54 protein-coding genes and 1 pseudogene (2 of these 55 only partly in view) are annotated in these 57,671 nt (G+C 54.9%); 24 read left to right on the plus strand and 31 right to left on the minus strand.

Annotated features, from left to right (window positions below):
* Positions 1-94, minus strand: the 5' portion of a protein-coding gene (gene tdh, locus WFL93_RS21065; protein WP_049851578.1) for an L-threonine 3-dehydrogenase. The gene continues 935 nt to the left of window position 1, outside the view; 94 of the gene's 1,029 nt are visible here — the first part of the coding sequence; it begins with the start codon at positions 92-94; its stop codon lies off the left edge, out of view.
* 11 nt (positions 95-105) lie between these two features.
* Entirely contained in the window at positions 106-1,302 is a 1,197-nt protein-coding gene (locus WFL93_RS21070; RefSeq protein ID WP_336778977.1) for a glycine C-acetyltransferase, read from the minus strand.
* A 231-nt stretch (positions 1,303-1,533) separates the two neighbouring features.
* On the opposite strand from WFL93_RS21070, the gene rfaD reads away from it, so the two are divergent.
* The 4 genes from rfaD to WFL93_RS21090 are packed head-to-tail and all read left to right on the plus strand — an operon-like array spanning position 1,534 to position 5,615.
* A complete protein-coding gene (rfaD, locus tag WFL93_RS21075) occupies positions 1,534-2,466 on the plus strand; it encodes an ADP-glyceromanno-heptose 6-epimerase (RefSeq protein ID WP_049851580.1) in 933 nt (310 codons plus the stop codon).
* A gap of 17 nt (positions 2,467-2,483) precedes the next feature.
* On the plus strand, positions 2,484-3,527 hold the full coding sequence (gene rfaF, locus WFL93_RS21080) for an ADP-heptose--LPS heptosyltransferase RfaF (RefSeq protein WP_049851581.1): 1,044 nt from the start codon (positions 2,484-2,486) through the stop codon (positions 3,525-3,527).
* Between the two features lie 2 nt (positions 3,528-3,529).
* A complete protein-coding gene (rfaC, locus tag WFL93_RS21085; protein ID WP_336778978.1) occupies positions 3,530-4,528 on the plus strand; it encodes a lipopolysaccharide heptosyltransferase RfaC in 999 nt (332 codons plus the stop codon).
* A complete protein-coding gene (locus tag WFL93_RS21090) occupies positions 4,521-5,615 on the plus strand; it encodes a glycosyltransferase family 9 protein (RefSeq protein ID WP_152929123.1) in 1,095 nt (364 codons plus the stop codon). Before rfaC ends, WFL93_RS21090 begins: the two co-directional genes overlap by 8 nt.
* Before the next feature lie 72 nt (positions 5,616-5,687).
* Here the strand turns inward: WFL93_RS21090 and WFL93_RS21095 are convergent, their stop codons facing one another.
* The 3 genes from WFL93_RS21095 to envC all read right to left on the minus strand — a co-directional run bounded on the left by WFL93_RS21095 (position 5,688) and on the right by envC (position 9,137).
* Positions 5,688-6,788, minus strand: coding sequence for a glycosyltransferase family 9 protein (locus tag WFL93_RS21095; protein WP_336778979.1), 1,101 nt, complete (start codon positions 6,786-6,788; stop codon positions 5,688-5,690).
* A 138-nt stretch (positions 6,789-6,926) separates the two neighbouring features.
* Complete coding sequence (locus WFL93_RS21100) at positions 6,927-7,832, minus strand: divergent polysaccharide deacetylase family protein (RefSeq protein ID WP_442955901.1); 906 nt, start codon at positions 7,830-7,832, stop codon at positions 6,927-6,929.
* A gap of 3 nt (positions 7,833-7,835) precedes the next feature.
* The gene (envC, locus tag WFL93_RS21105; protein ID WP_180822704.1) at positions 7,836-9,137 is read right to left on the minus strand and encodes a murein hydrolase activator EnvC; all 1,302 of its coding nucleotides are present in this window, start codon (positions 9,135-9,137) and stop codon (positions 7,836-7,838) included.
* A gap of 249 nt (positions 9,138-9,386) precedes the next feature.
* On the opposite strand from envC, the gene WFL93_RS21110 reads away from it, so the two are divergent.
* The 5 genes from WFL93_RS21110 to cysE all read left to right on the plus strand — a co-directional run bounded on the left by WFL93_RS21110 (position 9,387) and on the right by cysE (position 12,500).
* Positions 9,387-9,818: a rhodanese-like domain-containing protein gene (locus WFL93_RS21110; RefSeq protein ID WP_007885326.1), complete on the plus strand. Its 432-nt coding sequence runs from the start codon at positions 9,387-9,389 to the stop codon at positions 9,816-9,818.
* 18 nt (positions 9,819-9,836) lie between these two features.
* Positions 9,837-10,091: a glutaredoxin 3 gene (gene grxC, locus WFL93_RS21115; RefSeq protein WP_007885328.1), complete on the plus strand. Its 255-nt coding sequence runs from the start codon at positions 9,837-9,839 to the stop codon at positions 10,089-10,091.
* A gap of 40 nt (positions 10,092-10,131) precedes the next feature.
* A complete protein-coding gene (gene secB / locus WFL93_RS21120) occupies positions 10,132-10,596 on the plus strand; it encodes a protein-export chaperone SecB (RefSeq protein ID WP_007885330.1) in 465 nt (154 codons plus the stop codon).
* Complete coding sequence (gene gpsA / locus WFL93_RS21125; protein WP_007885332.1) at positions 10,596-11,615, plus strand: NAD(P)H-dependent glycerol-3-phosphate dehydrogenase; 1,020 nt, start codon at positions 10,596-10,598, stop codon at positions 11,613-11,615. The genes secB and gpsA overlap by 1 nt, the downstream gene beginning before the upstream one ends.
* Positions 11,616-11,684: 69 nt before the next feature.
* Positions 11,685-12,500: a serine O-acetyltransferase gene (gene cysE / locus WFL93_RS21130; RefSeq protein WP_007885334.1), complete on the plus strand. Its 816-nt coding sequence runs from the start codon at positions 11,685-11,687 to the stop codon at positions 12,498-12,500.
* Here cysE and trmL read toward each other — a convergent pair.
* Genes trmL through cpxR form a run of 3 tightly spaced genes read right to left on the minus strand, consistent with a single transcriptional unit; the run spans position 12,497 to position 15,077 of the window.
* Positions 12,497-12,970 (minus strand): tRNA (uridine(34)/cytosine(34)/5-carboxymethylaminomethyluridine(34)-2'-O)-methyltransferase TrmL, encoded by a 474-nt coding sequence (trmL, locus tag WFL93_RS21135; protein ID WP_007885336.1) that lies wholly within the window; start codon positions 12,968-12,970, stop codon positions 12,497-12,499. The two genes, cysE and trmL, sit on opposite strands and share 4 nt — an antisense overlap.
* 35 nt (positions 12,971-13,005) lie before the next feature.
* Positions 13,006-14,382, minus strand: a complete 1,377-nt coding sequence (gene cpxA, locus WFL93_RS21140) for an envelope stress sensor histidine kinase CpxA (RefSeq protein WP_007885338.1) — start codon at positions 14,380-14,382, stop codon at positions 13,006-13,008.
* Positions 14,379-15,077, minus strand: coding sequence for an envelope stress response regulator transcription factor CpxR (gene cpxR / locus WFL93_RS21145; protein ID WP_007885339.1), 699 nt, complete (start codon positions 15,075-15,077; stop codon positions 14,379-14,381). Before cpxR ends, cpxA begins: the two co-directional genes overlap by 4 nt.
* A gap of 150 nt (positions 15,078-15,227) precedes the next feature.
* Here cpxR and cpxP point away from each other — a divergent pair, with 150 nt between their 5' ends.
* The 4 genes from cpxP (at position 15,228) to WFL93_RS21165 (ending at position 19,150) form a co-directional block, all read left to right on the plus strand.
* The gene (gene cpxP / locus WFL93_RS21150) at positions 15,228-15,740 is read left to right on the plus strand and encodes a cell-envelope stress modulator CpxP (RefSeq protein ID WP_007885340.1); all 513 of its coding nucleotides are present in this window, start codon (positions 15,228-15,230) and stop codon (positions 15,738-15,740) included.
* Positions 15,741-15,942: 202 nt separating this feature from the next.
* On the plus strand, positions 15,943-16,845 hold the full coding sequence (gene fieF, locus WFL93_RS21155) for a CDF family cation-efflux transporter FieF (RefSeq protein WP_007885341.1): 903 nt from the start codon (positions 15,943-15,945) through the stop codon (positions 16,843-16,845).
* Between the two features lie 207 nt (positions 16,846-17,052).
* On the plus strand, positions 17,053-18,015 hold the full coding sequence (pfkA, locus tag WFL93_RS21160; RefSeq protein WP_007885343.1) for a 6-phosphofructokinase: 963 nt from the start codon (positions 17,053-17,055) through the stop codon (positions 18,013-18,015).
* Positions 18,016-18,160: 145 nt separating this feature from the next.
* Positions 18,161-19,150 carry a sulfate ABC transporter substrate-binding protein gene (locus tag WFL93_RS21165; RefSeq protein ID WP_007885344.1) on the plus strand — a complete coding sequence of 330 codons (990 nt, stop codon included), beginning with the start codon at positions 18,161-18,163 and terminating at the stop codon, positions 19,148-19,150.
* Between the two features lie 42 nt (positions 19,151-19,192).
* Here WFL93_RS21165 and WFL93_RS21170 read toward each other — a convergent pair whose 3' ends face one another.
* From WFL93_RS21170 to WFL93_RS21205, 8 genes and pseudogenes are all read right to left on the minus strand, one after another.
* Positions 19,193-20,365 carry a cupin gene (locus WFL93_RS21170; RefSeq protein ID WP_336778980.1) on the minus strand — a complete coding sequence of 391 codons (1,173 nt, stop codon included), beginning with the start codon at positions 20,363-20,365 and terminating at the stop codon, positions 19,193-19,195.
* A gap of 7 nt (positions 20,366-20,372) precedes the next feature.
* On the minus strand, positions 20,373-21,155 hold the full coding sequence (locus WFL93_RS21175; protein WP_336778981.1) for an HpcH/HpaI aldolase family protein: 783 nt from the start codon (positions 21,153-21,155) through the stop codon (positions 20,373-20,375).
* Positions 21,137-21,886, minus strand: a pseudogene (locus tag WFL93_RS21180) (alpha/beta fold hydrolase); the annotation flags it as partial. The pseudogene WFL93_RS21180 and the gene WFL93_RS21175, both read right to left, overlap by 19 nt.
* Positions 21,856-23,070: an MFS transporter gene (locus WFL93_RS21185; protein ID WP_081496516.1), complete on the minus strand. Its 1,215-nt coding sequence runs from the start codon at positions 23,068-23,070 to the stop codon at positions 21,856-21,858. The pseudogene WFL93_RS21180 and the gene WFL93_RS21185, both read right to left, overlap by 31 nt.
* Positions 23,048-23,809, minus strand: coding sequence for an SDR family NAD(P)-dependent oxidoreductase (locus WFL93_RS21190; protein ID WP_180822698.1), 762 nt, complete (start codon positions 23,807-23,809; stop codon positions 23,048-23,050). The genes WFL93_RS21185 and WFL93_RS21190 overlap by 23 nt, the downstream gene beginning before the upstream one ends.
* 10 nt (positions 23,810-23,819) lie before the next feature.
* Positions 23,820-25,139: a histidinol dehydrogenase gene (hisD, locus tag WFL93_RS21195; protein ID WP_336778982.1), complete on the minus strand. Its 1,320-nt coding sequence runs from the start codon at positions 25,137-25,139 to the stop codon at positions 23,820-23,822.
* 180 nt (positions 25,140-25,319) lie between these two features.
* The gene (locus WFL93_RS21200; protein ID WP_007885353.1) at positions 25,320-26,624 is read right to left on the minus strand and encodes an amidase; all 1,305 of its coding nucleotides are present in this window, start codon (positions 26,622-26,624) and stop codon (positions 25,320-25,322) included.
* Positions 26,621-27,856 carry an MFS transporter gene (locus tag WFL93_RS21205; RefSeq protein WP_336778983.1) on the minus strand — a complete coding sequence of 412 codons (1,236 nt, stop codon included), beginning with the start codon at positions 27,854-27,856 and terminating at the stop codon, positions 26,621-26,623. The genes WFL93_RS21200 and WFL93_RS21205 overlap by 4 nt, the downstream gene beginning before the upstream one ends.
* 300 nt (positions 27,857-28,156) lie before the next feature.
* On the opposite strand from WFL93_RS21205, the gene WFL93_RS21210 reads away from it, so the two are divergent.
* From WFL93_RS21210 to WFL93_RS21230, 5 genes are all read left to right on the plus strand, one after another.
* Positions 28,157-29,224 carry a LacI family DNA-binding transcriptional regulator gene (locus WFL93_RS21210; protein WP_180822695.1) on the plus strand — a complete coding sequence of 356 codons (1,068 nt, stop codon included), beginning with the start codon at positions 28,157-28,159 and terminating at the stop codon, positions 29,222-29,224.
* A complete protein-coding gene (locus WFL93_RS21215) occupies positions 29,224-30,192 on the plus strand; it encodes a nuclear transport factor 2 family protein (RefSeq protein ID WP_007885358.1) in 969 nt (322 codons plus the stop codon). The genes WFL93_RS21210 and WFL93_RS21215 overlap by 1 nt, the downstream gene beginning before the upstream one ends.
* A gap of 153 nt (positions 30,193-30,345) precedes the next feature.
* Positions 30,346-31,500 (plus strand): nuclear transport factor 2 family protein, encoded by a 1,155-nt coding sequence (locus tag WFL93_RS21220; RefSeq protein ID WP_336778984.1) that lies wholly within the window; start codon positions 30,346-30,348, stop codon positions 31,498-31,500.
* Positions 31,497-32,795, plus strand: a complete 1,299-nt coding sequence (gene hisD, locus WFL93_RS21225; RefSeq protein ID WP_336778985.1) for a histidinol dehydrogenase — start codon at positions 31,497-31,499, stop codon at positions 32,793-32,795. Before WFL93_RS21220 ends, hisD (WFL93_RS21225) begins: the two co-directional genes overlap by 4 nt.
* Before the next feature lie 63 nt (positions 32,796-32,858).
* Positions 32,859-33,611, plus strand: coding sequence for a CDP-diacylglycerol diphosphatase (locus tag WFL93_RS21230; RefSeq protein ID WP_336778986.1), 753 nt, complete (start codon positions 32,859-32,861; stop codon positions 33,609-33,611).
* 63 nt (positions 33,612-33,674) lie between these two features.
* Here WFL93_RS21230 and tpiA read toward each other — a convergent pair whose 3' ends face one another.
* The 3 genes from tpiA to fpr form a co-directional block, all read right to left on the minus strand.
* Positions 33,675-34,442 (minus strand): triose-phosphate isomerase, encoded by a 768-nt coding sequence (gene tpiA / locus WFL93_RS21235; RefSeq protein WP_336778987.1) that lies wholly within the window; start codon positions 34,440-34,442, stop codon positions 33,675-33,677.
* Between the two features lie 120 nt (positions 34,443-34,562).
* Entirely contained in the window at positions 34,563-35,153 is a 591-nt protein-coding gene (locus WFL93_RS21240; RefSeq protein ID WP_049851599.1) for a YiiQ family protein, read from the minus strand.
* 106 nt (positions 35,154-35,259) lie between these two features.
* The gene (gene fpr, locus WFL93_RS21245; RefSeq protein ID WP_007885373.1) at positions 35,260-36,006 is read right to left on the minus strand and encodes a ferredoxin--NADP(+) reductase; all 747 of its coding nucleotides are present in this window, start codon (positions 36,004-36,006) and stop codon (positions 35,260-35,262) included.
* Between the two features lie 284 nt (positions 36,007-36,290).
* Between fpr and emrD the strand changes: the two genes are divergently transcribed.
* Positions 36,291-37,487, plus strand: coding sequence for a multidrug efflux MFS transporter EmrD (emrD, locus tag WFL93_RS21250; RefSeq protein WP_007885374.1), 1,197 nt, complete (start codon positions 36,291-36,293; stop codon positions 37,485-37,487).
* Here emrD and glpX read toward each other — a convergent pair.
* From glpX to WFL93_RS21265, 3 genes are all read right to left on the minus strand, one after another.
* On the minus strand, positions 37,477-38,487 hold the full coding sequence (glpX, locus tag WFL93_RS21255; RefSeq protein WP_007885375.1) for a class II fructose-bisphosphatase: 1,011 nt from the start codon (positions 38,485-38,487) through the stop codon (positions 37,477-37,479). The two genes, emrD and glpX, sit on opposite strands and share 11 nt — an antisense overlap.
* Before the next feature lie 98 nt (positions 38,488-38,585).
* On the minus strand, positions 38,586-40,097 hold the full coding sequence (gene glpK, locus WFL93_RS21260; RefSeq protein ID WP_007885381.1) for a glycerol kinase GlpK: 1,512 nt from the start codon (positions 40,095-40,097) through the stop codon (positions 38,586-38,588).
* 30 nt (positions 40,098-40,127) lie between these two features.
* Entirely contained in the window at positions 40,128-40,976 is an 849-nt protein-coding gene (locus WFL93_RS21265) for an MIP/aquaporin family protein (protein WP_007885383.1), read from the minus strand.
* Between the two features lie 420 nt (positions 40,977-41,396).
* On the opposite strand from WFL93_RS21265, the gene zapB reads away from it, so the two are divergent.
* Entirely contained in the window at positions 41,397-41,636 is a 240-nt protein-coding gene (gene zapB / locus WFL93_RS21270) for a cell division protein ZapB (protein WP_007885384.1), read from the plus strand.
* A gap of 50 nt (positions 41,637-41,686) precedes the next feature.
* Here the strand turns inward: zapB and rraA are convergent, their stop codons facing one another.
* The 6 genes from rraA to priA form a co-directional block, all read right to left on the minus strand.
* Positions 41,687-42,172 carry a ribonuclease E activity regulator RraA gene (gene rraA / locus WFL93_RS21275; RefSeq protein WP_007885386.1) on the minus strand — a complete coding sequence of 162 codons (486 nt, stop codon included), beginning with the start codon at positions 42,170-42,172 and terminating at the stop codon, positions 41,687-41,689.
* Positions 42,173-42,326: 154 nt separating this feature from the next.
* Entirely contained in the window at positions 42,327-43,664 is a 1,338-nt protein-coding gene (hslU, locus tag WFL93_RS21280) for an HslU--HslV peptidase ATPase subunit (RefSeq protein WP_007885388.1), read from the minus strand.
* An 11-nt stretch (positions 43,665-43,675) separates the two neighbouring features.
* A complete protein-coding gene (hslV, locus tag WFL93_RS21285; protein WP_007885391.1) occupies positions 43,676-44,206 on the minus strand; it encodes an ATP-dependent protease subunit HslV in 531 nt (176 codons plus the stop codon).
* A 105-nt stretch (positions 44,207-44,311) separates the two neighbouring features.
* Complete coding sequence (ftsN, locus tag WFL93_RS21290; protein ID WP_336778988.1) at positions 44,312-45,199, minus strand: cell division protein FtsN; 888 nt, start codon at positions 45,197-45,199, stop codon at positions 44,312-44,314.
* A 151-nt stretch (positions 45,200-45,350) separates the two neighbouring features.
* Positions 45,351-46,388 (minus strand): DNA-binding transcriptional regulator CytR, encoded by a 1,038-nt coding sequence (gene cytR, locus WFL93_RS21295; RefSeq protein ID WP_007885396.1) that lies wholly within the window; start codon positions 46,386-46,388, stop codon positions 45,351-45,353.
* 166 nt (positions 46,389-46,554) lie between these two features.
* Positions 46,555-48,753: a primosomal protein N' gene (gene priA / locus WFL93_RS21300; RefSeq protein WP_336778989.1), complete on the minus strand. Its 2,199-nt coding sequence runs from the start codon at positions 48,751-48,753 to the stop codon at positions 46,555-46,557.
* Between the two features lie 224 nt (positions 48,754-48,977).
* On the opposite strand from priA, the gene rpmE reads away from it, so the two are divergent.
* Positions 48,978-49,193, plus strand: coding sequence for a 50S ribosomal protein L31 (gene rpmE / locus WFL93_RS21305; protein ID WP_007885402.1), 216 nt, complete (start codon positions 48,978-48,980; stop codon positions 49,191-49,193).
* 77 nt (positions 49,194-49,270) lie between these two features.
* Here the strand turns inward: rpmE and metJ are convergent, their stop codons facing one another.
* Positions 49,271-49,588 (minus strand): met regulon transcriptional regulator MetJ, encoded by a 318-nt coding sequence (gene metJ, locus WFL93_RS21310; RefSeq protein ID WP_007885403.1) that lies wholly within the window; start codon positions 49,586-49,588, stop codon positions 49,271-49,273.
* A gap of 275 nt (positions 49,589-49,863) precedes the next feature.
* On the opposite strand from metJ, the gene metB reads away from it, so the two are divergent.
* From metB to metF, 3 genes are all read left to right on the plus strand, one after another.
* Positions 49,864-51,024 carry a cystathionine gamma-synthase gene (gene metB, locus WFL93_RS21315; RefSeq protein ID WP_336778990.1) on the plus strand — a complete coding sequence of 387 codons (1,161 nt, stop codon included), beginning with the start codon at positions 49,864-49,866 and terminating at the stop codon, positions 51,022-51,024.
* Between the two features lie 2 nt (positions 51,025-51,026).
* Complete coding sequence (locus tag WFL93_RS21320) at positions 51,027-53,459, plus strand: bifunctional aspartate kinase/homoserine dehydrogenase II (protein WP_336778991.1); 2,433 nt, start codon at positions 51,027-51,029, stop codon at positions 53,457-53,459.
* A 217-nt stretch (positions 53,460-53,676) separates the two neighbouring features.
* A complete protein-coding gene (gene metF, locus WFL93_RS21325; RefSeq protein WP_007885407.1) occupies positions 53,677-54,573 on the plus strand; it encodes a methylenetetrahydrofolate reductase in 897 nt (298 codons plus the stop codon).
* Positions 54,574-54,660: 87 nt separating this feature from the next.
* Here metF and ppc read toward each other — a convergent pair whose 3' ends face one another.
* Positions 54,661-57,312: a phosphoenolpyruvate carboxylase gene (ppc, locus tag WFL93_RS21330; RefSeq protein ID WP_007885408.1), complete on the minus strand. Its 2,652-nt coding sequence runs from the start codon at positions 57,310-57,312 to the stop codon at positions 54,661-54,663.
* Positions 57,313-57,565: 253 nt separating this feature from the next.
* Positions 57,566-57,671, minus strand: the final stretch of a protein-coding gene (gene argE / locus WFL93_RS21335) for an acetylornithine deacetylase (RefSeq protein WP_336778992.1). It continues 1,043 nt past the right edge of the window; the window shows 106 of its 1,149 coding nt (coding positions 1,044-1,149); its start codon lies beyond the right edge, outside the window — the gene reads right to left on this strand; the stop codon is at positions 57,566-57,568.

The following is a 57,671-nucleotide window of genomic DNA, read 5'->3' on the forward strand; positions in this document are numbered from 1 at the left end:
TAATCAGCAGGTCATTGTGGCCCGGCTCCGGAATCGGAGCGTCGTTGACCATCCAGATGCCTTCTTCAGCTTTTAATTTGGCGAGTGCTTTCATGTACCTGCTCCTTAAGCGATAACGCCCAGCTGCTGACCAATGCGCGTAAAGGCGGCAACCGCGTGTTCCAGCTGTGCCTGTGTATGTCCGGCCGAAATTTGTGTACGGATACGCGCCTGGCCTTGCGGCACCACTGGATAGAAGAAACCGGTGACGTAAATGCCTTCCTGCTGTAACAGGCTGGCGAATTGCTGCGCCACTTTGGCATCGCCCAGCATCACGGGAATGATGGCGTGGTCGGCTCCAGCCAGTGTGAAACCAGCGGCGGTCATTTGTTCGCGGAAGAAGCGCGCGTTTTCCCAGAGTCGCTGGCGTAAACCATCGCCTTCGCTCAGTAACTCCAGCACGCGCAGCGAGGCAGCCACAATCGCCGGCGCCAGTGAGTTGGAGAACAGGTAAGGGCGCGAGCGCTGGCGCAGCCATTCCACAACCTCTTTCTTCGCTGCCACATAACCACCGGATGCGCCGCCCAGCGCTTTGCCCAGCGTGCCGGTCAGGATGTCGACGCGGTCCATCACGCCGCAATATTCGTGCGTGCCGCGCCCGGCCGAGCCGACAAAGCCCACTGCATGCGAATCATCAACCATCACCAGTGCATCGAACTCATCCGCCAGATCGCAAATCCCCTGCAGATTGGCAATCACGCCATCCATAGAAAACACGCCGTCGGTGGCGATTAGGATATGACGAGCGCCTTTGTCGCGTGCTTCCTGCAAGCGTGCGCGCAGTTCGCGCATGTCATTGTTGGCATAACGATAGCGCTGCGCTTTGCACAGACGCACGCCATCAATGATCGATGCATGATTGAGTGCATCCGAAATAATCGCGTCTTCCGCGCTGAGAAGCGTTTCAAACAGGCCGCCGTTGGCATCAAAGCAGGAGGAAAACAGAATGGCGTCTTCCATACCAAGGAATTCGGCTAACTTGTGCTCGAGCTGCTGGTGGATGTCTTGCGTGCCGCAGATAAAGCGCACTGAGGCCATGCCGAAGCCGTGTGAATCCATGCCGTCTTTCGCCGCCTGGATTAATGCCGGATGATTAGCTAAACCCAAATAGTTATTGGCGCAAAAGTTGATGACGGGCGGGCTATTAGCGACGTTGATTTCCGCCTGCTGCGCCGACGTGATGGTGCGTTCTTGTTTGAACAATCCGTCGTGACGTGTTGTCTCAAGCTGTTGACGAATTTGCGAATAAAACTGACTGGACATGATTCTGCTCCTCAGATAGCAAAATTTTGGCACATATTACTGATCGAAAAGCGAATAGACGATATTTCAGCCATCAATATCTCGGTTTTGCAGCATAGTTCACGCTGCGGACAGGATTTGTGCAGCGCTTCCGGAGTCATCTGGCTGCCTGCGTCTGGCTGAAATGTTATGATGTTAGGCATTCGTGGGTGAAACCTCCTGTTGCACCCCAACTCTTTAAAGGCAAAGCATATGATTATCGTAACCGGTGGCGCTGGCATGATTGGCAGCAACATTGTTAAAGCGCTGAACGACCGCGGTCTTACCGACATTTTGGTGGTGGATAATCTGAAGGATGGCACCAAGTTCGTGAATCTGGCCGATCTCGATATCGCCGATTACATGGATAAAGAGGAGTTCCTCAGCTACATCATGTCTGGCGAAGATCTGGGTCCAATCGAAGCGGTATTCCATGAAGGTGCTTGCTCGGCAACGACCGAATGGGATGGCAAGTACATGATGGATAACAACTATCAGTACTCAAAAGATCTGCTGCATTTCTGTCTGGAGCGTGAAATCCCGTTCCTGTACGCCTCTTCTGCCGCGACGTACGGTGGCCGCAATGAGAACTTCATCGAAGAGCGCCAGTACGAGCAGCCGCTGAACGTCTACGGCTACTCAAAAATGCTGTTCGATCACTATGTGCGCCAGATTCTGCCAGAAGCCGAATCACCGGTATGCGGATTCCGTTACTTCAACGTCTATGGTCCGCGTGAAGGTCATAAAGGTGGCATGGCCAGCGTGGCGTTCCACCTCAATACGCAGATCGGCAATGATGAAAATCCGAAGTTGTTCGAAGGCAGCGATGGCTTCCGCCGCGACTTTATCCATGTCGATGACGTGGTTGCCGTAAATCTGTGGTGCTGGGAAAACGGCGTATCCGGTATTTATAACTGCGGTACCGGCCGTGCCGAGTCTTTCCAGGAAGTGGCGGATGCGGTGCTGAACTTCCATCAGAAAGGCCAGATTGAGTACATTCCATTCCCGGATAAGCTGAAAGGTCGCTATCAGGCGTTTACTCAAGCCGATCTCACTAATCTGCGTGCAGCCGGTTACGACAAGCCATTTAAAACCGTCGCGCAAGGCGTGGGCGAATACATGGCCTGGCTAAACCGTAGCGCATAAGGAAAGCGGCTCCAGCGATGAAAATTCTGGTTATTGGCCCATCATGGGTCGGCGATATGATGATGTCGCAAAGTCTCTATCGCACGCTCAAGGCTGAGCATCCTGAGGCGGTGATCGATGTGATGGCGCCGGCCTGGTGCCGCCCGTTACTGTCGCGCATGCCGGAAGTGAACCAGGCGCTGGCGATGCCGCTCGGGCATGGCGCATTAGCGCTGGGTGAGCGGCGCCGTTTGGGGAAAACCCTGCAGGCGAGCGGCTATGACCGCGCCTATGTGTTGCCGAACTCCTTCAAATCAGCGCTGGTGCCGTTTTTTGCCGGAATCAAACGTCGCACCGGTTGGCGCGGCGAGATGCGTTATGGCGTATTGAATGACGTACGCGTGCTGGATAAAGCGGCGTTTCCGTTGATGGTGGAGCGCTATGTTGCGCTCGGCTACGACAAACCGCTCGCTTCAGCCCAGCAACTGCCGCAGCCGTTGCTATGGCCGCAACTGCGTGTTGATGACGATGAGAAACGCATGACGGCGGCGCAGTTTGCCCTGTCAGCCGATCGTCCGGTCATCGGTTTTTGCCCGGGCGCCGAGTTCGGACCGGCAAAACGCTGGCCGCATTACCATTACGCCGCGCTGGCAGAACAGTTGATTGGCGAAGGTTATCAGGTGGTGCTGTTCGGTTCGGCGAAAGATCGTGAAACCGGCGATACCATTATTCAAACGCTGTCGGAAGCGGCACGTGTACATTGCCGCAATCTGGCTGGCGATACGCAACTGGAGCAAGCGGTGATTCTGCTGGCGAACTGCGCCGCCGTAGTCAGTAACGATTCGGGTTTAATGCACATTGCAGCTGCGCTGAATCGTCCGCTAGTGGCGCTGTATGGCCCAAGCAGCCCGGATTTCACTCCGCCGTTGTCCCAGCATGCTCGCATTATTCGTTTGATCACCGGCTATCACAAAGTCCGCAAAGGCGATGCCGAGCAGGGTTATCACCAAAGCCTGATTGATATTCAGCCGGCGCGTGTTCATCAGGAATTGAGCGCGTTGCTGTATCCGGTGCAGGAGTAGAAATGCACGTTTTGATTGTTAAAACCTCCTCGATGGGAGACGTGCTGCATACGTTACCGGCGCTCACTGATGCGATGCAGGCCATTCCAGGCATTCGGTTCGATTGGGTCGTTGAAGAGAATTTCGCCCAAATCCCGAGCTGGCATCCCGCTGTGGATAAAGTGTTGCCTGTGGCGATTCGCCGCTGGCGCAAGCATTGGTTTGGCAGCCAGCAGCGTGAAGAGCGCGTGCGCTTCAAGCGGGAACTGCAATCACGTGAATATGATGTGGTGCTTGATGCGCAGGGCTTGATCAAAAGCGCCGCGCTGGTCACACGTCTGGCAAAAGGTGAGAAACACGGCCAGGACAGCCGCAGTGCACGCGAGCCTTTTGCTAGCTGGTGGTACGACAAGCGTCATGAAATCGACAAGCAACAGCATGCCGTAGAACGCACGCGTGAGCTGTTTGCTAAGAGCCTCGGCTATGCAAAGCCCGCTACCCAGGGTGACTACGCCATTGCCGATCATTTCCTGTCAACGCTGCCGCATGATGCGCAGCCCTATCTGGTGTTTCTGCACGCGACCACGCGCGACAACAAACATTGGCCTGAATCACACTGGCGCGAGTTGATCGAACTAGTGCAGCCAACGGGCCTGCGCATAAAGTTGCCGTGGGGCGCAGAGCACGAGCATCAGCGCGCGCAGCGCCTGGCGGAAGGCTTTGAACATGTTGAGGTGCTGCCGAAATTAAGCCTTGAGCAGGTAGCGCAGCAATTAGCAGGCGCGCGTGCGGTGGTTTCGGTGGATACCGGTTTAAGTCATCTGACCGCAGCACTGGACCGCCCAAATATCACGTTATTTGGGCCGACCGATCCGGGATTGATTGGCGGATATGGTAAGAACCAGCATGAACTTAAAGCGCAGGATAACAATCTGGCCTCGATTGCTGCGCAGGATGTTTTTATTCAGCTTGAAACCTTATTACATTCCCCACAAGATGCCGGACAAATCAGCCGTGGATAAGAAGAAAAAATTCGCCAAACTGCGTGCGCTTAACCGTCAGCGTAATTATTTGATGAAAGCGTTGCGCTTGCATATTGCACGGCTGATATTGGATCATCGCTCAAAGCGACAGTTTGCGATTTCAGAGCGTAAATCCGTACTTTTCTTACGCGATGACGATAAAATTGGCGATATGGTGGTTTCAACCTCACTATTCCGTGAGTTTAAGCGTGCAGGATATGTCGTTGACGTATTGGCAGGAAAAAATAATGCCAAAATCATCGAATTTAATCCCTATGTGAATAAGTATTATGTGGTGGGGAAGGATAACAAACATAAGCTGGAGCAAGCTAAGGCTCTGGCGAAAAATAACTATGATGTTGTTATCGATATGGGGGATAAAATTTCCCCGTTCCACTTGCTGTTACTTAAAACGTTGAATGCCAGTAATGTGGTTGGATTTAATAAAAAAGGCTTTAATATCTATAATAAGTCATTAGATTATCTCGGATATTCCAGCCACGTAACTGAGCGTTATCAGTTGCTAATGGAAAGTTTTGATTTTATCGCCTTTAGTACCGATTATGACATTCATGTGCCTGACGCGGTACGCAGTGAGATTCATGAATTTATGTCGGGCATATCAGCGCCATATAAGATTGTTATCAATCCCTATGCTGCCGATCCGCGCCGGGATATGTCGCTGTCACAGCTGAATGCACTGATTGAAAGAGTTAAACAAGAATGGCAGCAGGTAGAGGTTATTGTGGTTGGCGATCCGGCCAGGATTAAGCAGTTGACGCATTTGGATGCGATCATCAATCCTTATCCCACTTTGACCGGCGCATGTGAAATCGTTCGCTTAGCAGACATGGTGATCTCTCCTGACACCGCAATTGTCCACATTGCCGCCGCATGGAAAAAACCGTTGGTCAGCCTTTATGGTAATGATCTCCACGGTGAATTCGTGAATAGTAAGGTTTGGGGACCAGGATACGATACCGCTCGCCAACTCTATACCAGGGATAAACATCATCCAGTTTCAAGCATCGAAGTAGATGATATTATCTGCGCCATGAAAGATCTGAGGATTCTAGGCGAACGATGATAAGAGAATCAGTTGATTAATATCGGAAAGCAGAGTTTCCGATATTAAACCTTATTATTCGAGTAATAAATATTAATGCTTAGTTTGGGCTTTTAAAGCCAGCCTATGTGATAGTTTTTCAATTACCATACTGGGTTCAATAACATCCATGATATGTGCGCTATTCTGGCGATCCTTGTCCGGAAGAATATGGATGATATCGTGCAGTTCGGGATTCTGCAGAGGGCCGGTTGCAAAGGGATTTGCGGTAGTAAACAAGCCAACCGTAGGGGTTTTAATCGCAACCGCAATATGCAAAGGACCCGTGTCGCCAGTTAATAGCACATCCAGATTATTCAGCAGGTCTGTTAGTTCAGGCAGGCTGGTATTCCCGACACGATTACTCACTCGAGAATGAAAAGATTCCGGCAAATGCTGGAGAAATGTTTCAGCACGGTGTTTATCATCTGGACCACCGATAAGCGTAATTTTTAAGCCTGTATGCGTTATGAATAATGAACTGGCTACTGATGCAAAGTGTTGCGGTGCCCAGCAACGTTCTGCTGTTGATGCTCCCAGTTGAAATCCAACAAGCGGTGAGCTGTTAACCTTTTTCTCAGCGATCGGAAAGGGCATCTTCATTTCAATATTTGAGCTGTCGCATCCTAAGGCCTCTACTAATGAGAGTTTACGCTCAATGATGTGACCGCGAAAATCAATCTGATATCTTGATAACCATTTGTCACGATAAGCGAAATGGTCAACATAGTTATCTTTAATAATACATTTCGAGCCCGCGAATAGTGCCGCGATATAGTCGTAAGGTTCGTGTGAGTGTAAAAGCAGCGTTAAATCAGGTTTTGGAAACTTGCCTAAATTTTTAAGCATGTCAGGCAAAGTGATGGCTTTATTATTCCAGAAAACTAAATTATCCCAGTCTTCGCCATCTTTTAAAAAATCAGCAAACTTCTGATGGGCGACAAGGGTAATGATCGCTGTGGGATAGCGCTGTCTCACTGCTCTTATTGCGGGGGAGTTAAAGAGAAAATCACCTAATGCGGTAGTAGAGAAAATAACAACATGACGGGCATCGATATTCGCCAGGTCGGGTGGTGTTTGCAGTGGATTGCCTTTCACCAGCATGTACAACCTGATCGCTTTATCAAGTGCCTTTATTTTCCACAATTTACGCATTATTAGAATTCATTCCATCATCATTAAAATTAACCAACTGAAACCTGTATGACCTGCGCCCAATTTATTAGTTTCATTTTTCACTGAGCAGAGCGGTACTTTGGCCCAGTTTGACGTCACCGGGCCTCGGCGAAAATCTTAAAAAAGCTGGCTCAATTGATGCGCAACATAACTGTTTACGATGCTCTCTTCCAGTACCTGCCATACCCGGCTCTGTGGCACCGGCGGCAACGGCTTGCCAGCCTTACACACGCCCGGCGCGCGGAAACGTGAATCTGGTAGTGGTAGGGTTTTAGCGGGCGACGAGGTTGAGCCGTGATGCAGCGGCTCATTCAGCAGCTGACTTGGGCGCACCAGCGTAATATCGGCGGGTAAGGACGGCAACATCTGCTGCAGTACGCGCACCGTTGTAGGATGCGGATGACCAATGGCGATGGCATAACCATCGCGCTGTGCCAGCTTCACTGCGCGGGTGAATTGCGTGCGGATGGCGGCTTCGTTCTGGCTATCATCGAGGAATACTCGACGTTTCAGCACTTTAACGTTTGTGCCTTGCGCTGCCGGTATCGACTGGCTGTTACCAATCGTCATGCTATCGAGAAAGTAATAGTTGTAGTGATTGAGCACCTGCATCACTTTCTGCATCCCGGGCAGGCTGGAGGTCATTTTACTGCCCATGTGATTATTCAGCCCAACCGCGTAGGGCACTTTGCCACTGGCTTCACGAATGATGCGCTCGATCTCGGCGCTGCTCATCTCCGGCGTCAGCGTGTCCTTCTCCAGCGGCTGTTTACTGAGTGGAGCCATTGGCAGATGGATCAGCACTTCGCGGCCGCCCTGATGCGCCTTTGTGGCCATCGCGCGCGCATGTGGCGCATTGGGCAATACCGCAACAGAAATTGCCGTGGGCATCTGCAGCACTTTATTCTCTTCAACCGGCCGGTAACCAAAGTCATCGATCACGATGGAGAGTTTGCCCGCATGGGCGGAAAGTGTCATAAACAGGCCGCACAGGGCGGCCGAGAGCTTAAAGGGTTGAAACAAAACTTATCTTCCTAACCACGGTAGTGGATTGACGGCCTGTCCTTGACGTCGGATTTCAAAGTAGAGCGAAGGCGTGCCGCGGCCGCCGCTGGTGCCCACAAGGGCGATAGGCTGTCCTGCCTTCACCTGAGCACCTACGCTCACCAGTGCACTTTGGTTGTAACCATAAAGGCTCATGTCGCCTTTACCGTGTTCCAGTACTACAACCAGACCGTAGCCTTGCAGCCAGTCGGCCATTAATACCCGTCCATCAGCGATGGCTTTCACTTCGGTGCCTTCTGGCGCATCAACCACCAGACCTTTCCAGCGCAGTTCGCCCTGCATCGATTCACCGAAGCGATGTTCAATACGTCCACGTACCGGCCAAACCGCTTGCCCGCCGGGTTTGCCTAATCCACCGGTACGCGCCATCAGCTCGCGTTCACTCTGCGTTGGCTGATAACTGGATCCTTTGGCTTTCGCCTGCGCCTGACGCTGGCGCACCTTCTCGGCCTCGCGCGCTTCGCGTTCGGCACGTTCACGCGCTTCACGTTCAGCCTTGGCGATTTTGCTTTGCAGACGGCTTTCGTTCTCGCGCATCTCAACCAAATCGGCCTGATCTTTTTCCAGCGAGCTTTCCAGCACGCTGAGCGTCTTCTTACGCGCTGCGCTGGCCACTTGCAGTTTGTCTTGTTGCGTTTGCTGCTGAGCTAACAAGGATTTTTGTTGGTCTTGCTTACCTTGTAATGCCTGACGCTGTTCGGCTAATTGCTGCTGAGTTTGCTTGAGATCGTCGATGTTTTTCTGACGTGCGGCGTTGAGATAGCCGAAATAGGCAAGAATACGCTCACTGCGTTGAGCTTCTTCACCACCAAGCAGTAACTGCAAACCGTTGTGTTGTCCCTGACGGAAGGCGGCATCAAGCTGCTGCGCCAGCAGTTTTTCCTGCTGTGCTTGCTGCTTTTCCAGACGAGAAATTGATGACGTAATCTGGGTAATTTCCCCATCAAGCGTGCTCAGGCTATTGCGTGTTTCACGCAGTTGACGGCTAGCTTGCGCGATCACCTTTTCCTGACTTTGCAGCTGGTCCAACAGTTTACTGCGCTGAAGCTTTTGCGCTTTAACGCTTTTCTCTTTCTCGGCAATGTCCTGTTGAATGGACTTCAACTGCGTTTTGCTGTCATCCGCACTGCGAGCAGCAGCAGGTATTAACAGTGTGCCCGCCAGAAGCAGACTCAGGGAGATTTCGGACCAGCGGAATGACAACGGATGCGCAGTGCCGTTGTGACGGGTCCTTGTGTGTGTAACGGTCGCTTTTCCCTTCATAGTCGATAATTATTCCACGATGAACAGCCGCTTACCAGTTAGCCCGGCCGGGTTTTACTTTGCTAAAAATGTCTGTACCGAGCTTACCGGCATAAACTTTGTCTTAATTTTGGGATTAGAACACTTTTTTTGGAAAATGACGCACAAATCGTAACTCTGTCCCCTTAGCGACTGTACATGCGAAGTGGCGCAGGTATACTCAGAACCCTTGTTTTAGCTTATCAGCCCGGTTTGGAGTCGTTACCCCTCATGCAAGAAATTATGCAGTTTGCAAGCAATCACCCCATCCTCAGTCTGGCATGGGTTGCTTTACTCGTTCTCGTGATTGTGACCACCGTTAAAGGTATGTTCTCTAAGGTAAAAACCATCAGTCGTGGTGAAGCAACCCACCTGATTAATAAAGAGGACGCGGTGGTGGTAGACGTTCGTTCACGTGACGACTACCGCAAAGGACACATTTCTGGGGCTATCAACGTAGCGGCAGCAGACATCAAAAAAGAGAGTTTTGGCGAGCTGGAAAAGCACAAGTCACAACCCATAATTGTAGTTTGCGCTACCGGTCAAAGTGCGGGTGAATCTGCGGCTAAATTAAGCGCTGCAGGTTTCGAGAAAGTCTCCGTATTGAAGGATGGCGTGAGCGGCTGGAGTGGTGAAAATCTGCCACTGGTGCGCGGTAAATAACTTCTCAGAGGTAACCGTATGGCGAATGTTGAGATCTACACCAAAGTCACTTGTCCTTATTGCCACCGTGCAAAGGCGCTGTTGGATCAGAAAGGCGTGTCGTTCCAGGAGATTCCCATTGACGGGAACGCGGCGAAACGTGAAGAGATGATTCAACGCAGCGGCCGAACCACGGTGCCGCAGATTTTTATTGATGCGCAGCACATTGGCGGCTGTGACGATCTTTACGCGCTGGATGGGCGTCAGGGACTTGATCCTTTACTCCAGGCATAACTTTTCGGTCAGACAATTTTAACTCACAGGATTTAGTCACATGTCAGAACAAAGCAACAGCGAAATGCAGTTCCAGATTCAACGTGTATATACCAAAGATGTCTCTTACGAAGCGCCAAACGCGCCACAGGTTTTCCAGAAAGAGTGGGAACCAGAAGTTAAGCTGGATCTGGATACCGCCTCTTCTCAGTTGGCTGACGGCGTTTTTGAAGTTGTTCTGCGTGTCACCGTAACGGCAACCGTTGGCGAAGAAACCGCATTCTTGTGCGAAGTTCAGCAGGCCGGTATTTTCACTATCAGCGGTATTGAAGGTACGCAGATGGCGCATTGCCTCGGTGCTTACTGCCCGAACATTCTGTTCCCGTACGCACGTGAATGCGTAACCAGTCTCGTGTCTCGTGGGACTTTCCCGCAGCTCAACCTGGCGCCAGTTAACTTTGATGCGCTGTTCATGAATTATCTGCAGCAGCAAGGTGAAGGCGAAGCGCCACATCAGGATGCCTGATGACTACACTCAACGCTTCAATTAGCGTGATCGGTGCCGGCTCGTACGGCACCGCATTGGCCATCACGCTGGCCCGCAATGGCCATCCAGTTCTGCTTTGGGGCCACAACCCGCAAAGCGTGGCGCAGTTGCAAGCAGACCGCTGCAATGCCGCTTTCCTGCCCGATGTTCCTTTCCCTGATAATCTCGTTCCTGAAGCCGATCTGGCGAAAGTGGTTAATGCCAGCCGCGATCTGTTGGTTGTGGTGCCAAGTCATGTCTTTGGTGATGTATTAACGCAGCTAAAGCCGCATTTGCGTGCCGATTCGCGGATTGTCTGGGCAACCAAAGGTCTGGAGAAAGAGACCGGTCGTTTGCTGCAGGATGTGGCGCGTGAAATCCTCGGGGATGCGATTCCGTTAGCGGTGATTTCCGGGCCAACCTTTGCCAAAGAGTTGGCGGCAGGCATGCCAACTGCTATTGCGCTGGCATCAACCGACGCGCAGTTCGCTGAAGATTTGCAGCAAAAGCTGCATTGCGGCAAAAGTTTCCGCGTTTACAACAATCAGGATTTCATCGGCGTGCAGTTAGGCGGCGCGGTGAAGAATGTGATTGCGATTGGTGCCGGAATTTCTGACGGAATTGGCTTTGGTGCCAATGCGCGAACCGCACTGATTACACGTGGCCTGACGGAAATGAGCCGGCTTGGCGCAGCGCTTGGTGCCGATGCCACCACCTTTATGGGCATGGCAGGCTTGGGCGATCTGGTGCTGACGTGTACCGATAACCAGTCACGTAACCGTCGTTTCGGCATGATGCTGGGGCAAGGTGAAGGCGTGGAGGATGCGCAACGCATTATCGGACAAGTTGTAGAGGGCTATAGAAATACCAAAGAAGTCAAAGCATTAGCGGCTCGTGTTGGCGTTGAAATGCCGATTACTGAACAGATTTATCAGGTGCTCTATTGCGGAAAATCTGCGCGAGAGGCAGCATTGACTTTACTTGGCCGTGCAAGGAAGGACGAAAACAGCCAAAGCTGAAGCAGGATGCGCCAGCGTCACCACCTGTAGCGCCCTATCAGGCGCTTTTTTTATCGGGAGCAAACAGCAATGTCGTCTGAAGAGTTAGAACTGGTCTGGAACCATATCAAAGCCGAAGCCCGCGCGCTGGCTGACTGTGAACCAATGCTGGCCAGCTTTTACCATGCGACATTGCTTAAACACGAAAACCTCGGTAGCGCCCTCAGCTATATGCTTGCCAATAAGCTGGCAAATCCCATTATGCCCGCTATCGCCATTCGCGAAATCGTGGAAGAAGCCTACCGTGAAGATCCGGAAATGATTGTTTCTGCGGCTTACGATATCCAGGCGGTACGTCAGCGTGACCCAGCGGTTGATAAATACTCCACGCCGCTGCTCTATCTGAAAGGCTTTCATGCACTGCAAGCTTATCGCATTGGTCACTGGTTATGGAAAGAGGGGCGCCGCGCGCTGGCTGTTTATTTGCAGAATGAAATCTCCGTCTCATTTGCCGTGGATATTCACCCGGCGGCGCGCATTGGACGCGGCATCATGCTCGACCATGCTACGGGTATCGTCATCGGTGAAACCGCCATCATTGAAAATGATGTTTCAATACTGCAATCGGTGACGCTCGGCGGTACCGGCAAAACCAGCGGCGATCGCCATCCGAAAATTCGTGAAGGGGTGATGATTGGCGCGGGCGCCAAGATTCTGGGCAATATTGAAGTGGGACGCGGTGCAAAAATTGGCGCCGGTTCTGTCGTCCTGCAACCCGTGCCGCCGCATACTACGGCGGCCGGTGTGCCAGCGCGTATTGTTGGCAAACCGACCAGTGATAAACCGTCGATGGATATGGATCAGCACTTTAATGGTGCGGGCTTTGAATACGGCGACGGCATCTAGCCTTTAATCAGGGCGCCAGCATAATCGAGTTGGCGCCACGCTTCATACACCACTACCGAAACTGCATTAGACAGATTCATGCTGCGGCTTTCTGCCATCATAGGGATACGGATTTTCTGCTCGGCTGGCAACGCGTCGAGCATCTCTGCGGGTAAGCCACGGCTCTCCGGACCAAACACCAGATAATCACCCTTTTGATAGCTCACCGCGCTGTGTGCAGGCGTACCTTTGGTAGTGAGGGCGAACATACGCTGTGGGTTTTCAGCTGCAATAAATGCCGCGTAATTAGCGTGTTTTTTCAAAGCGGTGTATTCGTGATAATCCAACCCGGCACGGCGCAGGCGCTTATCATCCCAGGCAAAACCAAGCGGTTCGATAAGGTGTAACTGGAAACCGGTATTCGCGCACAGGCGGATGATGTTGCCGGTATTTGGCGGGATTTCAGGTTCAAATAAAACAATGTTTAGCATAAGGCCCCCAGAAACGAGGGCCGAAGCATAACAAATTATTGGCGGGCGGAGTACAGCGGTAACCACAGCGTGAGGCGCAAGCCGCCTAACGGGCTATCATCGGCTTTGACCCAACCGCGATGCTGCTGAACGGCTGTTTCAACGATCGCCAGACCTAAACCGGTACCGCCGGATTCACGATCGCGCGCTTCATCAGTACGATAGAACGGACGGAATATCTGCTCGCGATCTTCTGGGCTGACACCCGGACCATCATCATCGACATGGATAGTGATACCCTCAATATCCACCGAAAAGCTAACGCTGATGTGCGAATTCGAATAGCGCAAAGCATTACGCACGATATTCTCCAACGCACTCTCCAACGCGTGCGGGTTACCGTACAGCGGCCATGGGCCAGGCGGATAGGGCACATCCATCATTTTCCCCATCTGCTCGGCTTCAAATTTGGCATCTTCCAGCACGCCGTTCCACAGCTGGTTGGCTTTCATCGCTTCGCTAACCAGCGCATTGTTGTGCTGCGTGCGTGACAGCACCAACAAATCGTTAATCATGCCATCAAGACGCTGCGCTTCAGTTTCAATACGCTGCAACTCTTTGCCCTCACCATTACGTCGGCGTAGCAGCGCGGTTGCCAGCTGCAGGCGAGTTAATGGTGTCCGCAATTCGTGGCTGATGTCAGACAGCAAGCGCTGCTGAGCGGTCATCATGCGTTCGAGTGCGCTCACCATTTGGTTGAAGCTTGAACCCGCGGCCAGGAACTCCTGCGGCCCTGATTCCAGTTCCGGATGCTGGCGCAAATTACCGCTTGCCACTTCATCTGCAGCATATTTAAGTTTGCGGGCTGGGCGCGCCAAACTCCATGCTAGCCAAAGCAGCAGCGGCGAGCTGATCAACATAGTGACAATCAGCAGCAACAGCGGGCGGTCAAACAGCAGATTTACGAAATCAAGCTGCGAGCTGGTGGCCGGACGAATCAGGTACAGCTGATAGTTGTCTTCGCCATCGCGAACGGCGAACGGTCCTACCATCTCAACGCGACCATACTTCTTCTTCTGCGGATGATCGGCATTATCAGACTGGCCAATAAAGTTGCGGATAATCTGCATTTCATTGTGCTGCGCGCCAATCACACGGCCTTCGCTGGTTACCAGCAGCAAACGCTGACCGGGCGGTGCCCATTTGTCGATGGAGCGGAACAGACGACGCCACCACATCAAGTCGTTTGGTGGGTCCTGAGACAGCTCCGCTTCAACGTGTTGTTCAATCATGGTGCCCTGACGCTGCTCGCTCTCCAGTAACGCAGTCATCTGGCGCGAATCAAGTTTGGGCACCATTAAAACCAGCATCAACACCAGCGCTAGCGTGAGCCAGAAGATGGCGAAGATGCGGGTGGTTAAACTTCCAATCATGATGCCGAAACCATCAGATAGCCGCGTCCGCGCAGGGTTTTAAACCACGGGTGACCATCACGACGTTCCGGCAATTTACGACGCAGGTTAGAGATGTGCATATCGATAGCACGGTCAAAAGGTGTCAAGCGTTTACCTAACACTTCCTGACTTAGGTGCTCACGCGAAACCACCTGACCCAGATGCTGTGCCAGCAAATAGAGTAGGGTGAATTCGGTGCCGGTGAGATCCAGCGTTTCGCTATCGAAGCTGGCTTCCTGACGGCCTGGATTCAGGCGCAAGCAGTCAACTTCTAACGTCGGTGAGCTGTTATCGTGCTGCTGTTGCTGCTCGCTCCAGTTTGAACGGCGCAAAATGGCACGGATACGCGCCACCAGTTCGCGATCGTTAAACGGTTTAGGCAGATAGTCGTCCGCGCCCAGTTCAAGGCCGAGAACGCGATCCAGTTCGCTGCCACGTGCAGTCAGCATAATGACTGGAGTTTGGTGCTGTTGGCGTAGTTCTTTCAAAGTGTCGATACCGTTCTTCTTCGGCATCATCACATCAAGCAATAGCAAGTCTACGGTGTTGTCTAACAGGTTGAGAGCCTGCTCACCATCGCTTGCCACAATCACCTCAAAACCTTCCATCTCAAGCAGTTCTTTAAGCAGCGAAGTTAATTCGCGGTCGTCATCAACCAACAGGATTTTATTCATTTTTTATTGCCCTCCGCAGGCAAAATACCGTGTTCCTTGACTTGCAATCCAACGCTTTACGTAGTTTTACACCCCCTGACGGATGTTTGCAGCCATCGCCGTACACTGGCTCTCGTTGAATCGCAAAACGGAACGAACTGGGAGTTAACGATGCGCTACTTAACCGCCGTCGTCATTGCCTCAGCGATGGTTCTCAGTCAGGCCAGCGCCGAAGCAGCAGACACGACGACGATTGACGAGATGCATCCGAACAGCGGATTGACGACAGGCAGTATGACGCAAAATCCGCAAAGCTACATGTTCGACGGCATTGAGCTGACTGAACAGCAGCGGCAACAGATGCGAGACCTGATGCAGCAAGCGCGCCATGAGCGCCCAACAATCAGCGTTCAAGACATAGAAACTATGCATGACCTTGTCATTGCAGACAAATTTAACGAATCGGCTATTCGACAGCAGGCAGAGAAACAAGCCCGCGCAGCGGTAGAGCAGCAAGTCGAGATGGCTCGGGTTCGTAATCAGATGTACCACCTGCTAACGCCTGCACAGCAAGCGACATTGCAGAAGAATTATGAGCGACGACTCGCTGAAGTTCGTCGGCTCTCAGGATTGCAGCCATCATCACCGCTGCAAGCAGTGAGTAGTACCAGCAGTAACCAGTAACATAGTATCCCTGTTTTCCTTGCCATAGACACCATCCCTGTCTTCCCCGCCATGATGGCGGGGTTTTTTTTGTCTGTCATTTCTCTCTAACATCATTGCCTTAAAATTCAACCACGCAGCACACTTCTGCCGATGATAAACTTTAGCCATCTTAGGATTAAAAGGCCGCACCTTTGCTATGTGCGACCCGGCGAGGCATAGCATGGATTCTTCCTATGCAAAATTAGTCAATCGGGCGGCGCTGGCGGCAACCACGCTGGCGACATTGCTGTTGATTGTGAAAATTTTTGCCTGGTGGCATACCGGTTCGGTCAGTATGTTGGCGGCGCTAGTGGATTCTTTGGTGGATATCGCGGCTTCTCTTACCAACTTGCTGGTGGTGCGATATTCACTGCAGCCTGCCGATGACGATCACACCTTTGGGCACGGTAAAGCGGAATCACTGGCCGCGCTGGCACAGAGCATGTTTATTTCAGGCTCGGCGCTGTTTCTGTTTCTTACCGGCATTCAGCATTTGGCGTCACCTGAAACGTTAAATGCGCCGCTGGTAGGTATTGTCGTGACGGTCATTGCGTTATTTTCCACTTTGACATTGGTCGCTTTTCAGCGCTGGGTGGTGCGTCGTACACGCAGCCAGGCGATTCGGGCTGACATGCTGCACTATCAATCTGATGTGGTAATGAACGGTGCAATATTGGTCGCACTCGGTTTAAGCAGCTATGGTTTTGTACGGGCTGATGCTTTGTTCGCGCTCGGCATCGGTGTTTATATTCTCTATAACGCGTTACGAATGGGTTATGACGCAGTACAAGCGCTGTTAGACCGCGTACTGCCCGAGCATGAAACGCAGGAGATTATTAACGTGGTGAGCAACTGGCCGGGCGTACGCGGTGCACATGCGTTACGCACGCGACAATCGGGGCCCACGCGTTTTATCCAACTGCATCTGGAGATGGAAGATCAGTTACCCTTGGTGCAGGCGCATCAGGTGGCCGATCAAATTGAGCAGGCATTACTAAAGAAGTTTCCCGGCTCAGACGTGATCATCCATCAAGATCCCTGTTCAGTTGTGCCGAGTAACCAACACGGCTTTTTTCAAGGTTAGCGATTTAAAATCATGCAATTACACAAAGAAAGTGACGTAACGCTAACAACTCTGTAAAAAATTAGCGAAAACTTGTCTGACCTGAATCAATTCAGCAGCAAGCCTTTGATATACTATCTGCAACTATTAAGCCATGCGATCGCGAGCTGCTCCACGCCAGACACATGGCAGGAATAATCCTTAGTTTTGAACAATCCAGAGGTTGTCATGATCAAAAAAATCGGAGTACTGACCAGCGGCGGCGACGCCCCAGGCATGAACGCAGCCATCCGCGGAGTTGTACGTTCCGCGCTGAGTGAAGGACTGGAAGTTTTTGGTATTTACGACGGCTATCTGGGTTTGTACGAAGATCGCATGATCAACCTCGACCGCTATAGCGTGTCAGACATGATCAACCGCGGCGGCACCTTCCTCGGCTCCGCGCGCTTCCCAGAATTCCGTAACGATGAAGTGCGCCAGACTGCGATTGATAACATGAAAAAGCGCGGTATTGATGCGCTGGTGGTTATCGGTGGGGATGGTTCATATATGGGTGCTAAGCGCCTGACCGAAATGGGCTTCCCATGCATCGGCTTGCCGGGCACCATCGATAACGACGTAGCGGGCACTGATTACACCATCGGCTACTTCACAGCGCTGGAAACGGTGGTTGAAGCCATTGACCGTCTGCGCGACACCTCATCTTCGCACCAGCGTATTTCTATCGTCGAAGTGATGGGCCGTTATTGCGGTGATTTGACGCTGGCGGCAGCGATTGCGGGTGGTTGTGAATTCATCGTTCTACCAGAGATTCCTTATACGCGTGAAGAGCTGGTTTCTGAAATCAAAGCCGGCATTGCTAAAGGTAAAAAGCACGCCATTGTGGCCATCACCGAGCACATCTGTGATATCGACGATTTAGCGCATTTCATCGAAGCTGAAACCAAACGCGAAACGCGCGCGACCGTGCTCGGCCATATTCAGCGTGGTGGCGCTCCTTGTGCATATGACCGCATCCTGGCGTCACGCATGGGTTCATACTCTATTGAACTGCTGCTGCAGGGTTATGGCGGCCGCTGCGTCGGTATTCAGAACGAGAAGATGGTGCATCACGACATCATCGACGCGATTGAAAACATGAAGCGTCCATTTAAACGCGACTGGCTGGATACCGCGAAAAAACTCTACTAATCATTATCATCAAGGCGCGACGAGATTCGCGCCTTTTTTATGCCTGTTCATATTCCGTACGGTTATAACAGCTTATTTTTAATTCTTTAATCCATGGATAAGTTTGTGTCAGTCTTGTTCTATAACGACCTCGGGAGAGCAAGCAATGAATAAGTGGAGTATTGGTGTCACCCTGTTACTGGCTTCAACCAGTGTTCTGGCAAAGGATATTCAGCTGTTAAACGTCTCTTACGATCCCACCCGTGAGCTGTACGAGCAGTACAACAAAGCATTTAGCGCTCACTACAAGCAGGAAACCGGCGACAACGTCGTGATTCGCCAGTCGCACGGCGGATCGGGTAAACAAGCGACTTCCGTGATCAATGGCATTCGTGCTGATGTGGTTACGCTGGCGCTGCAATCCGATGTAGATGCTATTGCTGACCGTGGTCGTATCAATAAAGATTGGATCAAACGCCTGCCAGACAACTCTGCACCATACACCTCGACCATCGTGTTCCTGGTACGCAAAGGCAACCCGAAAGGCATTCATGATTGGCCAGATCTGATCAAACCGGGTGTTTCTGTCATCACACCAAACCCAAAAACGTCGGGCGGCGCACGCTGGAACTATTTGGCTGCCTGGGGTTGGGCGCTGGATCAGAACCATGGCGATCAGGCCAAAGCACAGGCTTACGTGAAATCGCTGTTTAAGAATGTTGAAGTACAGGATTCTGGCGCACGCGGCGCAACCAATACTTTCGTTGAGCGTGGCATTGGTGACGTGCTGATTGCGTGGGAAAACGAAGCGTATCTGGCGGTTGATAAGCTGGGTAAAGACAAGTTTGAAATCGTTACGCCGAGCGAATCGATTCTGGCCGAGCCAACGGTTTCGGTGGTGGATAAAGTGGTTGATGAGCAGGGCACGCGTAAAGTGGCCGAAGATTACCTCAAGTACCTCTATTCGCCGGAAGGCCAGACCATCGCCGCCGAGAATTTCTACCGTCCACGTGATGAAACTGTAGCGAAGAAGTTTGCTGATAAATTCGCGCCGGTGAAACTGTTCACAATCGACAGCAAGTTTGGTGGCTGGACGCAAGCCCAGAAAACCCACTTTGCCGATGGCGGCAGCTATGATCAGGTGATGAAACCTTAAGGCATCAAGAAACGGCCAGCGCTTATGCTGGCCGTTGGTCTTTTATGCTTCCTGCGTGGCCAGTCTTCGGCCAGCCCGCTGTGCCACCAGCGGTAACAGCGCCAAACGTACCAGATAGCCATCGGGATCGAGTCCCCAGCCCAGCTCTGTTGCGGCATCGACAATCGCTTTATCCCACTCCAGCTTTTTCCGTTCGTCACCTGCGGTGGTGATCACCACTTCGCAATCATCATTTTGTGCTTGATAGCGACGCCAGCTGCCTGCTGGCACGGAAACCACCGAACGTTCTGGCGCGGTAATAGTGACTTCTTCGCCATCACGGTTGAACGTGACGCTAAGCGTGCCCTTAAACACCATCAACACTTGCACCTGTTCACAGCGGTGTAAGCCCATTTTGCCCTTCTTGGGTAGCGCCAGCCACTCTACGGAGAAGCCATGCGGCGATCTTATCGGCGGAGTGACCTGACGATCCTGGCTGATGCCGTAGCCGATAACGGGTGCCAAACGCGCGCCGTGACCTGGCAACATCGCATCCAACAATGCGCACTCGCTCCACGCGCGCTGCTCGCCAGTAACGGCAAATTGCGCCATTTGCTGCGGTGAGAAGTGATCGAGCTTTGCCATCTCTGCATCGGGCAGCGGCGGCATACGTTCAGCGACATCGGGAATTGCCGCGCCGGTTGAGGTATCGATAAGCATGTTATTGGGGCTGAGATAGAGTCCATATTCCGCCGCAGCCGACATCACATCGGGATGCCAGATAATACCGCCGGTATTATCACCGCCGAGTACGGTAAATACCCAACCATCGGTATCGGTGGCTGAAACGTTGGTGAACCCGCGGAAAATCCATGTCGGCAGGCTAACAATCGCCGGTGCTTCAAGCTCGAGTGACTCTTCACCTTTGTTGCCCCAGCGAAAACGCCAGCGGCCTTCATGGATCAGGAACACTTCGGCGGTGAAATGCAGATGCAGATTGTTGGTAACACCTTTCGGCATCGCTGCGGCGCCAATATTAAAACCGTGTGCTTCGGGAATATTAATAACCTGCTCAGACGACTGTGTGACGCCCGGCCCGATAAACGAATAATTCTGCTTCAGATGCGATCCCGGCAGTTTGCAGTCGATAAACGCCAAATTGCACGACACCATATCTTCTGGCGCAATCAGACGCGCACGTGCTGCTTCTTTAGACAACGTTTGCTGTTTCATCATCTTCTCCTTAGTAACCAGAACCGGAACGTACCGGCATCACCTCACCGCGCGCGGTGGCAACGGCATGGCGTGCTGCATGGGTGAGTTGCATTACATCGTTAGCGGGTGTCACCAGTTGAAAACCCTGCGCAATACGCTGTGCGGCGGCTTCTCCGCTGGTACAAAAAATCCCGGCCAGCTTATGGCAGGCGCGAGTGCGGCTAAGTACGCGTTCGATAGCATTCAGCATCTCAGGATGTTGCGATTCGGCGCTGGCCTGGCCGGTAAGCGTCAGAGAGAGATCGTTAGGACCGATAAACACGCCATCCAGCCCGTCAACGTCGAGAATGGCATCCAGATTGGCCAGCCCGGCGCGGTTTTCGATCATCGCCAGCGTCAAAATTTGCTGGTTGGCGTGCTGTGGATAATCTTTGCCGCCGTATAGCAGCGCACGTGCCGGGCCAAATGAGCGCGAACCTTGCGGCGCATAGCGACAGGCGTCGACAAACTGCTGCGCCTCGGCAGCATCGTTAATCATCGGGCAGATAATGCCGTAGGCTCCGGCATCCAGCATGCGCATGATTTGTGCCGGTTCGTTGTGCGAAACGCGCACCAGCGGCGTAGTGGGCGTAGATGAAAGCGCCTGCAACATAGTGAGCGCGGCGGCAAAATCTATCAGGCCATGTTGCAGGTCAACGGTTACTGCGTCGTAGCCCTGATGCCCGGCTATCTCAGCGCTGTAGCTGCTGGGAATCGCCAGCCAGCCATTAATGATCGGCTCATGTCGTTGTTTTAAAGGGTTGATACGCATAATTCGCTCTCCTCAATCCAGGTTTGCAGCGCGCTGGCACAGGCCTGCGGCCGCTCCAGCAGCAGAAAGTGTCCGCACTGCTCAAGGGTGATGTGTCGGGCCGCGGGTGCGGCCTTGACGAGCAGACGATGATGTTCAGGTGTGCAGATGGCGTCGCTGTCGCCGTTGAGGATCAGCAACGGAGCATGTAGCGACAGTAGTGTGTGCCGCAGGTCGCGACGTTGAATCGCGATTGCCGTTTGCTGGCGAAAGCGCTCAACGCTGGTGCGTTCAGCCATCTCAACCAGCGTGCGCAGCAGTGCGCGATCCGCTAGCCGCGAAGCATGGACGTAACGCGGCCACAGCTGTTCAACAATTGGCTGCATCCCGGCTTGCTCGGCATGAGAAAGTAAGGCAATGCGGTTCGCGGCATTTAGCGGCGCATCAGCTAGCGGATTGACTGCCAGCAACGCCAGGCCAGCGATGCGCGTTGAGGCTTGCGCTTGCATCTCCAGCGCCACTAATGCGCCTAACGAAAACCCCGCCAGTAGAAAGCGTGCAGGTAAATCGGCCAGCAGCTGCGCCGCCAACTGTTCAGCACTCTCGGCTCCCCCCATCTCGGGAATGATCACCGGTTGCTGCGGCAGATGGCGACAAAGCGGTTGCCACAGTGCGCCATCACATAATGTGCCGCCTAATAACACCAAAGGCAGTTGCATGGTTAGCCCTCCGCCATAGGACGGGCATGCACCATCTGCATGACATGGCGCACCAGCAGCAGCGAAAGCAGGGAAATAATGCCAATCACCATGAAGCCTTGCTGCATCGCAAAGTAATACTTGATGTAGCCGACCAACACCGGACCAAAGAAAATCCCGGCCGAATAAATGCTTTGATACAGGCCAACGCGCGTTGATTGCTGCCAGGCTGGCGTGCGGGTGACAATCAGTGAATTCAGCACAGTAGAGATCATGCCGAAGGCGCATCCGGCCAGGGCCTGCAAGCCATACAGCAGCCAGATATTGGGTGCATATGGCATGGCGATTGCCACCACCCCTTGTACGACACCGCCGATAATGGCGGTATTACGTAAGCCCAACACGCGATAGAAGAAGGGCGCACACAGCGCAGTGGCCAGCGCATAGAAAAACAGATGAATGCCGCTGAGTGTGGCCAGCGAGGCGGCCGCCATACCAAAACCTTCTGCCAGCAACGGCGTTAGCGTATCGCGCGTGGCGAACGGCACCATCATCACCAATGCACACAATCCACCGAGATACCACACCGAGGGATCGCGTAGCTGAACGCGCACCGCAGAGAGGCGCTGAGCCGTGGGCATGGCTTCCGGACGTTTTTCACGGATAAAAAATGTCAGTAAAAAGGCCAGTAGCGCAGCGGTGGAAGCGACCAAAAAGCTCGATTCGGCCCCGAAATGACGGGCGATAAAACCGGCAATTGAGATACCAATAAACGTGCCTAACGGCGAGGTAACACTCAGCATGGCTACCGCGGCGGCGGCCTCCAGCGGCGGAAAATAAGCAACAAACATCACGTTGTAAACGACCCACGTCGCGCTGGTCACACCATCGGCGAGCTTGGCGATAAACAGCGTTTCCGGCGTTGGCCAGAGATACACAACCGGCCAGGCGACGATGGTAAACAGCAGGCCAATCTGGATGATGCGCTTACGGCTGCGAAAGCGATCCGACAGGATGCCGGTAGGAAAACGCAACAACATGGAAGCTAATCCGGTGGCGCCGATGATAATTCCCATCACGCGCGCCTCCACATTCAGTGAAGTAATGTAAGGCGCGAGAAACGGATCAAAGGCGTGAATGCTGATAAAAAACAGCAGACTAATAATGAAAAACAGCAGTACATCGCGACGTAATAACGCTTTCATAATCCGATCCTCAATAAGCCGTCCAGCCGCCATCCACCTTCAGCGCGCTGCCGGTGATCAGTGCAGCCGCACGGGACGCCAGAAACACCACCGGGCCCATCACATCTTCAAGCGTGCCGAGGCGGCCCAACTGAATACGGCGCAGCGTCTGCTGACGGAACGCTTCATCTGCCAGCGAAGCCTGCGATAGCTCGGTTTCAATAAAAGTGGGACACAGCGTGTTGACGCGAATGCCGTCGCGTCCCAGCTCCAGCGCCATGGCGCGCGTCAATCCTTCCAGTGCGGCCTTAGACGCGCAGTAGACGCTGCGCTGTGGCCCGCCAACGTGTGCCATCTGCGAGGAGAGATGGATAATGCTGCCGCCGTGTTGCGCAGCCTGCATTCCCGCCGCCACCTGCTGCGATAGAAAAAACGTCGCGCGCAGATTCACATCCATGACGGCATCGAAATTTGCTTCGCTGACCTCGCTGAACGGTTGATGACGTGCCAGCCCAGCGCTGTTAACCAGCACATTAAAGCTCGGCAGGTCGTGCAGCGTCTGGCGTACCGCGTGTATGTTGCAAACGTCGAGCGGCAGCGCATGCAGCGTCAGGCCAGCGTTAGCTGCCTGCTGTACGGCGTTGTTCAGGCGATCGGCATCGCGGGCGGCAATCCACACCTCTGCACCGGCTTCGGCCAGCGCGATAGCGGCAGCGAAGCCGATACCGCGCGATCCACCGGTTACCAGCGCACGCTGTCCATCAAGACGAAATGAAGGGGTCATCGGAACCATGTGCGCCTCCTTATTTCACCGTCACCGGAGCAGGTGTGGCGTAAGGTACGTCTTGTTGGCCGTAACGGCGCACGCGGATGTTGGCCTGTTCAGCATGGCCAGCAAAGCCTTCCAGCAGCGCCAGACGTGAGCAGTAAGCGCCTATTTCCGCCGAAGCTGCATCACTGGTGACGCGTTGCCAGGTGCAGGTTTTCATAAATTTGCCCACCCACAAGCCGCCGGTATAGCGCGATGCGCCCAGCGTTGGCAGCGTGTGATTGGTGCCGATCACCTTGTCGCCGTAGGCCACATTGGTACGTGGACCGAGAAATAACGCGCCGTAATTGCGCATATTCTGATGATACCAATCGTCACGATCGGTCATCACCTGTACGTGTTCTGACGCGATACGATTAGCTTCTGCCAGCATCTCATCGTGGTCGGCACACAGAATGATTTCGCCGAAGTCGTGCCAGGCTTTTTGCGCCACATCGGCGGTGGGCAGTTGCAGCAACAGCTGGTGGATGTAGCGCGCGGTATCCTCAGCGAGCTGGCGCGAGCAGGTCAGCAAAATCGCGGGTGAGGTGGGGCCGTGTTCCGCCTGGCCGAGCAGATCGGTAGCGCAGAGTTCGCCGTCGACGCTGTCATCGGCAATCACCAGCGTTTCGGTGGGACCCGCGAACAGATCGATGCCGACGCGACCAAACAGCTGGCGTTTGGCTTCCGCAACCCATGCGTTACCGGGTCCGACTAACATGTCGACCGGCGCAATGCGTTCGGTGCCAATCGCCATGGCGCCTACCGCCTGAATGCCGCCGAGCGCATAGATTTCGTCTGCGCCAGCCATCGACTGCGCCGCCACAATCGCCGCGGCCGGTTTACCGTGAAACGGCGGCGCACAGCTCACAATGCGATCGCAACCTGCCACTTTGGCGGTGATGATCGACATATGCGCCGAAGCCAGCAGCGGATATTTGCCGCCAGGCACGTAACAGCCGACATGACTAATCGGAATGTTGCGATGGCCGAGAATCACGCCCGGACGGGTTTCAATCGCTAAATCGGTCAGGCAATTTTTTTGTGCCTGCGCGAAGTTGTGCACCTGTTCCTGGGCGAATTCGATATCGCGAATCTCTTGTTTTGTGAGCTGTTGCAGGCAGGCATTGATCTCCTGCGGCGTTAGGCGGAAATCATCGCGAGCGAAGCCATCAAATTTGATGGAGAGTTCACGTACCGCGTCATCACCGCGCGCTTCAATGTGCGCCAGCACGGTTTCAACATCGCTGCGTACCTGTTGCTGCTGCTGTTGGCGTTCAGCCTTTGCTGCCGCCTGTTTTAACCAAATTGCCATGTCCAATTCCTCATGATTGCATCCCGGGAAATAGGTTTGCATACGTATGCAAAAGGCGTAAAGGGGGCGAATCAGGAAAAGATGAAAAGTGAGAATGTGCGCAGTTTTATGCGGTATCAGGCAGCCGAAAAGCCCCGCGGGAGAAGGGTTCCCACAGGGTTAATACCGACAATGCTGCCGTTAACGCTGGCGTTCTATGGCTAGCGCCAGCGCCAGTAATGCCTCTTCATCAGCGGTGGGATAGAGCAGTTCCAGACCGAGCGGCAAACCGTTAGCTATTTGCCCGAACGGCAACGTCACGGCCGGCAAACCGCTTATAGCCGCCAGTTCAGGCGCCCAGCCCGGTGGCATTTTCTCCAGCGAAACCGGCGTGCGCTGGCTGGTGGGATAGATCAGGGCATCCAGCCGCAGCGCCTGCATTTGCTGTTGCAACTGCTGACGCAGATGGCGTTGAAAACGGCGCTGTTCGCGCCACGCTTCGCACACCAGCGCGTGGCGCGTGAGATGCAATTGCAATAAAGCGTCGAATTCGGCGAGATGTTCGCCACGGGCAAGCAGCGCAGAGAGTGACGTGGGTGCATACGCCATTTTTGTTAGCCAGCGTGCAATGGCCGGATGGAACTCGCGCAGGCTCAGGCAAGTTTCCTGCGCGACACGCGATGCCAGTGGCAACCGCAGCGGAACCAGCGTCGCACCAGCACGCCGCAGCCGGCAGAAAGCCTGTGCTAACGCCTGACGCTGCGCAGCCTCATCGCCCAGCAGATCGCTGACAACCCCTAAACGCACGCCGCGCAGGGATCGCGGCGGTAGCGGACGCACCGGCAACCCATGCATCACCTGATGCAGTAGCGCCGCATCGGTGACGCACCATGTCATGGGTCCAACCGTATCTTTACTCAGCGAAAGAGGCGCGACGCCGTGCAACTGGCGACGGCGAAATGCCGGACGTAATCCCACCAAACCGGTCCAGGCAGCGGGAATGCGGATAGAACCACCGGTATCGCTGCCGAGAGCCGCATCCGCCATGCCCGCCACCACTGCCGCCGCGCTGCCGCCGCTGGAACCGCCTGCGGTCAAAAGTGGATTGAGCGGATTGCGCACATCGCCGCCCAGCGAACTGCGCGAGCGTACATCAAAGGCAAACTCGGAGAGATTGGTTTTAGCGAGAATTAACGCGCCCGCAGCTTTGAGGCGCGTAATAACACGCGCATCTTCGCGAGGCTGTGCGTCGGCCAGTGCGCGACAGCCGAGAGTGGTAGGGAGACCCGCACAATCAATATTGTCCTTTATCACCAGTGGAATGCCGTGCAGCGCGCCGAGCGGCGTGCCGGTGCGCCACAAGCGATCGCAGTGCTGCGCATCATTCATCACGTGCGGATTAACACTAATGATGGCGTTAAGTGAGTGGCCCGCGCGCAGGGCGGCCAGCCGTCGCTCAACCTCATCTGCGCTATGAGGCTGTGGCTGCAGGCGCGCGGCAATCATTTCACTGCATCCTGTGACAACATGCCGCTGGTTTCAGAGGCAGCCTGCGGCATCTGGCGCTGCTGTACGCGTTTTGCCGCCAGTGGCGTCAACACGCCCGCGACCAGACACAATCCACCAATCACCCAATAACCCGCATGCAAGTTAACGTGCTGCAACAACACGCCCATCAACACCGGGCCAAAAAACATGCCGCAAGAATAGATGGTCTGAAACAGCCCCATGCGCGTGGTTTGCTCATTCTCCGAGGTATTCACCACGCTGAGCGACATAAACACCGCGAACGCCATACCGAAGGAGAAACCGGCGAGACCTTGCCAGAGATAGATCAGCCATAAACTGCTGGTGAGTGGCACGAAAATCGACGAAACAATTTGCAGGCCGATGCCGATTAGCGCGGTGTTGACCAGGCCAAGGCGCTTATAAAACACGGAACTGCATAGCGCCACGGCGATGGCATAAAACAGTAAATGGATATTGCTCAACACCGCCAGCGTACCGGCCTGCGCGCCAAGCTGTTGGGCGTAAATTGGCGTCAAGGTATCGCGGGTGGCAAAGGGCACCAGAATCACTATGGTTGCCAGCAGGCCGATAAACCAGATGGTGCTATCACCCAGCTGGCGTTTGGCACTTTGTACGCAGGCTTTCAGATGCGGCGCTTTATGAATATCTTCCCCTTCACGAATGCGCAGGCTGAGCATCAGAGCCAGGCAGCCGGCCACGGCGGGGACGAAAAAGGCCTGCGTGCTGCCGAACCAGTGCACGATGACGCCACAGATCGCATTACTGATAAACACGCCGATCGGACCTGCCAGCGCCAGCAAGGCGACGGCGGCGGGCGCTTCATCGCGCCGAAAATAGCGAATGAAAATGATGTTGTAGAGCACCCAACTGGCGGCCGTAAACCCGCAGGCCAGCTTCGCCAGCCAGAATGTCAACGCGCCAGGAAAAAGCCACGCCAACGGCCAGGCGATGACCGGCAGCAGCAGTGCGAACTGCATAAACACTTTACGATTTTTCAATACGTCGGAGACGACGCTGAGTGGGAATCGGGTGCAGAGTGAGGCCAAACCGGTTGCACCCATAATCATACCGATGGTTTGTGGTTCAATGCCCAGCCGCACCATGTAGGGCGCCAGAAAGGCATCAAAGCCGTTGATGCAGATAAAAAACAGCACGCTCATTAAGAAAAACGTCAACAGCTCGGAACGGCTAAACAGTGCTCGAAACATGGTGTTGAACCTCTTGCAAGCCAGGTAAGTGACTAAAAACGCGGGTTTCATCCTGAGTCCGGGTCGCTAATTTTGCACTCTTTGAATACGTATTCAACGGCCGAAGTTACGAAATGATTACAACTTTGTAAAGTGTCGCTGTGGCATTGTGAAAAAAAAGTTATTGAGTGTTGCATACGCATGCAAAACTGGTGTAAGAGTAAAAAACACACACCGAAGCAGGTGAGTCCGGCTGGTGAAATTGGCTACAATGCTCAGCAGTCACCCGCGCATCAGTGTGCTAAACAGGAAGATAACACCATGAAACGTAAGACCTTCGGTCCAGTGACCTCACAACAAGTTGCGCAGCATGCTGGCGTTTCACAATCTGCGGTGTCGCGTACCTTCACGCCGGGAGCCAGTATTTCACCCGCCACGCGTGAAAAAGTGCTGCAATCTGCCCGAGAGCTGGGTTATCGACCCAATGCGCTGGCGCGGTCGCTGAACACCGCACGCTCACGCATTGTTGGCGTGGTGATCTCCTGTTTCGATAACCCGTTTTATCCGCATGTGCTGGAAGCGCTGGGACGGGAACTGGATGCGCTTAACTATCATTTGCTGCTGTTCGTTAGCGATCGTGACAGCAATGTTGATCGCATTTTCGATCAGATCATGCAGTACCGCGTAGATGGCATCGTGCTGGCGTCTGGCGCGTTGTCCGATGCCTTGTCGGAAGAGTGTCACGGTGCCGGTATTCCCGTGGTGCTATTCAATCGCACCGCCGAAAGCGAGATGGCGTCGAGTGTGAATACCGATAACCGCGCCGCCGCACGGCAGATCGCCGAATTTCTGCTGGCGGGCGAACATCAACGTTTTGCTTGCATCTCTGGCGCTGATAACGCTTCGGTGAATCAGCTACGGCTGGACGGCTTCCGCGATGCACTACGTGCACGTGATGTTGATGTCACCGTCGTTGCAGGCCATAACGACAGTGAGCACACCGCGCAGGCGGCACGTCAACTGTTCAGCAGCACCACGCCACCTGATGCGGTATTTGCGGTTAACGACCATATGGCATTGACGGTTATGGATGTGGCGCGCTACGAGTTCGGCTTGCGCATTCCGCAGGATGTGTCAGTGGTGGGTTATGACGATGTTGGGCCCGCGGGCTGGCCTTCATATGCGCTGACCTCCATCTGCCAGCCGGTTGAAGTGATGGTGCAACGTACGATTGGCCTGCTGATGCAGCAAATCGACAGTGCGGTGATGGCACCTGAGCAAATTGTTATTCCCGGCACGTTGGTAGTGCGCCACTCCGCACGGCGTCCGCGTCACGGCGTGGTAGAAGAGAACGGCCAGCTGCTATTTCGTTCTGAGGAGGTTGAGTAATGCGATTGCCGGGTTTCAGTCCCCAGTTTGATTCTATTCAGCAGTTCGTCCTGACGCTAACTCACGTGGTGTGGGAGCAGAAGGACATCGGGCAGCTGGCCGACTTCTATGCCACACCGGTGGTCTTTCACACGCCGGAAAAGCGGTTAACTGACTTAAGCGATTTTATGCGCCTGACCCTGGAAGCGCTGCACTGTTTCCCGCAGCGTCAGGTACTAACAGAAGATATTCTCGCCGCTCGTGAAGGCGATACGTGTTGGTACGCCTCGCAACGCACCCAGGCACGCATTCAGCATCTGGGTGAAGGTTTCTTTGGCGCGCCGAGTGGCAAAACGCTATGGGTGCGCACCTTCGCCGATCGTATTTGCCGGGATGGCCTGGTGGAACAAGAGTGGCTGTTACAGGATCGCGCAGGGATTTTGGCGCAGATTGGCGTCAACGTAGCGGAGTTTGCTCAGCATCTAACGCAGATGCGCCAACAGCAAGGGCTGGAGATGCCGGCACCTGAAGAGCTGGAAGCGCGTTGGGCGGGCGGCCCGGATGGTGATGATGCGGAGGGCGCGCTGGCCGGCTTGATTGAGCGCTATCTCAGCATGTGGGCGGGCGGCAACAGTGGAGTAGTTCCAGGCGTTTATCATCCCGCCGCCACCTTGCACGGTCCGGGCCACAGCAGCTTTACCGGCGAGCAGGAGATTGGCAGCTTCCTTTCTGGCTATCGCGCCTCATTCGCTGACAGCGAAACACAGCTACATCATTTGGTGGTGCGGCGTGATGCCAACGAACCGGTGCGCATCAGCCTGCGCTGGTCACTGTTGAGTTGGCATGATGGCTACGGGAAGTTTGGTCCACCGTCCCGTAAGCCGGTGTGTATTTCCGGAATTTCACATTTGGAATTACGTGATGGCGTAATTATGCGGGAATATTTAGGTATCGATGAACTCTCAATCTGGTTGCAGCTACTCAACTGAATAACCAGCACTTTTAAATAACGCGTTACGTCACGGTAATTAATTCCCTTAATTACCGACGGCGTTCTGCACCCTGAATTCAGCCGGGTGAATCGGCAGCGCTTGATTGCGAGGACCGCGCTCACCCTTAATTCGTCAAAAGCAGGAGTGTTTATGTCTACAACGGACACGGCTAATAAAGCCACCGCCAGTGAAAAGAGCGCAGAAAAAACCTCAGCACGTACCCAGGTCGAACCGGTTTTACAGGTTGAGCGACGGGATTTTGTCGATCTGGTTCCAGAAAACCGTGCGCGAGTACAGCCGATGCGCGGTTTCGATCCCTGCTATACCGATATTGTTGATTACATTGTGCGTTGCACCCACAAGATTTGGGATGAGCGTGATGTCGGACTGATCTACAGCCATTACACCCATAACTGCGTGCTCTATAACGCGCTAGGCACGATTTATACCCGTGAACAGGTGGTGCTGGATACGCTGCAGCGCTTGGTGGCTTTCCCGGAGCGACGTGGCATGGCGACGCAGGTGATCTGGAACGGCAACGATGTTGACGGTTTTTACACTTCGCATCTGGCCACCGGCAGCGGTCGACACACGCAGCCAAGCCAGTACGGTAAGCCGACCAACCGAACCTTCACCACGCGTACCGTCGCGGACTGCATGATTCTGGAAAACAAGATCTACCGCGAATGGGTGGTGAGCGACAACATGTCGCTGATGCGTCAGCTGGGACTGGATACCGATCAGATCGCCTACAACATGGCGAAAGAGCAGTTTGATAAAGGTTTCCGCCTGACGGAGATTGGCGAAAACCGTCGCCTGCTGGGGCAATATCCGCCGGAAAGCGACCCGGATTATACGCTGGCGCACAGCGATACCGAGGCCCAGGTGCTGGGCTGGCTGCATGAGATCTACAACAAACGCATGCTGGGCAAAGTGAAAGACGTTTACGCCAGTAATGTGCAGTGGCACGGCCCGCTGATGAAAGAGCTGTATGGTCAGGCATCGGTGATCCACCAGACGCTGGCGTTGATCGGCATGATCCCTGACGGCGCGTGGATGCCGCAGCATATTTGCTCCAATCCGTGTGAAGAAGGCGGCACTAAAGTGGCGGTGCGCTGGGTGATGGAAGGACATCATCTGGGCTATGGCGAGTTGGGCAAGCCGACCGGGCAGCGTCTGCTGGTGATGGGCATGAGCCACTATCACGTGGTAAACGGTAAAATTGTGGATGAGTGGGTGGTCTACGATCATCTGGCGATGCTGGCGCAGATCAAATTGGGTCAACTGGCGGAGACGGAAGCATGAGTAAGCAACGCGTGCAGTTTATTAAGCAACCCGCAGGCGAAGATGCGCAGGCTGATGCCAGCCTGATCGCCACGGTAAGCGACATTATCAGCAATGTGCGCCAGCAGGGTGATGCGGCGCTGCAGGCGTATTCACTGAAATTTGATGGGGTAGCGCCGGAGCAGCTGGAAGTTTCGGCAGCGGAGATCGAGCAGGCGCTCACACAACTGGCCGCTCAAACTCGCCACGACAGTGAATTTGCCATCGCCCAGGTGCGCCGCTTCGCCGAAGCCCAGCGCGCAACACTGCAGCCGCTAGATATTGAAACGCTGCCCGGCGTGCATTTGGGGCATCGCATCATTCCTATCGAAACCGTGGGCTGCTATGTGCCGGGCGGACGCTATCCGATTCTCTCCGCACCGGTGATGTCCATCGTGCCCGCGGTCGTAGCGGGTTGCGACAACATTATTGCCTGCCTGCCACCGGGCGCGCATCCGGCGATGATTGCTATCTGCCATTTAGCCGGGGCACACCGTATTTTTAAAGTTGGCGGCGCGCAGGCGATTGCCGCGATGGCGTATGGCACCGCATCGCTGCCGGCAGTGGACAAAATTGTTGGACCGGGTAACGCCTTCGTCAATGAGGCCAAGCGTCAGGTTTTTGGCAAAGTAGGTATTGATGCGCTGGCAGGGCCAAGCGAAATCTTTATTGTGGCCGATGATAGTGCCGATCCACGCGTGCTGGCGGCGGATCTGCTGGCGCAGGCGGAACATGATGTGCGCACTCGCGTAGGGCTGGCCACCACCAGCGAGCGCATAGCGCATGAAACCTTGCGTGAAATTGAGGCGCAGCTGTCATCGCTGCCGACGGCGAAGACGGCTGGTGAAGCATGGCAAAGACAGGGCGAGATTGTATTGTGCGCCGACGAAGATGCGATGGTGGCCTACACCGATGAGATCGCCACCGAACATTTGCAAATCCATGCTCGCGATCCCCATGCGCTGGCGGCGCGTATCCGCAACTACGGATCGCTGTTTATCGGTCAAAATGCCAGCGTGGTGTTCTCTGATAAGTGCTGCGGTACTAACCACACGTTACCCACCATGGCAGCGGCGCGCTACACCGGCGGGTTGTGGGTGGGCGCCTATCTAAAAACCTGTACGCATCAATGGATTGACGATCAGGGTATCGCGGCCATCGCCGCGCCTGCAGTGCGTCAAAGTCGTACCGAAGGCATGCAGGCACATCGTCGTGCGGCGCAGATTCGTCTGCAGCCGGAAAAACTCGATGCCATCCTGCGTGGCGCCGAGGATTAGTCCGTGACTTTCATCACCTGCCAGGCGAGGATGCTGGCAGGTGATGAACAGAGGAATCGGGCTATGCAGGGCAGTCGTCGTACCCTGAAGTTACTTACCGCACTATTGGTGCTGTTGATTGTCGGATTGATTGCCGGCGCCATTCATTTCCAGAAAAATTCCAACGCCTTGTGGCAGATCATTAGCGAGAAATGCGTGCCTGGCATGGCCGCCAGCGGCAAACCCGCGCCTTGCCAGCAGGTGAACAGTGCGCAGGGTTACGTCACGCTGAAAGACCTCAACGGTCCGTTGCAGTATCTACTGATGCCGATCGAAAAAATCAGCGGCATGGAAAGTCCCATCATTCTTGAGCCGTCTACGCCGAATCTGTTTGCCGACGCCTGGCAACAACGGACATTACTTGCACAGAAGCACGGCGCGCCAATATCAGATAGCGCGCTGTCGCTGGCAATCAATGCGCAATACGGGCGTACGCAGAATCAGCTGCATATTCATATCTCTTGTCTGCGACCGGATGTGCGTCAGCAACTTGATGCCCTGGCGCCGAGGCTTAACGCGCAGTGGCAAAGCGAAACGCTGCGCAAGCATCGTTACCTGATACGTACGCTTTCAACAGCAGAACTGGCGCAGCAGAGTGCGTTTATCCGTCTGGCAAACGAAGTGCCTCACGCGCGCACCGAGATGGGGAAATATGGCCTGGCGCTGGCGCAGCTGCCGGATGGTCGCTTAGCGCTGCTGGCGTTAGAACGCAACTGGCTCAAGCTGAACAGTGGTTCGGCGGAAGAGCTGCAGGATCATCAATGCGGGATTTTGTAAGGTCGACATTTCAGGTGACATAAAAAAGGCGGCTAATCAGCCGCCTCATCATACATCCAAAACTTACGCGTTTTTCGCAGCGGCTGCGGCTTTCACGATCACGGCGAAAGCATCGGCTTTCAGTGAAGCACCGCCAACCAGCGCGCCATCGATATCTGGCTGGGTGAACAGCTCAGCGGCGTTTTTGTCGTTTACCGAACCGCCGTACTGGATGATCACTTGCTGTGCGATGGCAGCGTCTTTCTTCGCGATGTGGTCACGAATAAATTTGTGCACGGCCTGAGCCTGCGCTGGCGTAGCGGATTTGCCGGTACCGATGGCCCAAACTGGCTCATAAGCGATGACCGCGCCTTCGAACGCTGCTGCGCCCTGCGTTTCCAGCACGGCGTCGATCTGACGTGCGCACACTTCTTGCGTTTGGCCCGCTTCGTTTTCTGCGTCGGTTTCACCGATGCACAGAACGGGTACCAGGCCCGCTTCCTTCACGACGGCAAATTTCTTCGCGATGAACTCATCGCTCTCTTTATGGTAGGTACGGCGCTCAGAGTGGCCGATGATGATGTATTTCGCGCCAACGTCTTTCAGCATGTCTGCGGAAGTTTCGCCAGTGAATGCGCCAGACAAGTTAACGTCGACGTTCTGAGCACCCAGAGCGATGTGGCTACCGGAAATGGCGTGTTTCGCCAGGTCCAGATAGATGGCTGGCGGTGCAATCGCGACGCCACAACCATCAACACCAGACAGCTCTTTGCGCAGGCCTTCAATCAGCTCTTTGGTGATCAGCTTGCTACCGTTCAGTTTCCAGTTACCCATAACCAGTGGATGTCGCATTCTTTCCTCCGCATAACGCGATTCATGAAATAGCGCTGCCATCGGGCAGCGATGTCTGCGAGACAGTATAGAGATCAAATGGGTTGCTGGCTTTGCTTTTCGTCATTTTTGCCGGTGTGATCAGGGCGTAGCGAGCGCCAGTTTTATCGGCTCAACGGCGAAGGTTAAACCCTTGTCACCGTTGTCTGCGACCACGAAGCGCAGTGCGCCTTCGGTGCGGGCAAAATAACGCGCACCTTTGCCGGCGCTCAGCAGAGAATCGAGCTTTTTGCGACCATCTTCGGCCGACAAACCGGGGATGAAGAAACGCAGCAGGGCAGTCATGTAATCCATGGCACGTGCCTGCGCCGCTTTCATATCGGGACCGGGAACCGGCAGCCAGGTGATTTGCAGGGTTTTGATTTTGCCGGTGCCTTGCTCCAGCGCGGTTGAAGCATACAGCGTTTCGCTGATTTTACTGGCGGCACGCGTCAGGTTACTTTTATCGCCGCGACTATCAATGGCGCGATATTCCTGCAGCGGTTCATTGGGATTGGCGGCGTTGTACTTTTCACGGAACTGCGCAACGGTCATATCGAACGTCGGCGCACCCGCGAGCAGATAGGGCGCAGCAGGCAGATGATCGCTACGATCCAGTGCAGGTGCGTCCTCCGCCCAGGCGGGAAATGTCAGTGCGAGGCCAAGCAGCAGCGCGACTGGCAGGTTCTTCATTGCTTCGGCCCTAAATCATTCACTTAGCCCACGATTAGAACGGTTTTTACCGGGGAAAGTCAAAACCCACATTGGGAAAAATCTGACAATCTTCGCCTCGCGCCTCTTACCAGTAATGCTCGCTGGTCATATGCCCGGGTTTACGTTTGAAATGCTTGCGCATCTCACGTGTGTCTTTTAGCAATTGTTGGGTATCGCGCACCATTTGCGGATTACCACACAGCATCACATGGCTGGTTTCTGCCGTGAGCGGCAAGCCAACCGCGCGCTCCAGTTCGCCGCTCTCAATCAACTGCGGTACGCGGCCGTGCAGCGAACCGGCGATCTCTTCGCGGCTTACCACGGTCTGAATATGCAGCTTGCCCTGATAGCGCTGCTGCAGCTGCTGCATTAACGGCAGGAAGCTCAGGTCATCCGCGAGACGGGCCGCGTGCACCAGCACAATATTGTCGAAACGCTCCAGATCTTCGCCCTGTTGCAGAATCGATAAATAGGGGCCAATCGCCGTGCCGGTGGCCAGCATCCACAGCGTTTGGCAGTCAGGAATTTCGTCGAGCACAAAGAACCCTGCGGCTTCTTTGGTAATCATCACCTGCTCGCCGGGCTGCAGTGCCTGCAAGCGTGGACTCAGTTTGCCTTCCGGCACGGTAACCAGATAAAACTCCAGCAGCGAATCTTTGGGCGCGTTGACGTAAGAGTAGGCGCGCTGCACACGCTCGCCGTCAATTTCTAATGCCAGCTTGGCAAACTGCCCTGCGGTAAAGCTATCAATGGGCGCTTCGACGCGCAGACTGAACAGTGCATCGGTCCAGTTTTTTACCTCTTTCACTTCAGCATTGATCCACTCTGCCATGTTGGCTCCTTAATCTTGATTGTGTAGGTACATCATCGCCATCGGCCTAACGGATTTCCAGTCCATGCTCGGGCAAAGGGCTCTCAGCGACAAACGCAGCGCACAGATCAGCAACTGTAGCGGCCGGTTTACAATCTGGACGTCAACCTTGACGGCTTAAGACACTACAGCTTTGCCGGTCCCTCTCGATTTGTCACTGAATCCTGATATTTTTGCCGCCATAAATCCGAGGCAGCCTGTTTTGTGCTGCTTATTCTTTGTTTCTCAGGCAGACATTTTGTTCCATGTTGATAAGTAAAACGCAAAATCGCTTTCTGTTATTCATGCTGATCGTGCTGGTGGCGGTGGGGCAGATGGCGCAAACCATCTATGTGCCAGCGATGGCCAACATGGCAGAGACGCTCAATGTGCGCAGCGGTGCCATTCAGCAGGTGATGGCCGCCTATCTGATGACCTACGGTGGATCGCAGCTGATCTACGGCCCGCTTTCGGACAGCTTTGGTCGACGTCCGGTGATCCTTATCGGCATGACGATCTTTGCCATTGGTGCCTTGATCGCCATGTTCGCGCCCTCACTGGATATTCTGGTGCTGGGCAGCGCGGTGCAAGGTTTAGGTACCGGCGTGGCCGGCGTGATGGCGCGCACCATGCCGCGTGACCTTTACTCTGGTATTGCATTGCGCCAGGCGAACAGTTTACTCAATATGGGTATTCTGGTTAGCCCGCTGCTGGCGCCGGTGATTGGCGCGCTGCTGACGCATCTGTTTGGCTGGCACGCCTGTTTCGCCTTCCTGCTGCTGCTGTGTGTAGGCGTTACCGCGTCGATGGCGCGCTGGTTACCGGAAACCCGTCCCGTTGATACACCTGCTACGCCATTCCTGAAGCGTTATGCCACCCTGCTGAGTGACGGCAATTTCGTGCGTTACCTGCTGCTGCTGATTGGCGCGCTGGCAGGCATCGCAGTATTCGAGGCCAGCTGCGGCGTGCTGATGGGCGGTGTTTTAGGTCTGGATGGTTTGACCGTCAGCATCCTGTTTATCCTGCCGATTCCGGCGGCGTTCTTTGGCGCCTGGTTTGCCGGACGCGAGCAGAAATCCTGGCACACGCTAATGTGGTATGGCGTCAATAGCTGCCTGCTGGCGGGCTTATTGATGTGGGTTCCCGCCTGGTTTGGCGTGATGAATATCTGGACGCTGTTGGTGCCGGCTGCGCTGTTTTTCTTTGGCGCCGGCATGCTGTTCCCGCTGGCAACCTCGGGTGCGATGGAGCCGTATGCATGGCTGGCGGGCAGCGCTGGAGCGTTAATTGGGGGGTTGCAGAACCTGGGTTCCGGCGTGGTAGCGTGGCTTTCTGCTCTGCTGCCGCAGCACGACCAATCCAGCCTCGGCATGTTGATGTTTGTGACGTCGCTGGTGATGCTGCTGTGCTGGTGGCCGCTCTCACGTCATCCGGAGAGCGGCAAGCAGGCGATTACAGGATAAATTGATGCAGCGCCGCGTCTTTGCGATCGAGATAGTGGATCGACTGGATGCGGCGAATAGTGCGTGATTTGCCGCGCACCAGCAGCGTTTCGCTGGTGGCGATGTTGCCGTTACGCGTGATGCCTTGCAGTAAATCGCCGGTAGTGATGCCCGTGGCGGCGAAGATCACGTTATCGTTACGCGCCATCTGATCCAGCTTCAGCACCTGACCCGCTTCAATGCCCATCTCGGCGCAGCGCTGTAGCTCATTCTCACCTAAGCGACGATTCTCTTCGCTATCGCCTTTCACTTGATGACGTGCCAGCAGGCGTGCCTGCATGTCGCCATCCATCGCCCGGATAACCGCCGCCGATACCACCCCTTCCGGCGCGCCGCCGATGCCATACATCACATCCACTTCGCTGTCCGGCATGCAGGTAAGAATTGAAGCCGCCACATCGCCGTCCGGGAAGGAGAACACGCGTACGCCGAGCTGTTGCAGCTGAGCAATCACCGCATCGTGGCGTGGTTTAGCCAGAATCGAAACCGTCAGCTGGCTGAGCGGCTTGCCCAGTGCCAGCGCGATGTTTTTCAGATTAATATCGAGTGGCAAATTAAGATCGATGGCGCCGCGTGCGCCGGGCCCGACAATCAGCTTCTCCATGTACATATCAGGTGCGTGCAGGAAGCTGCCCTTATCGCCGACCGCCAGCACCGCCAGCGCATTGGCCTGGCCCATCGCCGTCATGCGCGTGCCTTCAATCGGATCGACGGCGATATCTACCGCGTCACCGCGACCGGTACCGACTTTCTCACCGATATACAGCATTGGCGCTTCGTCGATTTCGCCCTCGCCAATCACAATCTGGCCGTCGATATCGATAGTGTTAAGCATAATGCGCATGGCGTGAACGGCTGCGCCGTCGGCCGCATTTTTATCGCCGCGTCCTAACCAGTGATAGCCCGCCAGAGCGGCGGCTTCGGTCACGCGGGAAAATTCAATCGCGAGTTCTCGTTTCATGGTTGCACCTGACAAAAAACAGGCGGGCAGTTTAACACAGCGCGGAAGGGGGACGGGGGAAAAACCCGCGGCAGGGGGCGCCGCGGGTCAGCAGGATTTTACTCTTCGTCTTCCCATGCTTTCGCACGAGCGACGGCTTTCTTCCAGCCTGCGTAGCGGACGTTACGTTCGGTGGTTTCGATGCTTGGACGGAACTCACGCTCAATCACCGCTTTCTCGCGGACTTCATCCAAATCGCCCCAGAAGCCGACCGCCAGGCCAGCAAGATATGCCGCACCCAACGCAGTCACTTCACGCACTTCCGGACGCTCAACGCGTGTGCCGAGAATGTCGGACTGGAACTGCATCAGGAAGTTGTTGGCTACCGCACCGCCATCAACGCGCAGCGATTGCAGGCGGGTGCCGGCATCGTTCTGCATCGCTTCCAGCACGTCGCGCGTCTGATAAGCAATCGATTCCAGCGTGGCACGGATGATGTGGTTAGCGTTTGCACCGCGCGTCAGACCGAAGATCGCACCGCGTGCATACGGGTCCCAATAGGGCGCGCCCAAACCGGTGAAGGCAGGCACCATGTAAACACCGTTGCTGTCTTTCACTTTCAACGCGAAGTATTCGGAGTCAGTGGAATCGCTGATCAGCTTCATCTCGTCGCGCAGCCACTGAATTGACGCACCACCGATAAACACCGCACCTTCCAGCGCATAGTTCACTTCGCCGCGTGGACCGCAGGCGATGGTGGTCAGCAGGCCATGCGTTGAGGTTACGGCTTCGGTGCCGGTGTTCATCAACATAAAGCAGCCGGTGCCGTAGGTGTTTTTCGCCATACCCGGTTGTACGCACAGCTGGCCGTAGAGCGCCGCCTGTTGGTCACCCGCGATACCGGCGATGGGAATACGCGTACCGCCTTTACCACCAATGTTGGTCTGGCCGTAAACTTCTGAAGAACCTTTCACTTCCGGCAGCATTTCACGCGGAATATCGAGGATCTCCAACATGCGCTCATCCCACTCCAGCTTGTGGATGTTGTACATCATGGTACGTGAGGCGTTGGTGTGATCGGTTACGTGCACACGCCCTTGCGTCATTTTCCAAATCAGCCAGGTATCAACGGTACCAAACAGCAGTTCGCCGCGTTTAGCACGTTCACGTGCGCCTTCAACGTGGTCAAGAATCCACTTCACTTTGGTGCCGGAGAAGTAAGGGTTAATCACCAAACCGGTGGTGTGCTGGATATACTCTTCCAGTCCCTCTTTCTTCAGCTTGTTACAGTAATCTGCGGTACGTGGATCCTGCCAGACGATGGCATTGTAGATAGGCTTGCCGCTCTCTTTATCCCACACGATGGCGGTTTCACGCTGGTTGGTGATACCAATCGCCGCGATTTGATCGGAGTTAATGTCGGCATGTGCCAGCACTTCAACCAGCGTTGAGCTTTGTGACGCCCAGATATCCATTGGGTCATGCTCAACCCAACCCGCTTTCGGGTAGATCTGGGTAAATTCACGCTGTGAAACGGCGACGATGTTCGCGTCATGATCGAGCACTACGGCACGTGAGCTGGTTGTGCCCTGATCGAGCGCGACAATATATTTTTTATCAGTCGTAGTCATTGTGCTTTCCTGATGATGTATCGATGAAACTTACGCTTTACGCTGCTGAGCGCGCGCAACCGGTTTTTCTGTTGTGCTGGCTTCCGCCACGTTAACGGGCAGATGACGGCCAATCAGTGAACGGTAACCCCAGGCTCCGAGGCAAGCACCGACCAGCGGGCCAAAAATCGGAACCAGGAAGTAAGGAATATCTTTGCCACCGGTGAAGGCGACGTTGCCCCATCCGGCGAAGAAGGCGAACAGTTTTGGACCGAAGTCACGCGCCGGGTTAAGTGCGAAGCCGGTCAGCGGGCCCATTGCACCACCGATAATGGCTACCAGCAGACCAATCAAAAGCGGTGCCAGCGGGCCGCGTGGTACGCCGTTGCCGTCATCGGTCAGCGCCATAATGACGCCCATCAGTACGGCGGTAATCACCATCTCAACCAGGAACGCCTGACCAACACTGATGTGCGGGTTTGGATAGGTAGAGAAGATGCCGGCCAGGTCGAGGCTTTCAACGCTGCCACGTACCATCTGATGGCCTGTTTCGTAATCCAGGAACAAATTGTAGTAGAGACCATAAACCAACGCGGCAGCGCAGAAGGCGCCGGCAACCTGCGCCAGAATATAGGGTACGACTTTACGGCCTTCAAAGTTTGCGAACAGGCACAGCGCGATAGTCACCGCTGGGTTAAGATGCCCGCCTGAAACACCGGCGCTCAGATAGACCGCCATGGAAACTGCTAAGCCCCAGATAATACAAATTTCCCACTGACCGAACGCAGCACCGGCCAATTTCAGTGCGGCAACGCAGCCGGCACCAAAAAAGATGATCAAACCGGTGCCGATAAATTCGGCGATGCACTGACCTGTTAGTGTGTTAGTTGTTTGACTCATAATGGCATTCCTGAAGCGAGGTTAAATTTTATCAGTTTTTGTTCTCATCCATGAGTCGCCCAGCTTTTAATGTAGGGTTGATGTGAATTTATCGTTAACGAGCATAAACGAGAAATAGCGAAATTGAAAACTGTGTACTGCGTCATAAAAATGCGCGTTTTCGCGTCTTTTGCGTTTCTTTACGGCCCATTCAGCCTGCTTTGCGCGTGGACGGTTAAGTGATCGCGCACACAGATGCGCGAAGATGAGCATTTTTTTAGGCATTGACTGAAAAGTGTTACAGACTGCCCTCGCAGGCCTTGTGTCGCTGGACTTGCTGGGTTTGGCTACATACAATCGAGTCATCGTGGCTGAGCGCACCATAATAAGGCATGCGCTAGCCCCATCAACGCCTTGCAAGATTTAGGAGAGGTCAGAAAGATGTCATTTGAAGTGTTCGAGAAACTGGAAGCGAAAGTACAGCAGGCGATTGATACCATCACTCTGCTGCAGATGGAAATTGAAGAGCTGAAAGAGCAAAACAATACGCTGAAAAACGAAGTCAGCCAGGCTTCAGGTAACCAGGATGCGCTGGTGCGTGAAAATCAGCATCTGAAAGAAGAGCAGCATGTCTGGCAGGATCGTCTGCGGGCACTGCTGGGAAAAATGGAAGAGGTTTAAGCGTACAGGCTTGAACCAACGGGTGCCGCGGCACCCGTTTTTGTTGCAGCTTACTCGATGTCGAGTGCGTCTTCAGACAGGATAATGCCGGTATTGTCGGCATACAGATGGTCGCCAGAGAAGAAAGTCACGCCGCCAAAGTTAACGCGTACGTCACTTTCGCCAATGCCTTCACCCGCTGCACCCACCGGAATGGCTGCAATCGCCTGAATGCCGATTTCCAGCTCTTCGAGGTCGTCAACCTGACGCACCGAACCGTAAATCACAATGCCTTCCCACTCATTTTGCGCCGCCAGACTTGCCAGCTGAGCATCGACCAGGGCACGACGAACGGAACCGCCGCCATCCACAAGCAATACGCGACCCCGACCGTTCTCTTCCAGCAAATCGTAAAGTAAGCCGTTATCTTCGAAGCATTTCACCGTGGTGATTTGACCACCGAATGAACTGCGTCCACCAAAGTTCGAAAAAAGCGGTTCAACAACGTTCACAGCTTCGTGGTAGATGTCACAGAGTTCAGATGTATCGTATTTCATGAGGGTTTTCGTCTGTTTGCCACAGGAGCGCTAAGTATATCGCTATCTGGCGATTGTTGGCAAAATCATCAGCCGCCAAAAAAAGCGCTGCATCAATATCCTGCGTAAAAAAAAGCCCGGCGCAGTGGCCGGGCGGGGATATCGCAGACGAAGCTTACAGAATGAAGCGGCTGAGGTCTTCGTCGGCCACCAGCTCATCCAGATGCTTACCAACGTACTCGGCATCGATAGTGATCGACTCACCGTTACGATCGCTGGCGTCATAGGAGATATCTTCCATCAGACGCTCCAGCACGGTATGCAGACGACGTGCACCGATGTTTTCGGTGGTTTCGTTTACCTGCCATGCGGCTTCAGCGATACGACGCACCGCATCGTCCGTGAAGTCGATGTTGACCCCTTCGGTGCCCATCAGCGCTTTGTACTGCACGGTAACCGAGGCGTTTGGCTCGGTCAGAATGCGTTCGAAGTCATTGACGGTCAGCGCCTGCAGCTCAACGCGAATCGGCAGACGTCCCTGCAGCTCGGGAATCAAATCGGAAGGGCTAGCCACCTGGAACGCGCCGGAAGCGATAAACAGGATGTGGTCGGTTTTCACCATGCCGTGCTTGGTGGACACGGTGCAGCCTTCAACCAGCGGCAGCAGGTCGCGCTGCACGCCTTCGCGTGACACGTCTGGACCGCCTGCATTCTGGCCGCCGCGCTTACAGATTTTGTCGATTTCGTCGATGAACACGATACCGTGCTGCTCAACCGCATCGATGGCGTCCTGCTTCAGCTCTTCAGGATTCACCAGCTTGGCCGCTTCTTCTTCAATCAGCAGCTTCATGGCTTCTTTGATTTTCAGCTTACGCGGTTTCTGCTTCTGCCCACCGAGGTTCTGGAACATCGATTGCAGCTGGCTGGTCATCTCTTCCATGCCAGGAGGCGCCATGATTTCGACGCCGGCGGAGGAAGCGGCCAGATCGATCTCAATCTCTTTGTCGTCCAGCTGGCCTTCGCGCAGTTTCTTGCGGAATGACTGACGCGCTGCCGAGGGCTCAGCCGCTTGCTCAGCCTGGCCCCAGTTGTTTTTTGCGGGTGGGATCAGCACATCGAGGATGCGCTCTTCCGCCATCTCTTCAGCGCGGTATTTGTTCTTCTCGATCGCCTGGCTGCGCACCATCTTGATGGCAGAATCGGTCAGATCGCGAATGATGGAATCAACCTCTTTACCGACGTAACCGACTTCGGTGAATTTGGTGGCTTCTACTTTGATGAACGGCGCGTTAGCCAGTTTGGCTAGGCGACGGGCAATTTCGGTTTTACCGACGCCGGTAGGACCAATCATCAGAATGTTCTTTGGCGTTACTTCGTGGCGCAGCTCTTCGTCGAGCTGCATGCGGCGCCAGCGGTTACGCAGGGCGATCGCGACCGCCTTTTTTGCGCCGTCCTGGCCGATAATAAAGCGGTTAAGCTCGCTGACAATCTCGCGTGGAGTCATCTCGGACATGATTTTGATCCTTACGCCTTAGACGGTAATGCTTCGATGTTGATGTTGTGGTTGGTGTAGATACAGATATCGCCGGCGATGTTCAGCGCCTTCTCCACAATATCTTGTGCACCAATGTCCGTGTTCTCCAGCAGGGCGCGAGCCGCTGCCTGGGCGTAAGGCCCACCGGAACCAATAGCAATCAGGTCATTTTCCGGCTGGATAACGTCGCCGTTGCCGCTGATGATCAGCGAGGCGTTTTCGTCAGCGACCGCCAGCAGCGCTTCAAGGCGACGCAGCATGCGATCGGTACGCCAATCTTTCGCCAGTTCGACCGCCGCTTTCACCAGATGACCCTGGTGCATCTCCAGCTTGCGCTCAAACAGTTCAAACAGGGTGAAGGCATCTGCGGTACCGCCAGCAAAACCGGCGATCACTTTATCGTTGTAAAGACGACGGACTTTTTTGACATTGCCTTTCATTACGGTATTGCCGAGCGTAGCCTGGCCATCACCGCCAATCACTACCTGGCCGTTGCGTCGTACACTTACTATTGTTGTCACGGGCAGACCCCTTGTTGCAGTAGAAAAGGAACTCCGCGCACTCGGCGCGGAGTATCATGCAACCAGATATGGGGCAGGATTGGGGAGTTTCAACCCCTAAAGAATTTAAGGTAAGGCGAGGGGAATACAGCTTCCGTGGCCGGAGCTGTGTAAGCGTTTTACCGTGCTGTCTGCGCTGCCGCGATCTTTGAACGGCCCAATCACCACGCGATTCCAGCCACCGCCGGTCGTAATACGGCTCTCAAATCCTTCAAATGCCAGACCAGCGCGCACGGATTCCGCCTGATCGGTGCCTTTGAACGAACCACACTGCACCATCCAGCGCTGCGAAGAGGCTTTCTCTTCCGCTTTCGCTTTGGCGGTTTCCTGCGGCTTAGTCTGCTGCGTAGGCTCGCGCGTGATCGGCGCAGCCTGCTGCTGTTGCTGACGCGCGGCCTGTTGTTGCTGTTGCTGGCGCTGCAGCTGCTGCTGACGTTGCTGCTGTTGCTGCTGTTGCTGTTGTACCTGCTGCTGTTGCTGTACCTGCTGACGCTGCAGCGTCTGCTGGCGCTGTGCCGGGGTTTGTTCGTTCCACGGCACTTCGTTCAGCTGCGTAGGCTGCTGGCGCATATCGGCCTGCATCTGCTCCAGCAGCTGGCGCTGTTCATCGGTCAACTGGGTTTGTGATTGCACGCCACCCGCTGAAGGCTCAGTCGGCGACGGAACGGTAATCTGGCGATTTTCCAGCTCTTTGATGTACTTCCAGCGCTCTTCCGGCTTCGGCGGCAAGCCGTTACCGTTAGCTTTGTGATTGGGAATGACTTCAATCTCTTCTTTCTTATGATGCGAGATGAACCATAAACCACCGGCAAAGGTGACCAGCACGGCCGCGGCCAGTACCATCATGAGTTTTGAAGTGCCTGAGCCGCCTTTGCTTTTCTTGCTGCGGCTGGCGGGTTTTTTGCGACGCGTCCCTGTTGAACGCCCGCGGCCTACATAATCTTTCTGTGCCACTTTCGTTCTGATACCCTTCAAAAAAATGCCAATGGGCATGTAAATGTGCTGTTAATTGCCCGGCAATGAATGCGCCATGTTACGCAAGGGCTGGAACTTTGACCAGCACAGTCTGCCTTCAGAATCCGCTGAAAATGCAGGCGTCAGTCGGTTATTTTTCACGTTTTGCTGCCGGTGCCGTGCTGCCGCGCACGCGCAATTCCGCATCCAGCAGGCGCGAACCGTTATTCACGCGTTTGCCCTGCAGTTCATCGAGTAATAACAGCATGGCTTCACGACCAATCGCAAAGCGCGGCTGCGCTACGGTGGTCAGCGGCGGATCGTAGTATTGCGCCAGCTCGATATCATCGAACCCCACTACCGACAGGTCCTGCGGAATCCGCATGCCAAGTTTACGCGCCTGATTCATGGCACCTAGCGCCATCAGATCGCTATGACAAAAAATCGCTTTCGGCGGCTGCGGTAAACTCATCAACTGCTTAAGCGCATTGGCACCGGCTTCAAAGGTGAAGTCGCCGTGCACAATCATGGTCGGATCGATGGCGATACTGCTGCGGCGCAGCGCCTGAATGTAGCCCTGCAACCGATACTGGCTCAGCGGAATATGCTCTGGCCCGGTGATGCAGGCAATTTGGCGATGGCCGAGCTGCAGCAGATGATTCACCGCTTCAAATGCCGCCGTCAGGTTATCGATATGGACCGTTGGCAACGCCATCTCTGGCGCAAATTCGTTACCCATTACCATTGGCGGCAGGTTGCGCTGATCTTCAATTCCGGCGTCAAACGGCAGCTGCGAACCCAACAGCACCATGCCGTCGATCTGCCGCGTCAGCATTAAATTCAGGAAGGTTTTCTCCTGTTTATTCTGATGCGCGCAGTCGCCAATCAATACCAGATAACCTTCATGCGCAGCGGTAACTTCCACGCCGCGAATGATCTCACTGAAGAAGGGATCGCAGATATCCGGCACAATCACCAGAATGGTTTGTGTTTCACCCCGTTTGGCATTGCGCGCCAAACCGTGCGGCGCATACCCCACGGCCAGCACCGCTTTTTCGACTTTGAGACGGGTGGCGGCCGAGACTTTTTCTGGATTCATCAACGCACGTGAAACCGTGGCGGTTGAAACGCCGGCTTTCTCGGCCACATCTTTCATGGTGGCAGCGGTTGAGGGTTGCTTCTGGTCCAACGTATAACTCCTGACGCGGTACAGCGCATTGATTTACAGAGATTGCCGGGCTTTAACCGGGTCGGCACTATTGTTAACCGAAGGTCGCGGCAGGTTGTTACTTAATTTGCATAAAAATTGTGACTTGTGCGACTTTTTTCGATCTGGCTCGCAGATGTGGCGCGGCTTAACTCTCGGTGGGGTCGATATCCAGCGTCCACTTTACTTTACGTGCGGCGGGCAAGGTGGCGATCAGCGGCAGCGATCCGCTCAGCAGCTGTTGCAAACGCTTACGTGACGGATGCTGTAACAGCAGTTGCCAGCGCCAGCGTCCACTGCGTTTCGGTGCCAACGCCGGAACCGGCCCCATCAGCCACATCGCCTCATCTTTTAACGGGCTGGCTTCCAGCAAATTGCGCAGTTGTGTGAGAAATTCCGCTGCCTGCTGGTTATCCATATCTTCGGCGCGGAACAGCGCATGGCTGGTCCACGGCGGCAGTTGTACCGATTGACGCTCCAGCAGGGTTTGATCGGCAAAGGCGAAATAGCCGCGATGCAGCAAGGTTTGCAGCAACGGATGTTCGGGATGGTGGGTTTGCAGCAACACTTCGCCCTGTTTTCCGGCGCGACCCGCGCGACCCGCAACCTGGGTATACAGCTGCGCAAAACGCTCGGCGGCGCGAAAATCGGCCGAGAACAGCGCGCCATCAACATCCAGCAGCGACACCAGCGTAACATCCGGGAAGTGATGGCCTTTCGCCAGCATTTGCGTACCGACCAGAATGCGTGCGCCGCCGCGATGCACATCGGCCAGATGCTGCTCCAGCGCACCTTTGCGGCTGGTGGTATCACGATCGATACGCGACACCGGCACGCCAGGAAACAGCGTACCGAGCTGCTGCTCCAGCTGTTCGGTACCTACGCCGACCGGCATTAAATGCGTTGAGCCGCAGTCGGGACACTGATTTGGCAGCGGGCGCTGGCTGTCACAATGGTGGCAGCGCAGCTGGCGATGATTCTGATGCAGCGTGTAGTAGCTGTCGCAGCGCTGACATTCTGCCAGCCAGCCGCAATCGTGACACATCAGCGCCGGTGAGAAACCGCGGCGGTTAAGGAACAGCAACACCTGATTATCGGCCTGCAGATGCTGGCGCATTTTGCCGAGCAGCGCGGGTGCCAATCCCCCTTTCAGCTGCTGACCTTTCAGATCAATCAGCTGCTGTAATGCCGGTTTGGCATTACCTGCGCGTTTGGTGAGATTGAGCTGGCGATATTTGCCGACGCGCACATTGTGCAAGGTTTCCAGCGCCGGCGTAGCCGAGCCCATGACAATCGGAATATCTTCCTCATGCGCGCGGAACACCGCCAGATCGCGCGCCTGATAGCGCCAGCCTTCCTGCTGTTTGTACGAGCTGTCATGCTCTTCATCAATGATGATCACGCCTGGACGCGCTAGCGGTGTGAACAGTGCTGAACGTGTCCCGATGACAATCGCGGTTTCACCACTGCGCGCGCGCAGCCACACGGCAAGGCGTTCGCTGTCATTCAGCGCGGAGTGCAGCACATCAATCGGGGCGTCAAAGCGTTCGCGGAAGCGGGCGATGGTTTGCGGCGTCAGGCCGATTTCCGGCACCAGCACCAGCGCCTGCTTGCCGCGCGCCAGCACGTTCTCCAGCACGCTGAGATACACCTCAGTTTTACCTGAACCGGTAATGCCGGCCAGCAGCCACGGCGCGTAGTGATCGTCTTCGCTGCGCATCGCGCCAACGGCCATCGCCTGATCGGTATTCAGGCGCAGGCGATCACCTTTAACCGCAAAGGTGGTGCGCCAGTCGTGCATCTGCGGCGCGTGTTCGCGTAGATCGCACAAACCTTTTGCACGCAACGCCTGCAGCGCCGCATCGGTAAAATCGTATTCACTGACCTGATGACGATACAGCGGGCGCTGACGCAGCATCGCCAGCGCCTGCTGCTGTTTCGGCGCGCGCTTCAGGCTCTCCATCGCCACTTCCCGGCCAGCATCATTGATCACCCATTGCCACAGCGGTGCCTCCTGGGCCGGCTTGCCCTGGCGCAGCAGCACCGGCAGCGCATGGCTGAGCACCTCGCCGAGCGGCGAGTGATAATAATTCGCGGCCCAATGCAGGATGCGCCACAACGCGGGCGAGAACAGGCTGCGATCGTCGAGCACGCTTTCAATCTGCTTGAGCTGGGCCAGCGGCAGATCGCTGGTCTCACGCGTGCCGACGACGATGCCAATCATTTTGCGATTGCCGAACGGCACATTCACGCGCGCACCCGCCACCGGCTGCGGCGCATCGGCTGGCAGCAGATAGTCAAACAGGCGAGGTAGCGGAACGGGCAGGGCAACCTGAACAACGGGCATGTGAATCTCTATCCGGTTCTGAATTAAGGAGAAGAAGTAGTGTACACGTTGATACCCTGAGCGGATATATTACGGTGGTTTGCTAAAAGTGGTTAATTTCTGTATACTATGCCGCCTTCGATGAGATCGCTTGTCGGAGCATACACTTAATGTTCAATCGCGTGTGGTGCTGTGCAGGCTGAGCCTGGCACGGAGAGCGACACGGCCTTTTATGAGGTTCTCCCATGAAACAAGGTATTCACCCTAAGTACGAAGCAGTAACCATGACTTGCTCTTGCGGTAACGTGATCAACACCCGTTCAACCATGGCTTCTGGTCTGAACCTGGACGTGTGCGGCAAATGCCACCCGTTCTACACTGGTAAGCAGCGTATTGCTGACACCGGTGGCCGTGTAGATCGCTTCAACAAGCGTTTCAGCGTGCCAGCAAGCAAGAAATAAGATTATTTGCCGTCGAATCTTCGCGATTCGGATGCAAGAAAAAACCCAGCCTCGGCTGGGTTTTTTTATTTCTGGCTTCAGTATTCCCAGCTATCGGGATCGATGCCCATCTCGCGCATAATCTGTTTCGCTTCTTCCGGAATCTCATCGCTGCGCTCTTTACGCAGATCGACATCGTTCGGCAGAGGCTGCCCGGTGAAAGCATGCAAAAAGGCTTCACACAGCAGTTCGCTGTTGGTGGCGTGACGCAGGTTATTCACCTGACGGCGGGTGCGCTCGTCAGTTAAAATCTTCAGCACTTTCAGCGGGATAGAAACTGTGATTTTCTTGACCTGCTCGCTCTTCTTGCCATGTTCAGCGTAAGGGCTGATATATTCGCCGTTCCATTCAGCCATGGGTTACCTTAATCAATAAAAGTTGAATATGGGGAAATCCGTTGATTATGCCCGATTTTTCGATGCCTGACCCCTTAAACTGCAGGTTTTATGCTTGAGCACCGCTTCTGAAAAAGGAAAGCGCGCTGAACACCAGGCGATGACGGACAATTTTAGCGGTTATTGATGATTTGCTCAATCTATACGCAAAGACATTTAGATGTCCAGATGTATTGACGTCTATGCGCTGAATGTTATGCTGTTGCTCTTCTTTTTCTTCAGGAACAGTAGGCACCATGACGCGCAAACAGGCAACCATCGCAGTACGCAGCGGTTTGAATGATGACGAGCAATATGGCTGCGTTGTCCCACCGATTCATCTCTCCAGCACCTATAACTTTCTCGACTTCAACGAGCCGCGTGCGCACGACTATTCACGTCGTGGCAACCCAACGCGTGATGTGGTTCAGCGCGCACTGGCGGAGTTAGAAGGGGGTGCAGGCGCGGTATTAACCAATACCGGCATGTCAGCGATTCATCTGGTGACCACTGTGTTCCTGAAGCCGGGCGATTTGCTGGTGGCGCCGCACGATTGCTACGGCGGCAGCTATCGCCTGTTCGATAGCCTGAGCAAGCGCGGTGCCTATCGCGTGAAGTTTGTCGATCAGGGCGATAAAGCCGCGTTGTCTGCTGCATTAGCTGAAAAGCCAAAGCTGGTGCTGGTCGAAAGCCCAAGTAATCCGCTGTTGCGCGTGGTTGATATCGCCAGCATTTGTGCCGCCGCGCGCGAAGCCGGCGCAATCAGCGTGGTGGACAACACCTTCCTCAGCCCGGCGTTGCAAAACCCGCTGGCGCTAGGCGCCGATCTGGTTGTTCACTCCTGTACTAAATACCTGAACGGCCACTCTGATGTGGTGGCGGGTGCGGTGATCTCGAAAGATGCGGAGATGGCCAGCGAAATGGCGTGGTGGGCGAATAATATTGGTGTAACCGGCGCAGCGTTTGATAGCTACCTGCTGCTGCGCGGTTTACGCACGCTGTCACCGCGCATCGCGGCAGCGCAACGTAATGCATTGGCGATAGTTGATTACCTGAAGCAACAACCGCTGGTGAAAAAACTGTATCATCCGTCTCTGCCGGAAAATGCCGGACATGAGTTTGCGGTACGTCAGCAGCGCGGCTTTGGCGCGATGTTGAGTTTCGAAATCGATGCCGATGAGGCTCGCCTGCGCCGCTTCCTGAAAGCGCTGCAGCTGTTTACGCTGGCTGAATCACTCGGCGGCGTAGAGAGTTTGATTTCGCATACCGCGACCATGACGCATGCGGGCATGTCTGCAGAAGCACGCGCGGCAGCGGGAATTTCTGACACACTGCTGCGTATTTCTGTTGGGATTGAAGATCACGAAGATTTAATCGCCGATCTGGATAATGCATTCCGGATCGCAGCCGAGGGGTAACCATGACGAGTTCAGTGGGCGCGGGAACGCCGATCAAGCAGTTGCATAAATTTGGTGGCAGTAGCCTGGCCGACGCACGTTGCTATCAGCGCGTGGCCAGCATCATGGCGGATTACAGTCAGCCAGGCGACTTAATGGTGGTCTCTGCCGCAGGCAGCACCACTAACCAGTTGATTAGCTGGCTGAAATTAAGCCAGAGCGATCGCTTATCTGCCCATCAGGTGCAACAGGCTTTACGGCGCTTTCACAGCGAGCTCATTGCTGCGCTGCTGCCTGCTGAATATGCCGAAACCCTGACCTCTACCTTTATACGCGATCTGGAACGTTTGGCGGCGCTGCTCGACGGCCCCCTCACCGACGCGGTTTATGCCGAAGTGGTCGGTCACGGCGAAATCTGGTCGGCGCGTTTAATGGCTGCCGTGCTGAGCCAGCGCGAAATCGAAGCCGCCTGGCTCGATGCGCGCGACTTCCTGCGTGCCGAACGTGCCGCGCAGCCGCAGGTTGATGAAGGTAAATCCTGGCCGCTGCTGCAGGAGCTATTGACGCAGCATCCGCATAAGCGCCTGGTGGTAACCGGATTTATCAGCCGCAGCGAAGCGGGTGAAACCGTGCTGCTGGGCCGGAACGGCTCGGACTACTCGGCCACGCAGATTGGCGCCCTGGCGGGCGTGGGTCGCGTCACCATCTGGAGTGATGTGGCGGGCGTGTATAGCGCCGATCCGCGTAAAGTCTCTGATGCGTGCCTGCTGCCGCTGCTGCGTCTGGATGAAGCCAGCGAATTGGCGCGTCTGGCGGCGCCGGTGCTGCACACCCGCACTTTGCAGCCGGTCGCCAATAGCGATATCGATTTGCAGCTGCGTTGCAGCTATCAGCCGGAGCAGGGCTCAACGCGCATTGAGCGCGTGCTGGCATCTGGCACCGGTGCGCGCATCGTCACCAGCCACGATGATGTGTGCCTGGTGGAGATTGAGATCCCCGCCAATCACGATTTCAAAACGCAGCAGAAAGAGATCGATCTGCTGCTGAAGCGCGCGCAGCTGCGTCCGCTGGCGATGGGGATTCATCCCGATCGTCGTCTGCTGCAGCTGTGTTACACCTCGGAAGTGGTGAATAGCGCCTTTAATCTGTTGCAGGATGCCGCCTTGCCGGGCCATCTGCAGCTGCGCGACGGCTTAGTGCTGGTGGCGCTGGTCGGTGCAGGCGTGACGCGTAATCCGCTGCACAGCCATCGCTTCTGGCAGCAGATCAAAGATCAGCCGGTGGAGTTTGTCTGGCAATCAGAAGATCACATCAGCATCGTAGCGGTGTTGCGCGTTGGCCCAACTCAGCACCTGATTCAGGGCTTGCATCAGTCGCTGTTCCGCGCCGAGAAACGCATCGGTTTGATGCTGTTCGGCAAAGGCAACATTGGTTCACGCTGGCTTGAGCTGTTTGCCCGCGAGCAGGAATCCTTGTCTGCGCGTACTGGATTTGAGTATGTGCTGGCGGGCGTGGCGGACAGCAACCGCAGCCTGCTGAGCTACGACGGTCTGGAAGCCAGCCGTGCGTTGGCCTTCTTTGATGACGAAGCTGTAGAGCGCGATGAAGAGTCGCTGTTTCTGTGGATGCGTGCGCACCCGTTTGATGATTTAGTGGTGCTGGACGTCACCGCCAGCGAGCAGCTGGCGCAGCAGTATCACGATTTCGCCAGCCACGGTTTCCACGTTATCAGCGCCAATAAGGTCGCCGGTGCCGCGAGCGGCCAGAGTTGGCGTCAGGTGCGTGATGCCTTCGCCAAAACCGGTCGCCACTGGCTGTACAACGCCACCGTGGGTGCCGGTTTGCCGGTCAATCACACGGTGCGCGATTTACGTGAAAGCGGCGACAGCATTCTGGCTATCAGCGGCATTTTCTCTGGCACGCTTTCCTGGCTGTTCCTGCAGTTTGACGGCACGGTGCCGTTTAGCGAGCTGGTCGATCAGGCATGGCAGCAAGGCTTGACCGAACCGGATCCGCGCGTGGATTTATCCGGCCAGGACGTGATGCGCAAGCTGGTGATTCTGGCGCGTGAGGCGGGCTACGATATCGAGCCGGATCAGGTGCGGGTGGAATCGCTGGTGCCGTCGATTTGCGAGGGCGAGTCGATTGATCACTTCTTCGAAAACGCCGATGAGCTGAATGAGCAGATGCTGCAGCGGCTGGAAGCGGCGCAGGAGCTTGGTCTGGTGCTGCGTTACGTGGCGCGTTTCGATGCCAATGGCAAAGCGCGCGTCGGCGTGGAAGCGGTGCGTCCTGAGCATCCGCTGGCCGCGCTGCTGCCGTGCGATAACGTGTTTGCCATCGAAAGCCGCTGGTATCGTGATAACCCGCTGGTGATTCGTGGGCCGGGCGCAGGTCGTGATGTTACGGCCGGCGCGCTGCAGTCCGATATCAATCGCCTTGCGCAATTGCTGTAACCTGCCTCAGCATGCAGACGGCATCGTCCGTCTGCATGTTTCATCTTCTCCCCGCATCATGAAACGCTTTCATCCTGATTGAAGATTTGTCACGCCTGTTCATTAATTTTCAGTTGACGCTAACGCGCTAATGGTTCATTTTGTGCATCTGGACGTCTAAACGTATGGATGTTCGCGAGCCGCAAAATAATCGATATGTGATGATGAGGTAATCAGGATGAGTTTCTTTCATGCCAATCAACGCGAAGCGTTGAACCAGAGCCTGGCTGAGCTGAACGGGCAAATTAATGTCTCTTTCGAATTTTTCCCGCCACGCACCAGTGAAATGGAAGAAACCTTGTGGAGCTCAATTGATCGTTTGAGCAGCCTGAAGCCAAAATTCGTCTCCGTAACATACGGTGCCAACTCGGGCGAGCGCGATCGCACGCACAGCATCATTAAAGGCATCAAGGATCGCACCGGTCTGGAAGCGGCGCCGCATTTAACCTGTATCGATGCCACGCGCGATGAACTGCGCGGGATTGCGCGGGATTACTGGGATAGCGGTATTCGTCATATCGTCGCGCTGCGCGGTGATTTACCGCCGGGCAGCGGCAAACCGGACATGTACGGTTCCGATCTGGTTGAACTGCTAAAAGATGTCGGCGATTTTGATATTTCCGTGGCGGCCTATCCGGAAGTGCACCCCGAAGCCAAAAGCGCGCAGGCCGATCTGATTAACCTGAAGCGTAAAATTGATGCCGGGGCTAACCGCGCGATCACCCAATTCTTCTTCGACGTTGAAAGCTATCTGCGCTTCCGCGATCGCTGTGTCGCAACGGGTATTGATGTTGAAATCGTGCCGGGCATTTTGCCGGTCTCTAACTTCAAGCAGCTGCAACGCTTCGCTACCATGACTAACGTGCGTGTGCCGGGTTGGATGAGCGCAATGTTTGCAGGTCTGGATAACGATCCGGAAACGCGCAAAATGGTTGGCGCGAGTGTCGCCATGGACATGGTCAAAATCCTGTCGCGTGAAGGGGTGAAGGATTTCCACTTCTATACGTTGAACCGCGCCGAATTGAGTTATGCCATTTGTCACACGCTGGGCGTGCGTCCGGCTATTGGTGGTTAAAATTGGCGGTCGCCATGAATGGCGACCCTACGAAATCCAATAAAAAAAAGGAGCCGGTTGGCTCCTTTTTCACATCATGTGGGGAGATTAACCCGTATTACGCATCCCCGCCGCGACACCGGCAATCGTCACCATCAGCGCTTGCTCAACGCGCGCATCAGGCTCGTCACCGCGCTCTTCCTGTGCGCGTGAACGATGCAGCAATTCAGCCTGCAACACGTTCAGCGGATCGGTATAGACGTTACGCAGCGCGATCGATTCGGCAATCCACGGTTGGTCAGCCATCAGGTGCGCATCGTTGGCGATGGTCAGCACCGCTTTAATATCCGCATCCAGCTGATCGCGTAGCTGCTTGCCGAGCGGCCACAGCGACTTATCCACCAGACGCTGATCGTAGTATTCCGCCAGCCACAGATCGGCTTTCGAGAACACCATCTCCAGCATGCCAAGACGCGTCGAGAAGAACGGCCAGTCGCGGCACATGGTTTCCAGCTCATCCTGATGCCCTTCATCCATCGCTTTTTGCAGCGCGGCACCGGCACCGAGCCATGCCGGCAGCATCAGGCGGTTCTGCGTCCAGGCGAAGATCCACGGAATGGCACGCAGCGACTCCACACCGCCGGTTGGGCGACGCTTAGCCGGACGTGAACCCAGCGGCAGTTTGCCCAGTTCCTGCTCAGGCGTAGCCGAACGGAAATACGGCACGAAGTCCGGATTCTCACGCACATAGCCGCGATACATCGCGCAAGAGTGCGCTGACAAACCGTTCATGATCTCCTGCCATTCGCGTTTTGGTTCTGGCGGTGGCAGCAGGTTGGCTTCCAGAATCGCACCGGTATACAGCGACAGGCTGGCGATAGTGACTTCTGGTAAACCGTATTTGAAGCGAATCATCTCGCCCTGTTCGGTCACGCGCAGACCGCCTTTCAGGCTGCCCGGTGGTTGTGACAGCAGCGCGGCATGTGCCGGTGCGCCACCACGACCAATTGAGCCACCGCGTCCGTGGAACAGCGTCAGCGTGATGCCGGCGCTCTCACAGGTTTTGATCAGCGCGTCCTGCGCCTGATATTGCGCCCAGCTGGCAGCCATCACACCGGCATCTTTCGCTGAGTCGGAATAGCCAATCATCACCATCTGTTTGCCATTGATAAAGCCGCGATACCAGTCGATGCTCAGCAGCTGCGTCATCACGTCGTTGGCGTTGTTCAGGTCATCGAGGGTTTCAAACAGCGGCGCCACCGGCATGGCGTAAGGAATACCGGCTTCTTTCAGCAGCAGATGTACCGCCAACACGTCCGACGGCGTTTTCGCCATTGAGATCACGTAGGAGGCAATCGAACCCTGCGGCGCTTCGGCCACCACTTTGCAGGTGTCGAGCACTTCGCGCGTCTCATCGCCCGGTTCCCACTGATGCGGCAACAGCGGACGCTTGGAATTCAGTTCGCGGATCAGGAAGGCTTGTTTATCGGCTTCTGACCAGCTTTCGTAGTCACCGAGGCCGAGATAACGCGTCACTTCGGCAATCGCCTGGGTATGGCGGGTGCTCTCCTGACGGATATCAATACGCACCAGCGGCACGCCAAAGCACTTCACGCGGCGCAGCGTATCCAGCAGCTGGCCATTGGCGATGATGCCCATGCCGCACTGTTGCAGAGATTGATAGATGGCAAATAGCGGATCCCACAGCTGATCGTTAGAAACCAGCAAATCGGCCGGACGCGGCAGGCGCTCGCCTTTCAGACGACGGCCCAGATAGGCCTGGGTCGTCATCAGCTGGCTGCGGATACGCTTCAGAACCATACGATACGGCTCCAGCGCTTCGGGATCGCCGCACAGTTCGCGTACTTCGTCGCTGCACTCGGACATCGACAATTCAGACACCAGCACGCCAATATCACGCAGGAACAGGTCCGCAGCTTTCCAGCGGCTCAGCTGCATCGCGTGGCGGGTAATCGGCGCGGTAACGTTTGGGTTGCCATCACGGTCGCCGCCCATCCACGAGGTAAATTTGATCGGCACGAAATCAACCGGCAGTTTAATGCCAAAGGTCTCTTCGACTTGTTCATTCAGCTCACGCAGGAAGGCAGGTACGCCTTGCCACAGGCTGTTTTCCACCACGGCAAAGCCCCATTTGGCTTCATCGATAGGCGTGGGGCGATATTTACGGATCTCGTCGGTGTGCCAAGCTTGCGCCACCAGCTGGCGCAGACGACGCATTACCTGCGTACGCTCGTAGTCAGAGATATCGCTGTGATCGAGTTGCTGTAAACAGCTGTTCACTTCGCCTAGCATATGGATCAGCGTGCGGCGGGTAATTTCAGTTGGGTGCGCGGTCAGCACCAGCTCCAGCGACAGCTCTTCAATCGACTGGCGGATAGCCGCTTCGCTAATATCACCTTGCTGTTTCAGACGCTCGAAGGTCTTCTTCAGCAGCTCAGGATGATTCGCGCCCTCGCCGCTGCGGGAAATGGTTTGATACTGCTCAGCGACGTTGGTGAGATTAAGGAACTGGCTAAACGCACGCGCAACCGGCAGCAGCTCGTCATTCGACAGATTTTGCAGCGTGGTCAGCAGTTCCTGACGATGGGTGTCATTTCCCGCACGGGATGACTTAGAGAGTTTACGGATGGTCTCCACCTGGTCGAGGATGTTCTCTCCTAGTGCATCCTTAATCGTATCCCCGAGCAGTTTGCCGAGCATACTGACATTACTTCGCATTGCGGAATATTGTTCGTTCATTGGACCCTGACACCCTCATCATCTTTTTAAATATCCCCACGGGAATTATCCACGGGCATAACATCGTCTTTTATCTAGCCACGTATCTACCTGCACGTCAATTGCCTTAAATCCGTGTAAATGTGCTGCTAAATAGCGGAAATTCAAAGAATTTGCTTGGAGCGAAGCGAGATAAGTTATTCTTATTATCAAATCCCGAACAATGACGGGGCAATTTGCTGATTTAACAGTGAAATGCCCCATCTGTTGTTCATCAATGACAAAAATGCTGCACCACTTGGGTGATAAGCGCATGAGTCGGCTTGATAAATGCGGTATCAATAAACTCATCTGGCTGGTGGGCTTGATTGATCGATCCC

Source organism: Pantoea sp. USHLN256 (assembly GCF_037149875.1).
Taxonomy (GTDB): Bacteria; Pseudomonadota; Gammaproteobacteria; order Enterobacterales; family Enterobacteriaceae; genus Pantoea; species Pantoea nemavictus.

Bases quoted from the DNA above. Each gene is read 5' to 3' on its own strand.
- cpxP (WP_007885340.1), top strand. From the start codon at position 15,228: ATGCGCTACTTAACCGCCGTCGTCATTGCCTCAGCGATGGTTCTCAGT.
- WFL93_RS21210 (WP_180822695.1), top strand. From the start codon at position 28,157: ATGAAACGTAAGACCTTCGGTCCAGTGACCTCACAACAAGTTGCGCAG.
- hisD (WP_336778985.1), top strand. From the start codon at position 31,497: ATGAGTAAGCAACGCGTGCAGTTTATTAAGCAACCCGCAGGCGAAGAT.
- rfaC (WP_336778978.1), top strand. From the start codon at position 3,530: ATGCACGTTTTGATTGTTAAAACCTCCTCGATGGGAGACGTGCTGCAT.
- WFL93_RS21170 (WP_336778980.1), bottom strand. From the start codon at position 20,365: ATGATGAAACAGCAAACGTTGTCTAAAGAAGCAGCACGTGCGCGTCTG.
- WFL93_RS21220 (WP_336778984.1), top strand. From the start codon at position 30,346: ATGTCTACAACGGACACGGCTAATAAAGCCACCGCCAGTGAAAAGAGC.
- cpxA (WP_007885338.1), bottom strand. From the start codon at position 14,382: ATGATTGGAAGTTTAACCACCCGCATCTTCGCCATCTTCTGGCTCACG.
- WFL93_RS21240 (WP_049851599.1), bottom strand. From the start codon at position 35,153: ATGAAGAACCTGCCAGTCGCGCTGCTGCTTGGCCTCGCACTGACATTT.
- rfaF (WP_049851581.1), top strand. From the start codon at position 2,484: ATGAAAATTCTGGTTATTGGCCCATCATGGGTCGGCGATATGATGATG.
- WFL93_RS21200 (WP_007885353.1), bottom strand. From the start codon at position 26,624: ATGATTGCCGCGCGCCTGCAGCCACAGCCTCATAGCGCAGATGAGGTT.
- trmL (WP_007885336.1), bottom strand. From the start codon at position 12,970: ATGCTAAACATTGTTTTATTTGAACCTGAAATCCCGCCAAATACCGGC.
- WFL93_RS21205 (WP_336778983.1), bottom strand. From the start codon at position 27,856: ATGTTTCGAGCACTGTTTAGCCGTTCCGAGCTGTTGACGTTTTTCTTA.
- priA (WP_336778989.1), bottom strand. From the start codon at position 48,753: ATGCCCGTTGTTCAGGTTGCCCTGCCCGTTCCGCTACCTCGCCTGTTT.
- WFL93_RS21095 (WP_336778979.1), bottom strand. From the start codon at position 6,788: ATGCGTAAATTGTGGAAAATAAAGGCACTTGATAAAGCGATCAGGTTG.
- fpr (WP_007885373.1), bottom strand. From the start codon at position 36,006: ATGGCAGAGTGGATCAATGCTGAAGTGAAAGAGGTAAAAAACTGGACC.
- WFL93_RS21165 (WP_007885344.1), top strand. From the start codon at position 18,161: ATGAATAAGTGGAGTATTGGTGTCACCCTGTTACTGGCTTCAACCAGT.
- ppc (WP_007885408.1), bottom strand. From the start codon at position 57,312: ATGAACGAACAATATTCCGCAATGCGAAGTAATGTCAGTATGCTCGGC.
- rpmE (WP_007885402.1), top strand. From the start codon at position 48,978: ATGAAACAAGGTATTCACCCTAAGTACGAAGCAGTAACCATGACTTGC.
- rfaD (WP_049851580.1), top strand. From the start codon at position 1,534: ATGATTATCGTAACCGGTGGCGCTGGCATGATTGGCAGCAACATTGTT.
- tpiA (WP_336778987.1), bottom strand. From the start codon at position 34,442: ATGCGACATCCACTGGTTATGGGTAACTGGAAACTGAACGGTAGCAAG.
- WFL93_RS21175 (WP_336778981.1), bottom strand. From the start codon at position 21,155: ATGCGTATCAACCCTTTAAAACAACGACATGAGCCGATCATTAATGGC.
- WFL93_RS21320 (WP_336778991.1), top strand. From the start codon at position 51,027: ATGACGAGTTCAGTGGGCGCGGGAACGCCGATCAAGCAGTTGCATAAA.
- metJ (WP_007885403.1), bottom strand. From the start codon at position 49,588: ATGGCTGAATGGAACGGCGAATATATCAGCCCTTACGCTGAACATGGC.
- cpxR (WP_007885339.1), bottom strand. From the start codon at position 15,077: ATGAATAAAATCCTGTTGGTTGATGACGACCGCGAATTAACTTCGCTG.
- hisD (WP_336778982.1), bottom strand. From the start codon at position 25,139: ATGGCAATTTGGTTAAAACAGGCGGCAGCAAAGGCTGAACGCCAACAG.
- cysE (WP_007885334.1), top strand. From the start codon at position 11,685: ATGTCGTCTGAAGAGTTAGAACTGGTCTGGAACCATATCAAAGCCGAA.
- glpX (WP_007885375.1), bottom strand. From the start codon at position 38,487: ATGAAACGAGAACTCGCGATTGAATTTTCCCGCGTGACCGAAGCCGCC.
- emrD (WP_007885374.1), top strand. From the start codon at position 36,291: ATGTTGATAAGTAAAACGCAAAATCGCTTTCTGTTATTCATGCTGATC.
- metF (WP_007885407.1), top strand. From the start codon at position 53,677: ATGAGTTTCTTTCATGCCAATCAACGCGAAGCGTTGAACCAGAGCCTG.
- rraA (WP_007885386.1), bottom strand. From the start codon at position 42,172: ATGAAATACGATACATCTGAACTCTGTGACATCTACCACGAAGCTGTG.
- pfkA (WP_007885343.1), top strand. From the start codon at position 17,053: ATGATCAAAAAAATCGGAGTACTGACCAGCGGCGGCGACGCCCCAGGC.
- metB (WP_336778990.1), top strand. From the start codon at position 49,864: ATGACGCGCAAACAGGCAACCATCGCAGTACGCAGCGGTTTGAATGAT.
- WFL93_RS21230 (WP_336778986.1), top strand. From the start codon at position 32,859: ATGCAGGGCAGTCGTCGTACCCTGAAGTTACTTACCGCACTATTGGTG.
- secB (WP_007885330.1), top strand. From the start codon at position 10,132: ATGTCAGAACAAAGCAACAGCGAAATGCAGTTCCAGATTCAACGTGTA.
- WFL93_RS21070 (WP_336778977.1), bottom strand. From the start codon at position 1,302: ATGTCCAGTCAGTTTTATTCGCAAATTCGTCAACAGCTTGAGACAACA.
- WFL93_RS21110 (WP_007885326.1), top strand. From the start codon at position 9,387: ATGCAAGAAATTATGCAGTTTGCAAGCAATCACCCCATCCTCAGTCTG.
- grxC (WP_007885328.1), top strand. From the start codon at position 9,837: ATGGCGAATGTTGAGATCTACACCAAAGTCACTTGTCCTTATTGCCAC.
- WFL93_RS21190 (WP_180822698.1), bottom strand. From the start codon at position 23,809: ATGGTTCCGATGACCCCTTCATTTCGTCTTGATGGACAGCGTGCGCTG.
- WFL93_RS21185 (WP_081496516.1), bottom strand. From the start codon at position 23,070: ATGGCGGCTGGACGGCTTATTGAGGATCGGATTATGAAAGCGTTATTA.
- gpsA (WP_007885332.1), top strand. From the start codon at position 10,596: ATGACTACACTCAACGCTTCAATTAGCGTGATCGGTGCCGGCTCGTAC.
- hslU (WP_007885388.1), bottom strand. From the start codon at position 43,664: ATGTCCGAGATGACTCCACGCGAGATTGTCAGCGAGCTTAACCGCTTT.
- zapB (WP_007885384.1), top strand. From the start codon at position 41,397: ATGTCATTTGAAGTGTTCGAGAAACTGGAAGCGAAAGTACAGCAGGCG.
- WFL93_RS21265 (WP_007885383.1), bottom strand. From the start codon at position 40,976: ATGAGTCAAACAACTAACACACTAACAGGTCAGTGCATCGCCGAATTT.
- envC (WP_180822704.1), bottom strand. From the start codon at position 9,137: ATGAAGGGAAAAGCGACCGTTACACACACAAGGACCCGTCACAACGGC.
- fieF (WP_007885341.1), top strand. From the start codon at position 15,943: ATGGATTCTTCCTATGCAAAATTAGTCAATCGGGCGGCGCTGGCGGCA.
- WFL93_RS21215 (WP_007885358.1), top strand. From the start codon at position 29,224: ATGCGATTGCCGGGTTTCAGTCCCCAGTTTGATTCTATTCAGCAGTTC.
- glpK (WP_007885381.1), bottom strand. From the start codon at position 40,097: ATGACTACGACTGATAAAAAATATATTGTCGCGCTCGATCAGGGCACA.